Source organism: Enterococcus sp. HY326 (genome assembly GCF_026157065.1).
In the GTDB taxonomy this organism is placed as follows: domain Bacteria; phylum Bacillota; class Bacilli; order Lactobacillales; family Enterococcaceae; genus HY326.
This window is the reverse complement of record NZ_JANLGQ010000001.1, coordinates 345,270-402,940: the sequence shown is the minus strand read 5'-3', so window position 1 is coordinate 402,940 and position 57,671 is coordinate 345,270. Positions and strand designations below refer to the sequence as shown.

Here is a 57,671-nt window from a genome sequence, read left to right as displayed (position 1 = left end):
ACTGATGAAATTGAGAGCTGCAAAGGCATCATCACAATTAAAGTTGCCAAGGCCATAATTGCGGCTGAAATCGGATTTTCAAAATTCCGATTTCTTGATAAAAAGTAACCAATGGTCGGACATAACAATAATCCGGCTATGTTCAGTGTTCCGTTGGTAATTGCTGTCCCAAATTGCTGCACGGTGACTAAAAAATCACCTTCAAATAAGAAAGGGAAGATAACTGAGTTGACGAGTACCGCCAACCCAGCGAGAATAAATAGCGGCATAATAGTTGCAAACGAATCTCTCAAAGACCGTAAATGAATTTGTTCCCCAACTTTTGAAGCAATCTCAACGAACTTATCCATTCTTTTTGATGATTTACCATCCATTTAAAAAACCTCCTAAACTAAATGTTCTGTATTTAATCTACTTGCTTTTTATAAATCAACTCACCATTGCTGGCGATAACATCTTTAAACCAATAATAGCTCTTCTTTGGAACACGCTTCATATCCCGCAAATCATGATTGGTTCTGTTAACATAGACCAGACCGTATCTCTTACGCATATCCCCTTGAGAACTCAAAATATCAATTAGACCCCAGCCAAGATAGCCCATTACTTCAACGCCATCAATAAACATAGCGTCATACATCGCTTGTAAATGATTTTTATGATAATCAATGCGGTATTGGTCATCAATTGGATTGCTACCGTCCCATTCCTCTTGAACACCGACGCCATTTTCAATTGGAAAGACTGGTAGGCGATATCTCTGATACATTTTATTTAAGACATCTCTAAAGCCAAGAGGATCAATCTGCCAATTCCATTCGGTGGTTGGAATATTGGGATTGTCTTGTTTCCCAAAGGATAAATAAAAATTAGGGGCTGTCCCTTCAGGAATCTTTTCAGAATTAACCGTAGTGGATGCATAATAGCTAAAGCTGAGAAAATCATTTTTCATTTTTTTAATGTCGGCTAATTCACCGTCTAAAATGTTCATTTGAATATTGTTTGTCTCAACAAAGGTCATCATCTCTTTGGAGTAGAAACCCTTTGTATAAGCATCTAACAGAGTATAATTAATAAATTCATCCCATTTGCGAGCGGCTAAAATATCTTCAGGCTTACTTGTAGCTGGATAAACTTCAGAATAAGCCAACATTCCACCAACATACGCTGAAGTTTGTTCATTAATAAAAGTGGCGATGCGGGCATGGGCAACCATCACGTTATGCAAAATTTTATACAAATCATCGACAGTTTTTTCACCCTTTTGATAGCCGCTGATTCTGAAAGCTTCCGGTGTGTGATAAAGATTCTGCTCATTAAAAATAATCCAATATTTAACTTTGCTGGCAAAACGTTTCACCATTTCATTGCCGTACCGCACAAAAGCGGCTAAGACTTCTTTACTCATAAAGCCGTTATATTCTTCAGCAAGATGTAAAGGCATGTCAAAATGATAAAGACAAATCATCGGTTCAATTCCACGTTCCAATAAGGCATCAATCAATTTGTCGTAATAGGCAATTCCTTCTTCGTTAAATTCACCATCGCCATCTTTAACAACTCTGCTCCAAGAAATTTGGAAACGATACATATTCATGCCGAGGTCTTTGATAAAATCAAAATCCTCATCGTAGGAATGGAAATTGTCATTTGCTACTTTCCAATCGCTGGCTGTCTCAGTGGCTTTGCGAATATCGTAGACAGATAAGCTTTTTCCGCCCTCATTCCAGCCACCCTCCGTTTGCATACTGGAAACAGAATTGCCCCAAAAAAATTTTTCTTTCTTCATCAAATTCTTGCGCTCCTTTCTTTTTGTAACGCTTACAAAAGATAGTTTAGCACGATTTTTTAGCCATGACAACTCAAATTTAAAAATTTGTAAATACAAATTTTGTTGTGTTCTTTTAAAAGAACCAATATAATGGATTTGAAAATGAGAAATGAGGTTGTAAAGATGAGTTTATACAAAAGAATTGCAGCTGATTTGCGTTCAAAAATTTTAGAAGGCAGTTACGTCGGCGGCAGTGCATTACCAGAACAGGTTTTATTAGCAAAAGAGTATCAAACAAGTCGGGTCACTATCCAAAAGGCCTTGGATATTTTGAAGGCAGAAGGGCTAATATATAGTCGACAGGGCTCTGGTACTTTTGTTAAAGAAAATACCAATACTTTAGCGAATTTAGATAATCAGATTGATGTCTATGATGGGGTGACAGCCAGCTTTAGTTCTCAAGGAGAAATTACTAGTCAAATTTTAAGTTTTAATGTTCGTTTTCCAAGTCCGTTGGAGATGGAAAAATTATTAATTCCCAAATCCTCGGCAGTCTATGAAATCAATCGGCTACGTTTTTTTGACGGGGCCCCACTTTTATTGGAATACACAATTATGCCTGTTGAGGTTATCCCTAGAGTTTCTGAAGAAGTCTTGAACAGTTCGATTTATCATTATATAAAACATGATTTGGGGCTGGAAATGGGGCTAGCCAATCGGCGTATCCATGCCGATAAACCAAGTGAGTTAGACCAACAATATCTTGACTGCGAAATCACAGATCCTGTTTTAGAAGTCGAACAAGTCGTCTATTTAAATTCTGGTGTTCCTTTTGAATATTCAAAAACCAGAAGGCGGTACGACAAAGGGGATGTATTGATGATTCAAGCGAGTAAGAAATAGAAGGCAAGAAAGAAGAAATTTACGATATAGGATTGCGCCTTTTATGTCCAAAATATTCATGATAACGGAAACGTCAAAACCACTAAAGACAAAAATCATTATGGATTCTGTCTTTAGTGGTTTTTTTTGATAGTTTCATAAAGATGAAACTGCTAGGTCTGTTTTGCAACTAATAGATAAAGAATCGAAACCAAAAATGAATGCGTTACCATTAAAATAGAATTATAGAAAAGGAGCGATAAAGATGAAATATAATCACCTATCAAAAAAATTTTTGTGGGGAGCATCAACTAGTGCCTTCCAAGTGGAGGGAGCATATCGAGAGGATGGCAAAGGCCTCTCTATTGCGGATGTTCGTTCTTTCAAGAAAAGTGATAAGCAACTAGATACTAAAGTTACAGTCGACCATTACCATCATTGGCGAGAAGACGTTCAATTGATGAAGGAGCTTGGTTTGAAAAGCTATCGCTTCTCTATTAGTTGGCCAAGAATTTTTCCAAATGGGGATGAGATGGAACCAAATCAAGCAGGTTTAAAATTTTATCATCAGCTGATTGATACCTTATTAGAAAATGGTATTGAGCCGATTGTGACGATGTATCATTTTGATCAGCCACTTGGGTTAATTGAAAAATATGGTGGTTGGATTTCAAGGAAATCCGTTGCTGATTTTGTTAAGTATGGACAGTGTTTATTGGAGGAATTTGGTAAGAAGGTGAAATATTGGTTAACGATTAATGAGCAGGCTGTTTTAGTTGTCGCTTCAGATATGATTGGAATTGATTTGGATCAGCCGATTAAGAACCGCTATCAAGCTGCTTTCCAAGCTAATTATCATATGTGGCTAGCACAAGCTGAAGTCTGTAAACTTTGCCTAAATCAATTTCCTGAAAGCAAGATAGGACCAGCAGTTTCTTATATCACAACTTTACCGGCCTCAAAAAAATCATATGATATGATGGCGGCTAAAGAGTTAGAGGATTTTTATTCTTTTGCTCAAATGGAAGTAGCTCTTCGTGGGGAAATCCCAGTCTATTTTCAAAATGAATTAGCTAAATTGGACATCAAAATTGATACTAAACCAGATGATACAGAAATTTTGTTGTCAGGTAGAGCCAACTATTTAGGAGTGAACTGGTATTGCACCACGATTGTTGAAGCGAATCCAGAAGCTAAAGAGGATCAATTCATCTTTCAACGTATTATGCGAATCCAAGATAAGGAGTTACGTCATACGGACTGGGGTTGGAATTTTGATCCGATAGGTCTACGTTATGGATTACGGCAGTTATCAGATCGCTACGGGTCTATTCCGATTGTGATTACGGAGTGTGGTTGGTCAGAGGAAGAAGAATTGATTGACAATCAGGTGCACGATAAAGACAGGGTTGAATATCTTGATCGACATATTGAACAAATGGCTTTGGCGGTTAAAGATGGTGTGAATGTAATTTCTTTTAATCCATGGTCCTTTATTGATTTGTTAAGTGTCGGTGATGGTATGGAGAAACGTTATGGTATGGTCTATGTCGATCGTACTAACTTTGAAGAAAAAACAATGCGGCGATACAAAAAAGATAGCTTTGATTTTTATCAAAAACTAATCAAAGCTAACTCATAAACAATAGTATTATTATGGTTGTAGTAAAATACGTCTTACAAAGTATTCCGAAAAAATACGCATAGGGTAATTGCCAATATTTAACTGGCGTTTTGTAGTCAGATATATAGTTTGCTGAAAGCGAAAAGATTCCATCGAACTATAGTTTTGTGTCACTAAAATTAGGGGGACTTCTTTAGCTATAAGTTCATCATAAAATATTTTGTGGTGAGTAAAGAAATTCCCATAATTTGATAGAATAATAACTAAGTCCTGTTCTCCAAATCGTTCAAGAATATCATCAAATTTTTTCTGACTTTCAGCAACCTCAATTGTTTTACCAATTGCCAGACAGCCAAGCTGAATATCTTTAGCAATGGAATTCGAGTCACTGTAACCAAGAAAAGCTACTTGATTGGCTGTTTGAACTGCCTTTATTAGGCTATCAATTTCTGAAATATTCATTGTTTCAGCAGTATCTTGAATCATAGTAATAATCTGCTGTGTGTATTGCTTTAAGAAATTGTCAGGATGCATTTGAATCTCTTTAACTTCAGGAGTTGTTAGTTTTAGAAAAGATAATTTTGATGTTCCAGTAATTCGGCCGAAATATTTTTTAAATTCCTGATAGCTTTCTAGTCCTAAAAAATGAATGAATCGAGTAATAGTCGCCTTTGATACATAGGTTTCTTCAGCAAATTGTGTAATGGATAAGTTAGGCAATCTTTTGATATTTTTTAAAACGAAATCTGCCAGTTTGTAGTAGGTAGCTTGACTACCTTCAGTATTATAATATGCATAAATTTTTGATATAGGATCCATATTTCCTCCAATAGAAAGGATGTAGTAAAATGAGTAGTTCTTATGAAAAATTCCAAGATTTAATTGATCAAAAGGTTTTGCCAATTGCTTCTAAATTTGGTGCGAATAAGATAATTCAAGCAATCTCAGGCGGATTGATGTATACGTTACCATTAACTCTAGGAGCATCTATTTTTTCAATTCTAGGTAATTTTCCAATTGCTTCAGTAAATGCTTGGTTCAATGAAGTGGGTCTAACTGAACACTTCAATTCTTTGCAGGGAGGAACCCTTAACATTATTGGGTTGTTGATTGCTTTTTCCATCCCTTATTCTTACACAAAACTTTTGAATAAGGCAAACACCAATCCACTAATGGCGGCATTTATCTCAATAGCTTCTTATATCACCTTAATGCCACAAACTGTCGGAGAAGAGCAAATTGCGGCACTCTCCTATGATTATTTAGGTAGTTCCGGTATGTTTGTAGCTATCGTTTTAGGTCTAATTATTGCCAAAATGTATGTCAGCTTATCACAAAATAAAAAGTTGTTGATTCGGATGCCTGAAGGCGTACCACCAATGGTCAACCAGTCTTTTGAGCCACTAGTTGTTGCAATTATTATCTTAATTAGTGTAGTAGTATTGCGGATTGGATTGAGTTATACACCAATGGAGAACATTTTCAACCTTATTCAAACGTTTATTGGCAATCCGATAACCAAAATTGGTAGCTCAGTACCAGCTATCATTTTAATTGGGATGATTGCGAATGGCTTATTCTTTTTTGGAATCCATCCTAATGCTATAAATAGTGCCTTAGTTCCATTGCTGATGAATATGGCTTTAATGAATGTGGCAGCTTTCCAAGCAGGAGAAGTGCTTCCTTATAAAGATATCATGATTGTGAACAGTTTTTTGAACAACGATGCTGTAGGGAGTACTTTGAGTTTGTTGATGGCTATTCTACTATTTTGCAAAAGCAAGCGATATCGTTCCTTTGCTAAAATTTCTGCAGTTCCCAATTTATTCAACATCAATGAACCAGTTATTTTTGGGATGCCAATCATGTTAAATCCTGTTTTATTTATTCCATTCTTCCTGAGTACCTTTATCACCGGAATTATAGGTTACCTCGGCTCTATCAGCGGCTTTATTTCCTATTATGATCCAACATTAGCGTTAGGTATGGCAAGCATTTGGACTGTACCTAAACTGATTTCAAGTTTTTTCATAATGGGTTGGCAAGGGCTAGTTTTACGAATTGTTAGTATGGCAGTAATGGTTGTAGTCTACTTACCGTTTATCAAAACCTTAGATCGGCAAGAACTAATAAAGGAACAAGGAATGGAAAACCTAACAGTAAGCAGTCTGACAAGTCAACAATCTCAGTTAAAACAGTCTTAGTAAGAGTTGTGCTAATTTAAATTGGATTAATTATTGCGATAGAAGTGTTACTTAAATGATTTTAGAAAAAGAGTTTGGTAAACTACGAACAACAGGAGTGTTAATATATGGAATTGCTTGTATTTGATATCGGCGGAACCTTTATAAAATATGGAATTTACGATTGCCTTACAAATACTTTGGGGACTATAGCAAGACTACCGACACCTCAAACTAACCAGCAAGAGCTAATTACTTTAATTCTAAATATCAAAAATAAGTTTTCAGCTGTAAGAGGTTGCGCGATTAGTATTGCCTGGAACAATTGATGCTCAAAATGGTTATATTTTTCAAGGAGGGGCGCTCCAGTATAACAACAACTCTCATTTTGCTGAGAACTTAGCAACTCTGTTAAATCTACCAGTTACAATTGAAAATGATGCTCGATGTGCAGCACAAGCAGAGTTGTGGCAAGGAAAATTGCAGAATGTTGAGAATGCTTTAGTATTGGTAATTGGTACTGGTCTTGGATGTGCTATCGTTCAGAGTGGGGAAGTTTATCGCGGCACTCATTTATATGCTGGAGAGTTTTCACTTATTTTTACAAAAAGGTTTGAAGAATATGGGTTTGAGGCAGTTGTAGGAAACCAAGTAGGCATTCCTCACTTTGTTGCTAAACTTTCAGAGATTTATGGACGAGAATTAGACGGTGAAGAAGCTTTCCAGCTTATTCAGAAGGGAGAACCAAAATTTGTTCAGCCCTTTGAAGAGTATGCAGAAAATTTTGCTACACAATTATTCAACTTTCAAATTATGTTTGATCCAGAGAAAATACTGATTGGTGGTGGTATAAGTCAAAATACTTTTTATATGGAAAAGCTATCGGAAACTCTAGAATCCTTTTATCAAAAGATTCCAATACCGATTAGACATTCTCCACTTGAAAGCTGTTATTTTAGAAACGAAGCCAACTTAATCGGTGCAGTTAAACACTATTTACAAATCTCAGATGCTAAAATTTGAAAATGCACTCTCAGTAGTATATGTTTTTCACTTCTCTCAGTCAGAACAATCTTAGGTGTAAGAAGTGTAATCATTCCATAGAAAAAATGAAAGCAAAATCCCCTGAATTTTAATTAATTCAGGGATTTTACTTTCAAAAAGAATGTGAAAAATTAGGACTATTTTTTTCGCTGCATTTCTTCCCCAACAAGCCCAACAACTTCCTCTTGAATCTTTTGAACTCTCCGGCTGCTTGACCCTTCTGGTTGCCACAAGTCTGAAAAATCTAGAGCATTTGCTAAAAAGGGAAGGTCTGTCAGTAGCTGGGCAAATTTATGGGCTGTGATTTCTTTTGATTCTTGCAAAGTTGCTTTTGAATGTAGCGGACCTAGCTGAAAGGTGGTTATCTGCAATTTTGGGTATTCCCTTTGCGGACCCAGCTGAAATTCGCTGAGGTAATGATAAAGCTCATGGGCAATAACCAATTCTTTTATTTGTGAAAAGGGAAGTCCCGTTTGCTGCTGCAATTTTTTTATCGTGGTTGTGAAAATGTTCAACTCAGCATGCTGTGTTTTTGGAAAAATTTGCAGTTGTCCCCTTAGTGAAGTTTCTTTTTCTGATTCGACGAGAGTGATGGGCAAAGATTCTAATAATGCAAAGCTGTCATACTCTTGAAAGGCTTCAAAAAAATCCTGGCCCTTTTTTAAGGCCAGGCGGCATTCAGGTAAAATTTCTTTTTTAGGAATTTTAAAAAAGAGACGGTCTTTTTTTAGCTGCCAATAGGCTAATTCCAAATCAGTTAGCATAGCCACCACAAACCTCCTGTTAGTAAAGTTGATTGGCGGCAATAATCATGACTTCTTCTTCAGAGTTGACATTGGCCAACTCCAAGTCAACAAGCATTAATAATTGCTGGAAATCCTGGGTTGAAAAATCCATTAATCTAGGACCGACACAGATATAAAAATCAGGGCGAATAATCAAATCAGATTTATAATTGGCCATGTCCTCCCAGAAGTTTTGCAGGACATCTAAATAATTTTGAATAAAGGTTTTACGGACACGAGCATTGCCCCGCTGTACCTTGATAAAGCCTTTGTCATCCAATAAACGAATCGCTTCACCGGTGGCTGCATTCATACCAAAAATCGAAAAGTAATTGGTGCTGTCGATTAGACTAACTGCTTCCGGTAGGGCTTGGAAATCTTGCCGAGCCAACTCGAAGGCTTCAGCTTGGGATATTTTCAAATTATCCTCACCAGTTTGAACCTCCGTGGAGCCTGTGGCAATCGCTGTTACTTTTTGTGTTTGCGAGTCAATATCGATGTGGACTTCAACGCTTTCTTTGGTTGCGCCGCTTTCAATTGCCTTATCCATTGCTTCTTGTTTAATTTGCTTGATATCATTTTTGGTAGGATTGGGAATCATCCGTTCCACCACATCTTGGACGAGAGACAAAGCGACGCCAATTGAAGAAATGACTTCAGCATTTTCGGGAATACTATACTTCAAGCCGAGCTTGTCAGCACAATAGACGATTAATGACGAAGCGCCACCACCGACGCCAACTAAAGAAATTTGTTCTTGCTCTAGCTTGTATTTATTTGCTAAGCCAAGAATCACAGGTTTAATTTTGGCAAAGGCTTTTTGTAAAATTCCCTCTGCGACTTCTTCCGGCGTCTGCTGCAGATAATCTGCTAAAGGCTGAATCGCTTTGCGGGCGGATTCAATGTTGCCATAAGAAAAATGTTCTGGCTTAACTAGGCCTAAAATATTGGCGGCACAGGTGGTGGTGATGGTGACACGTTTACCGCTGGCCAGACGAATGGCCACATAGTCTTTGGGATCGCCTTCTTTTGGTGCAAAAAATTCTAATTGCGGGTCGACAATTTCTTCGAGAGGTGTAAAAACGGCATAGTCTAACCCCGCAATATGGGCGCTTCGAGGTCCGACATCAGCCAACTGTTGCTGATTGGCCCGCACCATACTGCCGCCAGCTACCCCTAAAACTTTGACATCTAAGGAACTGATATACGTATTACGGCCGCTAATTTGGGAATAGTCAATAGCTGGGCGACCATCTTTAATGACACCAATATTGGTGGAAGTGCCACCAACTTCAAAGTAAACACCATTTGAGGCCCGCAGATAAATAAGAGACCCCATGACACTAGCGGCTGGCCCAGATAGCATTGTCAGCACGGGCCTTTTTTTCATTTCGGCGACGTCCATGACGCCACCGTCGCCCCGCATAATCATCAATGGCACATCCACTCCAGAGGAATGAACACTGGCTTCCGTTGAATTGGCGGTTTCCAACATCTTCGGTAAAATCGAACCGTTCAAGACAGCAGTCCGAGTCCGACGGGAAAGGCCGTACAATTTTGTCATTTCTGAAGCGACAGTATAGAGGTAGCCACGTTTTTTTATAGTCTCAGCAATCAGGCGCTCTTTTTTGCTGCTATCAACACCAAAAGCACTGGTGACAACAAAGACCTCTACTCCTAAATCATGGAGCTCATCGATGGCTTGATTAACCCGGCTAGGATTGAACTCTCTTGGCTTAATAAAACGGCTGTGAATTTCAATTTCCCGACCGGTGCCTAAATCAATATTTTTCATATTCATTTGTTTGCGGGTAATTAAGCCTTCAAAAAAACCTTCCGCTGTGGAAATAATTCCAATTTTGGCGACATCGCCTTCAAGCAAAGCATTGGTCGCTTGTGTGGTGCTATGGGCAACGAAAACGACTTCTTCAGGGGCAATTTCATATTCCTGAAGACATTTTAAAAAAGCATTGACCACACCAGTTGCGACCCCTTTTTGATCGTCATGAGTCGTTTTGACAGAAGATTTACCGATAATTTCTTTGGTGGCATTATCAATTGCCACCGCTTTTGTATGGGTTCCGCCAACATCAATGCCAACACGGACTTTTCTATTCATTGGTGGACCTCCTTAATTTCCAAACCAGATAAAGGTTATCATTTCTAAAATCAGACAAATTAGCATCCCAGGAATCAGCGCCATCTTCATGTAATCTCGAGTTTCAACTTTGGCATAGCCTAGTCCCCATGAAATCCAAGAAGTTGTGATATCAAAGTGGCCCATGCCGACTAAAATCGACAGGAAGAGGGGATATAAAAAAGTAATCGGTAAATCAGGATTCACCTGCATAATCACCGCTAAAATGGCCGCTCCGGAGCCGACTAAATTCATCGGTCCTCTAAACCAAGTTAAAGGACTCAAGATAATAAATAAAATACACAGCGCCAAAGCTGATGTCGGAATAATCCCGCCAATTACTGTTTGAAAGTAAGGGCCGGCAAAGGATGAAGCGGCATTGAACATCGACAAGGCCATCCAAAACCCAACTAAAGCCGAGGTTTCTTTAACCGCATCCGAATATAATTTTGTAAAGGTCCGACTGGCTGCACGGAAGCCCTCAGTTAATTCTCGGCAAACAACTAAAGCAAAAATTGACGCTAAAATAAAGCAGAGAATGACTGGCAGTTTTAAGAAGATCACTCCAATCACTGGGAGAAATGGAGTTAATAAAGCAATATTAGGTGCATTCTTGACATCACTTTCATCCTCTTCGATATCGGCACTGTCCCAATTGAAGACTGGATTGGCTCTTTTCAAAAAGAAAAGGGAAAAGGCTGAAACAACTGCAAGCATCACAACGAAACCAATAATACCAAAATTAAAATATTGATTATAGGTATAGCTCGAGCCGGTTTCAAAAAACGCATGATACTGGGTAAAGTTTATCGGATTGATAAAAATTCCGGCAGCTACAGAGCCGGTAAAAGAAAACAGAGCCACAGCCTTAGGAATTCCAATTGAAAATAGAATCGGCAAAACAACGATGGCAATCGAGATTACCGGACCAGCACCGGCTAAAGAGGTGAAAATGATACCTGTTATAATATTCACAATAACCAGTATTAAACCACTATTGTCGCCGCCAAGCTCTACTGATTTACGAATAATCGTCGCCGCAATTCCTGTATCTAAAAGGACCCGCCCAAAAAAAGCTCCGAAGAAGACATTGACCAAAACGGCTCCCCAAGTTTCCGGTGCATTTTGATAAACAGCCTGCAGCATCGTACCAATTTCAGACCAGCTGACACCCTCAGAAAGATGGCCGATAATCGGCAAAATGGTCCATAAAGAAGCCATTAAAAAAAAGCCGACCATTAGGTTAAAGCCCTTCACCGAATAAAGGACTAGCCCAAAGAATGATAAAATTAAAATAATGCCAATAAGTAAATCCATAATGCACTCCTCAAGAAAAGATTATTGGCTTATTATACTCTTTCTGAAAGAATTATTAAATACTTTTCATCAGATATCTTTGTTTAAATCTAGAGAAAAGAGCTTGGTGTTCCTTAGTTTTTACGAAAAAGACTGGATAGAAATTTATTTTACAAATTTTTTTCATAGCAAACTGAAAAACTATTTCTAATAAAACTCTCATCTAAAAAGCTCTTATTTCTTAAAACGGTTAAGTGTCAGCTTGTTCTTTCGTGCAGAAAGTCATAAGCCAATCGTGAGAATCCTAAAATAATTTTTGTTATAATGAAGACAAATGAAAGGGGTTTTTAAAATGCCTAGTAAAAAAATTCATCTAATGATTGATGATATTCCGGCATTTGAAGTGGTGGAGGAAGCGTTGCAGGAGGCCGAGCTGCCGCTGATTATCTATTATCATGGTTGGCAAACTAATAAAAATTTGGCGATGACGCAAGCTCGCCGTTTAGCAGGACTAGGCTTTCGTGTGTGCTTGCCGGATGCCCCGAATCACGGGGAGCGACATCAGCCGGTTTCAACAGTGCCCTCGTTAACTTTTTGGGAAACCATTCATGGCAATCTTTTTGAATTTGAAAAAATACGTGATTTCTTTTTAAAAAACCGACCGAATAATGGTCGCCTGGGCGTTGGCGGTTTTTCAATGGGGGGCATGACGACGGCCGCTCTATTGACTCATCATCCTGAAATTGATGCCGCAGTCTGCTTGATGGGCACGCCTAGTCCTAAGGCGTTCATTGATACGACAATTATGCGCCGCAAAGAAGCGAATATTTTTTTGCCTAGTGATTATCGCGATTTAATGAGTTGGACGCCGGCCTATGATTTAAGTGCTCATCCAGAAACACTTAATGGCCGCCCCTTATTTTTTTGGCACGGGACAGAGGATTGGAAAATTCCGATTAATAGTGTGGTAAAATTTGTTGACGAAAATCGCAATACAGAGGCAGGCCGCAATATCTCGCTGCATATTGGTGTCGGTGAGGGCCATTTATTAAAAATTCCCACGATGGAAAAAGCCAGTTTCTTTTTAAAGGAAATGTTGATTGATCGAGACTAATTGCGAAGATTGAATTGGCCTGAGATTAGAAATGAAAAATACCTTATGTGATAGCACAATAGTCCATCAACAACAAAAAAATCAGAAGGCCATACAGCCTCTCTGACTTTTTTTGAAATGAAAATTAATCTGCACGTAAGGCAATCGCAGCATCTTTTTTGGCTGCCATGCGGGCTGGAATGTGACCGCCTAGCATGGTAAGGACTGTACTAACTAGAATTAAGATGATGCCCTGCATTGGTTCTAAGCGGGCCACATTTTCTAAGTCGGTCATATTGTACAAAATTGCGTTGATTGGGAAGGTTGCCAGCCAAGCAATCACCACCCCTAAAGCTCCAGAGGCGATTCCTAAAATAAAGGTTTCAGCATCAAAGACGCGGGTGATATCTTTTTTACGGGCACCTAAAGCTTTTAAAACACCGATTTCCTTGGTGCGTTCAATAACAGAGGTGTAGGTGATGATGGAAATCATAATCATCGAGGTCACCAACGAAATCGCGGCAAAGGCAATCAAAACATAGGTGATGGCGTCCATGATACCGCCAGTCAAAGTGGTCACAGTTCCTGCTAAATCGGTATAAACAATTTGATCTGCTTCATCTTTGCCTTCATTGTAGGCATCTAAATAATCTAGAATTTCTGTTTTATCATTGAAGCTGTTCGGATAAATATAAATTGTTGTTGGCAAGCTAGAGCCACCTAGATAAGCTAGCAATTGTTCTTTACTAGTATCGTCCAAGGCTTCGCCGGTCATTACATTGGTACTGCTATTTTCCTGCGCTTCAACAATTGTCGAATTTTGATTGTTGTCAATAATTTGTTGGCTCAGGGTATCGCTGTAGGCAATTCCCGTTGCCAAAAGATTTAAGTTGGAATCAGATTTAATCCGTAAAATACCCGAAATTGTCAAAGTTGTATTGTTGCTATTGTTATACAAGCTTTCCAAATCGGTATTGGGAATAAACGTTCCTGTTGGTAATTGCGTATAGTAGTCATTATTATTCACGACATCAATGGTTGTGCCGACGATTTGACTGTAATCAATTGCTTCACCGTTCGTGACATCAAAGCCTAAGTTGGTCAGGGCATTGATATTTGTCGTATTGTCTTCATCGACAATTAAAACGACATCGGTGGCAGCACTAGGATAGCTACCGTCTAATAAATCATAGTTTTCTTCTAAAAAGCTGCCGCTATCAGTAGACTGCTGATGGGGAAATGTTGAAATTCCAACACCAGAGGCACTAGAAAACGAACTGGCCGCACTGTTAGAGGTAGCCGCTTGATTTGAAAAGCTGACCTGCTGATAGCTGCCGTCAATGTCACGAATCAAATTCATATTGACGCCACGGGAATAGCCGATATTATTGGATAAATCAGCATCAAGATTATTAATATAATCGACAAAATCTTTATCAATTTTGTTGATATGAGTCGCCGCATCCTGCTGACTAGTTTGGGCAATTACTTGATTATCAGCAGCCGCTTGATTGTCACTGCTGTCAGTTGTGCTGGTATCTGAACTGTCAGTAGTAGCAGTCGCTGATGAACCAATTGCGGCCGTCGTTACCTGAGAAATTGTGATGGGAAACTGAGACAAAGTTTCCGTCTGGGTATTGTCGATTTGTGTTTGAAAACCTGTCGATAAAGATAGAACAATCGCAATCCCGATAATACCAATGCTGGAGGCAAAGGCCGTTAAAAAGGTGCGGCCTTTTTTTGTGCGAATATTGTTGAAGGAAAGATTCAAAGCGGTAAGAAAACGCATCTTGGTGCGTTTTAAAGTAAATTCATCGCCTTTTTTTCCTTCAATATGGGGATGAGAGTCGCTGATAATTCGACCATCGGAAAATTCGATAATCCGATCGGCATAATTTTTGGCTAATTCAGGATTATGCGTCACCATCACTACTAATTTTTCTTTAGACAGCTCTTGAATCAATTCCATAATCTGCAAACTGGTTTCTGAATCTAATGCTCCAGTCGGTTCATCACAAAGTAGAATGTCTGGATCATTGGCTAGCGCTCTGGCAATAGCGACTCGCTGCATTTGACCACCGGATAATTGATTGGGCTTTTTGTGCATGTGGGCTTCTAAGCCAACACGAATTAAAGCCTCCTCTGCTTTTTTCTTTTTCTTTTCTCTGGGAACACCGCTTAAAGTCATCCCCAGCTCAACATTTTCGATAATTCCCAAATGGCTGATTAGGTTGTAGCTTTGAAAGACAAAGCCAATTGAATTATTACGGTAGGCATCCCAATCGGCATCTTTAAAAGTTTTTGTCGACTTGCCGTTAATCACCATGTCACCGGAGTCATAATTGTCTAAGCCGCCAATAACGTTTAGCATGGTGGTCTTCCCAGAACCACTCTGACCTAAAATAGCGACAAACTCCTTTTTACGAAAGGCAACAGACACGCCATCTAAAGCTTTGGTGATTGTCTCACCGACTTTATAATATTTTTTGATATCTTTTAGTTCTAACATTAGACAACATCCCTTCATTTCAAAACAATTTATTTTTAGGCCGCAGAAAAAGCCTGAGGTGTGTGATGGTCTCAGGCTTTTTTGCAGTTGCGGTACGCTCTTTTAAATAAATACAACAAAACCAACTTTGTTATTACATGTTGGGGTTTAGCGTTGAAAAGAAGGAGTTAAAGCGGCTGTCGCATTATTTAAAAGATATACCGTTAGTACCATTTGACTAAAACTATCATTCTATTATTAACCTAAAATGAACAAAAATACCAATGAAGCGACTAGGAACAACTTGTCAGAATTGATTCATTTTGTCTCGACATTGGCAATTTTTCTGGTGAATGGGCTGATAATAGGCAATCATTATTAACTGTTTGTGAACAGTGGGCTAATTTTTTCAAAAAAAGACTTCACAGTTAGTTAATAGAAGTTGCCTATATTTAGTATAATGAGAATAAATCTTGCGACAGGCAAACAGGATGTGAAAAGATGATTACAATTTTAATCGTAGAAGATGATGAAAATTTGAACGCATTGTACCAAAGCGTTTTAAAGACGGCTGGGTTTAAAATTCTTTCCGCCAATAATGGCGAAGAGGCGCTGACCGTTTTAGAGGAGCACCATGTTGATTTAATTATCACAGATATCATGATGCCGGAGATGGACGGCTTTGAGCTAGCCAAGGAGTTGCGGCAAAGCGGCTTTGAGCTGCCGATTTTAGTTATTACCGCCAAAGAGTCCTATGAAGATAAACGCAAAGGCTTTGGTATCGGCGTGGATGATTATATGGTCAAACCAATCGATGTCAACGAAATGGTTTTGCGGGTAGAAGCACTTTTACGGCGGGCCCGAATTGCCCATGAAAAAGAACTTGCGGTGGGAAAGACCCTGTTAAACCAAGAGACCTATGAAGTCACAAAAGGCGAGCAGGTGACTGAGCTGCCGCAAAAAGAGTTTTTACTTCTATATAAGCTGCTGTCTTATCCCAATAAAATTTTTACCCGCCAGCAGCTGATGGAGGAAATTTGGGGGATGGATACCGATACCTTGGAGCGGACTGTTGATGTTCATGTCAAACGGTTAAGAGATAAATTTGCCGACAGTGATGATTTTGAAATCATCACGATTCGCGGACTCGGCTATAAGGCGGTGCAAAAGACATGAAGAAGAAAATTCATTCGCAGTTGTGGATTTATTTTGCCTGCATAATTTTTGGTATGCTGCTCTTAACCGCCTGTCTGCTATCGTTAGTCGGAGCCTTTCTCTTTTATTTTAATGTGATTGGCGCCCATCAGGACCGGCCGCTATTCTTTTTAATTTTCTTTTTGTACGTAACAGTGATTGTGGCTACTGGTGTCTCCATTTTGGTGGCCCGCAAAATTCTGCGGCCTATCACTAATCTTAGTAAAAAAATGGGGCAAGTGGCGAAAGGGGACTTTAGCATCCAAGTCCCTGAAGGCTATAAAATTACCGAATTGGAGCAGCTTTCCCATGACTTTAACAGCATGGTGTGGGAATTAAACAGTATTGAAACACTGCGGAGTGATTTTATCGCCAATGTTTCCCATGAATTTAAGACGCCTCTGGCAACCATTCGCGGGTATGTGCAGTTGATTCAAAATCCGAATTTAGCGGAAGAGGAGCGGCAGGAATATATTCAACGAATTTTAGATGGCACGACCCAGCTAAGTCATTTGACGGAAAATATTTTAAAAATTAGCAAGATTGAATCGCAAGGAGTTATTTTGGAGCAGGAGCCGTTTCGTCTGGATGAACAAATTCGCAATGTGATTTTATTTTTAGAGCCGGAATGGAATGCGTTGAATATCGACTGGGAAATTGAGCTGCCAAAGGTGACTTGTGTGGCCAATGAGGAAATTATTTATCAAGTCTGGTTGAATCTTTTAGAAAATGCCATCAAGTACAGCGCCACTGACGCCCAAATCAGCGTCAAACTATTGGAGAATCAAAATGAAATTTTAGTGCAGATTGAAGACAACGGAGTGGGTATGTCACCGGAGATTCAAAAGCATATGTTTGATAAATTTTATCAAGGGGACACAGCTCATAAAGCCAAAGGAAATGGCTTGGGCTTAGCTTTAGTAAAGCAGATTATTGATTTATATAACGGAAAGATTTCTGTTGAGAGTTTAGAAAATCGCGGGACCTTGATGCAGGTGTGGTTACCAAAACAGGTGACAGATTAGGAAATTAGTTTATTAGTTGAAAAAACGGCATTGTACTCTTCTGATACTGATTTGCCAAGCCTGCTAGGAGGACTTTAAAGAAAGCCAAACATCTTTAAGCTAACTTAATGATTCTTTTCAAAATTTACACCTTTTGTTCATAAATAGTTAATTAATTTGCTTTAAAGTAGTCTCATAGCAATAAAACAACTAATCAAACAAGCAGCTAAATCTACTGAATAAAGGTGATTTATATGAAAGAGACTAAAAAAATTTATTTTATCGAACAAACAAAAAGTATTGAAGGTTCATATATTGAAATTGATACAGTAAGTGTTGCTGAAACAGAAGCCGATGCTGTTATGGAATTTGAAAAACTAGCCAGCGGCGATTGCGAAAAATCCTTTGGCTATACGCTAAATGAATATGAAATCAGTGCTGAACCGACCTTCTTCCAACGCCTAATCGCCTCTTGGAAAAAATTACCGGCCGATTTCTACCGGAAAATGCAAATCATTACCTTCCGTCCGATTATGGAGTTTCAAGCATAGACATTGACGGCCGGAAACTTAACTAAATAAACAGGAACTTGGCGTCTTAGAGATAAGGCGCTATTTTTTGTCTTGTAAGTTTGTTATGGACTAAAAAAGTGTAAAGCGTGTTTTCTATTAAAAAGTGGAAGCTGCTAACTATTCAACATTGCTTCTTTCAATAAAGTTAAATCCAAAGACTGCCAGACTACTTCTTGATTTTCCCAAAAATTATCTTTAGGGTAGCGGGGAATTAAATGAAGGTGAAAATGCGTGCCGGCATCCATAACATTGCCGTTATTTTGAATAAAGCTGACCCTGAGCATTGAAAAATGCTCTTCAAACAACAACAACATTTCTTTTTCCAGCCGAAACAAATCCATCAGTTCTTCTTCTGGGATTTCTACGAGGCTATGATAATGTTTTTTTGCGATAAGCAAGAGATGACCTTCTTGAATAGGATCCATGTCCAAAACAACAAAAAAGAAGGCCGTTTCCTTTAAAATTTGTTTCCCGTTGATTCCATGACAAAAGATACAATGCTGCATTTTTATGTCCTCCTATTTATTTGATAAATTTTTCATTCAGTATAGCAAAGAAATTCTCAAGAGAATATGCAATCGTAAAAGTTAATCTCAAGCTGTGGAAGGAAATTAGTTGTAAAACGCATCTCTTGTCGTCTTTCCACTAGCAATTTTTATTATAACGCATGATTCAGTAATAAATTTACTAAATATTTTACTTTTCTATTCCCAAATCAAAACAAATGATTTATAATGGATGCATGAAAGGGGATACAGAGATGGCGATTACAACGAAAAATTTTGGTTCTGAAAAAGCAAAACTTTTAACACTGGAAAATAATAATGGCATGCAGGTAGCGGTGAGTAACTTCGGTGCTCGCATTGTGAAAATTATTGTGCCGTTAAAGGGCAAAGCAACAAATATTGCCTTTGGGTATGAAAGCGATGAAGCCTACTTGGCAAATAATCCTTATGTAGGGGCAATTGTCGGGCCGGTGGCTGGACGTATCAGTCAGGGTGAAACAAAAATTCAAGGTGTCACTCATCAATTTACCACTAATGAAAAGGGTAGCACGTTGCATGGCGGTCCTGATAGCTTGGAAACTTTTTATTGGGATTATCAAGTGAAGGAAGAAAAAAATTCAGTAAAATTTTATGTAACAGTGCCGGACGGATTTAATGGTTTCCCCGGACCAATTTATTTGCAGGTCAAATATCAATTGACAGAAGACAATGAATTAAAGATTCAATATCGGGGGACGACTGAAAAAGCGACGCTGTTGAACCCAACCAATCATGTGTACTTGAATTTAAACGGCGATTTCAAGCAGCCGATTGACAATCATCGCATGGAGCTTTTGGCGGATCAGTTTTTAGAATTACAGGAAGATAACCTGCCAACTGGTAAAATCTTAGATGTTACTGGAACCTCCTTTGATTTTCGTACGGGTGCAACCTTCAAACAGGGCTTTGATAATGATTTCCCACAAAATAAATTAGCAAATGGGTATGACCATCCATGGCTGTTGAATAAAGCAACAACACCGCAAGTCAAGGTGTCTAATGAAGATGGCAGTTTGCAAGTGGAATTGACCACCGAAGAAGACTCAGTCGTGATTTACACCTACAACTGGGGCGTTGATCCGATTGATTCGATTACAACTCATGGCGCCTTTACGTTGGAAACGCAGGGCCTGCCAGATGCAAGTAATCACGAAGGCTTCGGTGAAATCGAATTGACAGCGGATGAAACATTTGAAAGTCACACGACATTCAAATTTATCTTTTAAATTTGGAGGAAACAAAAATGGAAAACTTGAAAAAAAGATTTATAGAAGTGTTTGGTGTTGAAGCTACCGGTGCTTATTTTGCACCAGGTCGAATTAATTTAATCGGCGAACACACTGATTATAACGGCGGTCATGTCTTTCCGGCTTCTATCACAATCGGCACTTATGGTTATGCTCGTAAAAATGGTAGCCAAAAAATCCGCTTTTATTCAGAAAATTTTGCGGCGCTGGAAGTGATTGAAGTTCCTTTGGAAAATTTGGATTACCGCAAAGAGGATAATTGGACGAATTATCCTAAAGGAATGGTCAAATATTTACAAGAAGCTGGCTATCAAATTGACGAAGGCTTTGATGTGTTGTATTATGGCACGATTCCTAATGGCGCTGGCCTTTCATCGTCAGCGTCGATTGAATTGTTAACCGGTGTGGTCTTGAAGGATTTATTTAACTTAGAGGTTTCGATGTTGGACTTAGTGAAAACTGGGAAAAAAGTCGAAAATGAATTTATCGGTGTCAATTCTGGCATTATGGATCAGTTTGCGATTGGCATGGGCAAAAAAGATATGGCGATTTTATTGGATACCAATACCTTGAAATATGAATTAGTACCGGCCGCCTTTGGAGACTATGTGATTGCCATTATGAATACTAATAAGCGTCGGGAATTAGCGGATTCAAAATACAACGAGCGCCGCAGCGAATGTGAAGAGGCTTTGAAACGCCTGCAAACCAAACTTGATATTGAAAGCTTGGGCGAATTAGACGAAGCCACATTTGAAGCCAACACAGCTTTAATCGGTGACGAAGTCTTAATCCGTCGGGCAAAACATGCAGTCTATGAAAATCAGCGGACTTTAAAAGCCAAAGCCGCTTTACAGGCGGGAGATCTGGTTGAGTTTGGCCAGCTACTAAATGCCTCCCATCAATCTTTAAAAGATGATTATGAAGTAACCGGCATCGAATTGGATACATTAGTGGCCAATGCTCAAGCTCAGTCTGGTGTTTTAGGAGCCCGTATGACAGGTGCTGGTTTTGGCGGCTGTGCCATCGCTTTAGTAAAGGAAAGTGAATTAGATAATTTCACAAAAGCAGTTGGGACTGCTTATGAAGAAAAAATTGGTTACAATGCTGATTTTTACAAAGCCAATATCGATGATGGTGCCCGCAAATTATAAAAAATCTACGAGGTGAAAAGATGACAGTTTTAGTTCTAGGCGGAGCCGGTTATATCGGTTCTCATGCAGTGGATCAACTAATCGAAAAGGGATATGATGTTGCCGTCGTGGATAATTTATTGACCGGCCATCGGCAAGCCGTCCACCCTGATGCCCGTTTTTACGAAGGCGACGTGCGTGACAAAGCCTTTTTAACAAGTGTCTTTAAAAAGGAAAGTATTGAAGGCGTCATCCATTTTGCGGCTAGCTCTTTAGTGGCGGAATCTGTGGCGAATCCCTTAAAATATTTCAACAATAACGTGTACGGCATGGAAATTTTATTGGAAGTCATGCAGGAATTCAATGTGAAGCACATTGTCTTTTCTTCCACTGCTGCAACTTATGGTGAGCCAAAGGAAATGCCAATTAAAGAAACAACACCAACTAACCCAAAAAATCCTTACGGCGAAAGCAAGCTGATGATGGAAAAAATGATGAAGTGGTGTGACGGTGCCTACGATATGAAATTTGTTGCCCTGCGTTATTTCAATGTGGCGGGCGCAAAGGCTGACGCTTCGATTGGTGAAGACCATACGCCTGAAACCCATTTAGTTCCGATTATTTTACAGGTGGCATTAGGTCAGCGGGAAATTTTACAAATTTTCGGAGATGATTACGACACTCCTGATGGGACTAATATCCGTGATTATGTCCACGTCGAAGATTTAATTGCCGCTCATATTTTAGCTTTGGAATATTTAAAGGCTGGCAATGAGAGCAATACCTTTAATCTCGGCAGCAACAACGGCTACTCTGTCAAAGAAATGTTAGAGGCAGCCCGCAAAGTTACCAGCAAAGAAATTCCGGCGAAAATTTCGCCACGTCGGGCAGGGGACCCCAGCGCTTTAGTGGCCTCTAGCGAAAAGGCCAAAGAAATTTTAGGTTGGCAGCCAAAATACACGAGTGTGGAAGATATTATTGCCACGGCTTGGAATTGGCATGTCAGTCATCCTAAAGGCTACGACGATCAAAAATAAGCTTTAAAATCTGCCAGTCGCTGATTTCAGTTGGCTGGCTTTCTTCAATAAAACTGGAATTAAAATAGAGGAGTCGTGAGAAATGACGAGTCAAACAGTCAAACAATTTGTAACTTACGCCATTAAAAACGGCGGCTGGATGGAAATGGACCGCTTATATCTACAAAACCGCGTGATTGCTCTAATTGGGGAACAATCCTTAGCCGATGAGCCTTTAGAAAAAACTGAGCGGCCAGCTGTCGAGCTTTTAGATGAACTAATTGCCACCGCCAAAAAAAATGGTGTTATTGAAGATGCACAGTGGGCGGTGGATATTTTAGAAGCCCAACTAATGGATTTTTTAACACCGCCACCATCTGTTGTGAATGCTTTTTTTGCGCAGCATTATGCAAATTCACCTCAGGAGGCGACAGATTATTTCTTTGCCCTCAGTAAAAATAATGATTACATCAAAACTCGGGCAATTGCCAAAAACATTGAATTTCCAGTCGCAACGGCCTACGGTGATTTTGGTATCACGATTAATTTATCGAAGCCGGAAAAAGATCCTAAACAAATTGCGGCTGAGCACAACGCTGTGCAGGTCAATTATCCGAAGTGTATGCTCTGTATGGAAAATGAAGGCTATCTTGGCCGGCCGAATTATCCGGCCCGCACCAATCATCGGATTATCCGCATGAATTTAGCCGGCGAAAGCTGGGGCTTTCAATATTCACCTTATGCTTATTTCAACGAGCATTCGATAGTTCTATCAGAGGAGCATCGGCCAATGCGAATTGGTCGGGAAACCTTCGCAAGACTTTTGCAAATCATTGAAGTCCTGCCCCATTATTTTGTGGGTTCCAATGCAGATTTGCCGATTGTCGGCGGTTCAATTTTGTCTCATGATCATTATCAAGCGGGGCGTCATGATTTTCCGATGGCGTTAGCACCAATCGAAAAAGAATTTACGTTGTTGGGCTTTGACAAGGTGCAGGCTGGGATTGTCAAATGGCCGATGTCGGTAATCCGCTTACAAGGTGCAGAAATCACTGAACTAGTCAATGCAGCTGAATATATTTTGGCCAGCTGGAAAAATTACTCGGATGAAAGTGTCAGCGTCAAGGCGTTTTCTGAAGATGGTACGCCGCATCACACCATTACACCGATTGCCCGCAAAAACGGTGAGTTATTTGAATTGGATTTGGTATTGCGGGACAACAATGTTTCCGAAGAATTTCCCGATGGAATTTTTCATCCTCACCAAGATGTTCAGCACATTAAAAAAGAAAATATCGGTCTAATTGAAGTGATGGGCTTGGCGATTTTACCGCCACGTCTTAAAGAAGAGATGGCCGAAGTTGAAAAATATTTACTGGACCAAGAAAATGCATTAGCACAATATCATCATGATTGGGCAGCAACTATTAGAGAAAAACACGAAATCACACCGGCCAATGTGACTCAGATTTTGCAGGATGAAATCGGCTATGTCTTTTTACGAGTGTTAGAAGACGCTGGTGTTTTCAAACGGGATTCCAAGGGGCAAAATGCCTTTAAAAAATTCATTGAAACATTATAAAAATCAAAGACTAGAACAAAGGGGGGAATCAAGTGGCGACAATCAAAGATATTGCCGATCAAGCCGGCGTTTCTTCAGCGACGGTTTCCCGCGTTTTAAATTATGACGGCACAATTTCGGTTTCCGAAGATACCAAGCGAAAAATTTTTGAAGTAGCGGAGGCTTTAAATTACACCAAGCATCAAAATAAGCGGGCGCCCCGTGAAACCAGTTTTCAATTGGTCCAGTGGTACAACGAGGCCGAAGAATTAGAAGATTTATACTATTTGGCTATTCGCTTAGGGATTGAAAAGCGTGCCGAAGAGTTAAATTTACAAATTAAACGGGAAAAATTATCGAATCTAAGCGGCGAAAAAGCAGATGGCTTGATTGCCCTCGGAAAATTTGACCAGACTGAAATCAAGCAATTGGAGACTGCCAATGAACAGCTGTTGTTTGTTGATTTCGATGCTACAGAAGCTGGCCATTCCTCTATTTTTGTCGATTTTCAACAGGCCATTCAGCAGGTGATGACAGCTATTCAAGCAAAAGGTTATCAAAAAATTGGCATGATTGCCGAAGCTGAATATACCAAAACCGAACATCAGCTATTAGAGGATTTGCGCTATCGCTATTTCAAAGATGCTTTAGAAAATGCCAATTTATTTAACGAAGAGTGGCAATTGGTTAGTGGTTTTACAGTTGACGAAGGCTATCAGGTGATGAAAAACTTCTTAGCTGAGAAAAAACCATTACCAGAAGTTTTTTTCATCTCCAATGATGCAATTGCCATCGGAGCTTTACGTGCTTTACAAGAAGCGAAAATCAGTGTTCCAACTGAGGTTGCTTTAATCAGTTTCAATGACACTAGCGTTGCCAAATATACTAATCCGGCTTTGAGCACTGTCAAAGTTTATACCGAGTGGCTGGGACGCCACGCTGTCGACACGCTGTTGGCCATCAGCGAAGAAAAGCCGCCAGTGCCTTTAAAAATTGAGTTGGGTACGAGCTTTATTCAGCGGGAATCATTTTGAGAATTATTGGAATTTGTTAAGCAGATACAGTTAGTGATAATCAATATGGGCTTGAGGGAGTGATTGCAGATGAACAATTTTGACACAGATGTGCAGAAGGAAATCGTTGAGGCGCTAAATTTCACTGTCAACAGTGGCTATTTTTCAGTTAACGAAATACAAGAACTAGCAAGCGAGTATCTAAGTGAGATTTTCGAAGATTATGAATTACCAAAACCATCTGAAGAAACGATTCAGGAAATCATTCAAGCAGTTCAGCAAGCTCATTCAGCTGACAAGCAAATGAATTATTTGCGGCTGCGGAAAATTTTCGACCAATTGAATCACCAAGGCATTATTGCGATTGATTTTGCTGGCTTTGACATCAGTGAAGGACTTGAAGATGTTGGAGAAGTTGTTCGTTTTATGCAAGAACAGCAGATTCCCCGCCAAGGATATTGCTTTTGCCATCAGCAGGATATTGAACGAGCGTTAGATTCTGAATCCCGCATGCTATATCTCGCTTTTCACAGTACGAATGGTGACGAAGCTCAGGCCATTCGAGTTGGCGAAAAAATAGTTAAGTTATTCACCGAAGCAGGCTTGCAACCACATTGGAATGGCAGTTTGGACGAACGTATTTGTCTTTTGAATTTTGAGTGGGATAAAGTTTTTGATGCTGAGGCTGATTATGGTGTAGAACGGGCCATCCGCATCATGAAGGCAGCTTTTTAATTAAAGGAGCTACCAAAATGAGTCTTTTTCAAAAATACCTTGTAGCTAAGAAAATTTGATAAACGGAATACTAGAGAAAATGCTCAGTTTTGACTGTCGTTTTTCTCTAGTTTTTTATTTTCAAAGTGATTGACCCGCAAGTCATTGACTTGGAAGTCAATCAAGAGTATTGTTAAGCAGAAGAGGTGATCAATGTGGAAAATATGATTGAGATTCAAGGCTTGCAAAAAAACTTTGGCAAATTTCAAGTGCTGAAAAATGTGACTTTTACTGTGGGGAAAGGTGAAGTTGTCGGTTTTATTGGACTGAATGGCGCGGGGAAATCGACGACGATACGTGTGCTGTTAGGTATGTTGAAAAAAAGTGGCGGTTCAGCGACCATTTTTGGGGAAGATGTCTGGCGGGATGATATGAAAATTCATCCGCGGGTGGCCTATGTGCCGGGGGATGTTTATTTGTGGCCTAATCTAACTGGTGGCGAAATTATTTATTTGCTCTTGCGCTTAAATAATTAGCAGCGCAATGCCGAGACAGAACGTTTGATTAGCATTTTTCAATTGGACACCAAGAAAAAAGCCCGCACTTATTCTAAAGGTAATCGCCAAAAAATTGCCTTGATTGCCGCTTTGTCACAGGAGGCGGATTTATATATTTTTGACGAACCAACCTCTGGCTTAGACCCGCTAAATGAAAAATCTTTTCAAACAGAGGTCTTTAAGCTAAAAAAAGCTGGCAAAAGTGTTTTATTATCCAGCCACATTTTATCTGAGGTTGAAAAAATGTGCGATAAAATTGCGATTATTCGTGAAGGAGAAATTATCGAAAGCGGTGACTTGACGGAGATGCGCCATTTGACCCGTATGGAAGTGACTGTGACCACTAAAGAACCGTTGACAGAACTAGCGGAACAAAAAGGGGTTCACAAAGTCAGCTTTAATAATACAGCTGAAACAGAAGCTGTTTTTTCAGTTGATCAAGAAGAAATGACTGGTATTATGAATTATTTAAGCAGTAAGGCGGTCCTGGCCATCACCGCCACACCGCCAACATTAGAGGATTTATTTTTACGTTATTACGGTGAGGTGTCCGCAGATGCTTAATCATGTGACGGATCTTTTAAAAATAAATCTTAAACAAAATCGCATGCGCCATTTGCTGTGGATTGTGGTGCTGTGCGGACTTTTTGCGGCGGCTGCGTTAAAATTTAATACTTTATTCGGTACTCAGACAGATATTGAAGCGATTATTGCCACGCTAAAATTGCCAGCAATGGTCTCGATGTTCGGCGAATTTACAGCTGAGCCCCCTTATACAACGGCGAATGTTTTTGCGTCAGAAATGTTAGTCTTTATGGGGATGTTCGTTGTGTTCATGAATATTTCGCTAGCCATCGGCAACACACGGGCGCAAGAGGACAGCGGTCTGTTGGAAATGGTTCGCTCCCGTTCAGTGGCTCGTCTGTCCCAAGTGGTAGCCACGGGAGTTGAAATTGTTTTAATCAATGCTGTCATGGGGATGCTCTTTTATTTGAGTTTGCTAGCCGCTCGTTTAAATGGAGCGACGAATGCTGGTGATATTTTGATGGGCTGCGTGCTGGCGGCAGTCGGTGTGATGTTTGGTTTTATTGCGCTAGTCGTGGCGCAAATCGTCAATAATGCCCGCAGTGGTTATTTTCTCAGCTATGGAATTTTTGGCGTTTTTTATTTAATGCGCATGATGACGGATATTGCCAATCCAAAATTTACTTGGCTTTCTCCTTTTGGCTGGCTGCAAAAAACAAAAATTTACACAGCAGACAATTGGCTGCCGGTGTTTTTGATGTTGTTATTGGCGGCAGTTATGGGGCTATTAGCCCTGCAATTGGTAAAAAATCGTGATATCGGCAGCGGCTTAATCGAAAGCCGCCAAGGACGGGACAAGGCGAGTCGCTGGTTAAATTCTCCGTTGGCATTAGTGCTGCGTTTAGAGAGAAATAGTTTGCTGGGTTGGCTTGTTGGCGGTGTTGTTTTGGGGGCAGCTTACGGTTCGATTTTTAATACTGTGGGGGACATTATCAAAACTAATCCGACTTATGAAGCTTTGTTAGGCGTCGACCAAGTTGATGCTGCGAATCAAGATTTATTGTTAAATTTTATCGGCTTTGTCAGTGTGTTTTATGCCATCTTAGCCGCAATTAGTGGTGCATCAATTGTCTTTCGCTTAGTCAAAGATGAAGATAAAGGCTATTTAGATTTAATCGCCGCTTCGGCAACTTCCCGCACTAGTTTAATTGGCAGTTATTTGTTTGTCGGCACTTTGCAGGCTGTCTTAGTTTATTTGGCGACTATCAGCGGAACTTTTTTCTCAGGAAATGCTACGCTAGAAAATAAAATCCCGTTAAGTTATTTTTGGCAAACTGTGGCTGGCTGCTTACCAGAGGTGCTATTCTTTTTGAGTATCGCTTTTGTGATTGTTGGCTGCCTGCCTAAATTTAAATTAATTTTCTGGGGCTATTTAGGTCTTAGCGCATTAATCAAATTGTTTGGTCCTTTGCTGAATTTAGCGGACAGCTTAAATAATGTCTCGCCTTTTGGCTGGATTGGTAATGTGCCCTTTGAAGAGCTCAGCCTCATGCCCATTCTTTTAATATTAGTGGCTGTGCTTGGCTGCTTGATTTTCAGTCTAGTTGGCTACAATCAAAGAGATAAGGGGTGAGGAGATGGCAGAAGTCCAAAAAGATCCAGAAAAAGAGGCCGCCATGCTTTTAGTGAGTGCCGAACTATTTGGTCAAGCCGGTTTTCGAGAGACCAAGACAGAGGTCATTGCCAAAGCTGCCGGTGTTTCAAAAGGTTTAGTCTTTCACTATTTTGGTAATAAAAGTCAATTGTATCTAGCGACTTATGATTATGTCACACAATTTTTTTATGACCATTTAGATTTATCGGTTTGGCAAAAGGCCAATGATTTAATTGAGATGGTGGTGGAGTCTACGACCTATAAAATCCAATTGCAGCTGGATTTTCCAATTCAATTTCAATTTTTGATGCGGGCCTATGGGGAGATGAACAGCTTACCAGAGTCGCTGAAACAGGCTTTAACTGAACGACTGACAGCAGATGTTTCAACAAGTCTGGCTTTAGTAGAGCCTTTAACCGCTAAGCTTCCTTTGAAGGAAGGAATCAGTCGAGAAGAGGTCAATGATTTATTGAATTTACTTTTAAGCGCTGAAACACAGCGGATTCAAAAAGAATTGGCCCTACACCCTGAATGGCAGACTGTCGAAGATTTAGCGCCAGTTATTCAGCGTTTACGGCGAGAATTAACGATTTTACAATTTGGTTTTATGCCAGAAGATTAGCTAAAACTGCTTCCAATTTTGATGGGAGCGGTTTTTCTTTTTTTTCAGAGACAATAAAAAAATAGAAAAGTGGAGATACTATGAAGAGGTTATGTTATTAAAAGCTAAAATTTTAAATAAAGTTATCTGCAATTCCTTATTTCACAACGATTTTTTTAGTGTTCGGAAAGATGGCTGTTTTTTTATTTTGTTATCTTTTTATATTTCTTTTTTATGATAAAATCTGTCTGACAATCAAAAAACTGATACTTTCACTCAATCTGAGTAAAATAAAAGTATAAAGAAAAAGGAGGTAAAAAGTTATGAGAGAATCATTTGTAGTCAATCCAACTTTAGTTAAACGTCTATTAGAATCAGATGTTAGCAGCAATGAAATTGCCCGCCACACCGGCGTTAATCAACAGGAGATTCGCAGCTATCGAACAACCGAGGAGCAAGCAGCTTTGAAGGATTTAACAAATATGCGTTTGAAATTGGCGTTTACTTTAACTAAGGAAGCTAAGCGACAAAAAATTCGGACCCATGATACTGTTTTCTATACAAAAGATGAAATTTGCGATGCTTTAAACAATGTGGAATTAAGAATTGATGAAGCTGAGGAAGAAGAACGGAAAATTAAAACCCTCACCTTAAAAAATGCCCGCAAATATGCGTCTGATGAAAATAAAATTGGTATTATCCGTTTAGGACTGTTAATGAAGGCTTTAGATGAGTCTGAATATAGTGAGTAAGGCATCCTTGAAAACATTTACCCATTAAGGCAGAGAAACTGTTAATCGCAGTTTTTTCTGCCTTTTTGTGTGCAGTTAATGATTGAAATCTCTTAACGCAAAGAGTAAGATAAAATGGTATGAAGCCAGTCGTTATCCCGAAATATCGGTGATGGCTGGTACTAAGTAATTCACGAAAAATTGAGAGGAATGAAAAAGATGTCAGAAATTAAAAAAGAATTAACAGCTGGCTTCGCTGCTGCGTTTGCCAAAAATGACAAACAAACTGCCCTACAAAGAGCGGTCGTCAAAAATGGAATCAGTGCTAGCGGAGAAACTTTAGAAGGCAACGTCAATAACGTGCCGGTATTTTCAACAGATTTAGCTACGGGTAAGGTTGCCAATCAAATGCAATCTGGCCGCTGCTGGATGTTTGCGGCATTGAATACTTTCCGCCACAAAATGATTAACAGCTTTGACCTAAAAGATTTTGAGTTATCGCAAAACTATACTTTCTTTTGGGACAAATATGAAAAGGCCAATTACTTCTATGAAAATATTTTAGCGACTGCCAAAGAGGAATTGACTAGTCGCAAGGTTGCCTTTTTACTGGCAACTCCCCAACAAGATGGCGGTCAATGGGATATGATTGTGGCCTTATTCCAAAAATACGGCGTTGTGCCAAAAGTTGCTATGCCGGAAAGCAAAAATAGTTCAAGCTCACGGGATTTGAACAACTATTTAAATAAATTATTACGTAAAGATGCCGTTGCCTTACGGACATTAGTGGCAGATGGTGCCTCTGGTGAAGAAATCCAAGCCACCAAAGAAAAAATGCTAGAGGGTGTTTATAATTTCTTAGCAATTTCTTTAGGCACACCACCGGAAACCTTCGACTTTGAATACCGAGATGCCGATAAAAATTATTATTTAGATCGTGGCTTAACACCGAAGAGTTTTTACGACAAATATGTTGGAGTTGATTTGGATCAATATGTCAGCATCATCAATGCACCAACTGCCGACAAGCCTTATAACAAATCCTATACAGTAGAAATGCTTGGCAATGTGGTCGGCGCTAAAGCTGTAAAATATCTGAATGTGGATATGAGCACCTTTAAAAAGCTAGCGATTGCCCAATTGGAACAAGGGGAATCCGTTTGGTTTGGTTGCGATGTCGGTCAATCTTCAAAACGTGATACTGGTATCATGGCGTTAGATGCCTATGACATGAACAGCCTTTTTGACACTAGCTTCACAATGACCAAAGCGGATCGTTTGGATTACGGGGAAAGTTTGATGACCCATGCGATGGTCTTGACTGGAGTTGACATCGTTGACGGCCAATCAACTAAATGGAAAGTTGAAAATAGCTGGGGTGAAAAAGTCGGCGACAAAGGCTTCTTCGTAATGAGCGATGCCTGGATGGATGAATACACCTATCAAATCGTTGTCCGTCGGGAATTTTTATCTGACGAGCAATTGGCGGCTTTTGACGCCAAACCAACTGTTTTAGCTCCATGGGACCCAATGGGAGCATTGGCGTAATAAGGTTTTTGAACCCTAGTAAATAAAAAGGGGCAAAAAAGGGCCAAATTTATAAAATGATAGACCTGCTAAAACTCAGTTAGAGTTTTAGCAGGTCTATTTTGTCGTGTCATAACAAAAGTGTCAGCAGCAGAAATTAATTCTCATAACTTAGTAAAATCTAAATTGGAATTTTTTTAATACTCTTTTGCAGATAATTGAAGGGCTATTTTTACTTTCTTTGCGGTTTCTCAGTGTTTCTGATAGAACTTGCGCCCTTCCCTTATTATATTGTGTTGAGAGTCTACAAAAAAAGTTATTCATTAGAAAATTATGGTATGATTAATAGCATAAATTCAAAAATATTTTCATGATAATTACAATTTCGAGACAGATTTAAGTATCAGAAAAATAAATAGAGAAACGTGGAGAAAGTTTCCTTTAGAAGCTATCAAAATTAGCATTTCTATAAAAGAGAAACTCTAACGGATAACTTGAATCAATTTAATAGAGGAGGACGCTGTTATTAATAATAAGAACTTTAAACTTTTGCTCTCTGGGCAGACAATTGCTAATATCGGTGACACAATCTATGTTGTTGCAATTATCAGCTCGATTTTTTCCTGGACTAATTCGGCTTTGGCGGCCTCAGTTGTGCCTGTCATTTTGACTAGTTCAAAGACAATTGGCGGTTTTTTGACACCTGTCATCTCCCAGCGTTTTTCTTTGGAGAATATTTTGAAAAAAACGCAGCTAAGCAAAACTTTTCTGCTGATTTTATTAGCGGTTTATGTTCAATCGCTATCTGCACGCCCCAATATTGGAATCTTGTATGCATTCGTGATGCTAATCGCACTTTTAGATGGGTGCGCAGATCCAATTAGTCTATCTTTAGTACCAAAATATGTGCAGGCCCAATTTCTTATTAAAGCCAACAGTTTAGTTAATACTATGATTCAACTGGTTAATATCGGCAGCTGGGCGGTCGGGACATCACTGTTATTATGGTTTTCTGTAACTAATTTAATATGGCTAGACACAGGACTTTACCTGATTGCCACCCTGCTACTATTTTTTTTACCGAAAACGGCAGTCGAAAAACAGGCTAATCATTCACTAAGAAAAGAGCTTGTTATTGGTTGGCAATATGTGATGCAGCAGCCTTTACTTCGAACTGTACTGCTGCTCAATATTTTTGAAGCCGTCGCAAATAGCGTATGGGTTTCTTCGATTATTTTGGTATTTGTTACAGAGTTCATGGAAAAAACTGACAATTGGTGGGGATATATTAACGCTACGTTCTTTTTTGGTTCTTTAATGGGAAGCGGGATTGTAATCGCTAAATCTGATTGGTTTAATAAAAATAAATTTCTGGCAATTTTTTGTGGTGCGGCTCTGAGTGGGCTAGTGACTTTAGGTATTATTACTTGGAACAATGGTTTATTTATTTTATTGATTTCGATTTTTGTCGGTATTTTTTCCCAAATCAAGAGCATACCGCAAAATACCTTGATTCAGCAACAGACAAAAGCTGATAAATTAATCTATGTGTACTCAACAATTAATATTATGTACACGGCAGTTTTTTCTCTAGCAATTCTTTTTATGGGGAGATTAGTTGATATTTTTAACGTCACCTCCGCTTTTATCCTCTCAGGATTGCTGCTGATAATCGTTGCTTTTATCGTATTGGCCAAACGAAAGCTTTTCGAAGTTCTTGAGTAAACTTTTTTCTTACGAAAGTTGCAGAAGCTTAAAGCAAAGTATATGCTCTAAAAATGAGTAGCAATTAGAAGGGGTTGTAGTTAGTTTTGCTCGCTAATTTAATAAATTATTTATTGCAATTTTTTTAAATTTGAACAAACTTTGTTGCACTATCAACATAAGCAAATCTAGGGCAAACAGAATTTTTAGAAAAACGGGTTAGGTAAATTAGCAAGATGAGTGTTCTCAGTAGTCTCAGAATCAAATTCCAATTGTTACAAACTTTTTTAGAAAATTAAGAGACCTGTCAAGAGCTCAGTGTTAGCTCTTGACAGGTCTAAATTTTTTGATATTTGATTCTTTTGTTGTTTTAGAGAACTTTGGAAAGTTCAGCTTGTATTTTTGGCTTAGAGTGCAAGGGCCTGATTATTTCCGTTTCACTTGACCGGATCGTCGTTCACTTAGCTCGTTGTTTTCAGAAATGTTTTTTTGCTGTTGAGCAACGAAGAACACCCGAGAAGTTGGATCCTTATTGAGCCCACCACTTCCGGTGTTAACCATTGGTCCCCAGCCCTTTTTGATAGAATATTTCCCAGCTTGGCGTAACTTGTCATTTTTTTCGCGAATTTTACGGCTTTTGGCTTTCCGGCGGTCATCAAAAAAGTCTGAAAGTGCATCTAGTGTCTTCATAATTATCATCCTTTCTTAATTTATCCATTTGATAATTTTATTATATCACAATAAAAAAACATTTCATCAGACTGTGATTGAACAATTAATACCAAATTAGCCAGCTATCAAATAAAATTTGAAAAGTATCTTAATATCAGTTTTCTTATCTAGTGGCATTTTTTGTAAGATTTTTCCTTTCTAAATCCTTTTTTGAAACGCTGCACCCTGTCTAAACTTTCTACTAAGGGAACGAGTAACTAAAGTAACACTTCATTTCCAAGACAAGTTTATGCTATCTTTAAAGAAAAACTGCGTTATAAATTCAGATTGGAGTGTTTTTTATCCTATATCTAAAAGAAATTACCGAAGAAAATTGGCGTGAGGTAGCAAATTTATCAGTAACAACTGACCAAAAAAATTATATTGAAACGAATAAAGACTCTTTATTAGAAGCGGTCTTTGACAAATCGCTAAATTGGCTTCCTCTAGCTTTGCAAGATGGCGAAATAATTGTCGGCTTTGCGATGGTGGGGGCTTTTGATGAAAAAACGAAGTCGATTTGGCTTGACCGCTTGATGATTGATCGAAAATTTCAGCATCAGGGTTACGGCAAAAGATTTCTAAAAGAATTAGTTGATTATCTACAACAAAATTGGATAATAACTCAGATTTTCTTAAGTGTTCATCAGGAAAATAAAAAAATTTTTCAATTTTATGAAGCGGCTGGTTTTGTGAATACGCATCAAGTTGATCCGGTTAATGGAGAAATTATAATGGTCTTGACCTGCTAAACCTTTTCATATTTTTTGGTTTACCAAAAATAATTTCGTTATATTTACTCATTTATTTTAAAGAATCAGAAAAAGAAAACGTTCGCTTTTAATTGCTGTTTTAAAGTAGTTTTAAAACGTTCTAATAAAGACTTATCCTTTAATTTTTTCTAAAACTTATGTTATATTAACTCTGCAATTATTTCAGTTTTAGAAGAGGTGTGGAAGCGATGAGAAAGTATTTTGCAGAATTTTTAGGAACCTTTATGCTAGTGTTTTTAGGAACCGGCACAGTTGTGATTGCCCAAGGAGATACTTTGGCAATTGGCTTGAGCTTTGGTTTAGCCATCACGATTATGGCCTATGCAGTAGGCGGTGTTTCCGGTGGGAATTTTAATCCGGCAGTCTCAACGGCGATGATGATTAATAAGAGATTGTCAGTCAAAGATGGTCTAATTTATATTGTCGCCCAAGCTTTAGGAGCGATTGCTGCTTCTGGTGTGTTATCTATTTTTATTTCTGCTTTAGGTTTAGACAGTGGTCAATATGGGCAAAATGATTTTTCAAAAATCAGTGCAGGAATGGCTTTCTTAGTGGAAGTAATCATTACCTTCTTATTTATTTTTGTTATCTTAATGGTCACTAGCAAACAATTTGGTAATGCGCAAATGGCACCAATTGCGATTGGTTTAGTTTTAGCCTTCTTAATTATTGTGGCGCTGAACTTAACTGGCGGCTCTTTAAACCCTGCAAGAAGCTTAGGACCAGCATTGTTCGCCGGCGGTACGGCTCTCAGCCATTACTGGGTCTTTTTGTTGGCTCCATTAGTCGGCGGTGCACTGGCAGCTTTTGCTGGTAAAGCAATGGGCAGTGAAGAATAGAAGAAATAAACAAAGAGAAGTGCCCACAAAAGTTAGCATTCAAGACTAACTTTTTGTGGGCAATTTTTTTATTAGTGTTTGCTTTTTTCATGATAACCAAGTTTCGCCGGTGAAGGCCATCTCCCAAAAAGCTAGCTCGTTTTTTTTGGAAAGAATAAAGTCCTCTTTCTTTTTTTAGGTCAGTAATGAGGGCAGCCAATTCATCCATGAAACTAATCATCTCCTGTGTTGAGATTTGGAAGCAATCACTGGCATAGGTCACCAGTCAATTTTGATAAATTTTTGGTTCAGGTTGAGCTATGGCATAGTTCCTGCCAATATCAGCCTACATACGATATCATGAGAGGAGTACCGCGATCGTGTTGGCTAAACACCTAGGTATGTTTGTGCAATAAAAGAGATAGATGTAGGCATAAGCTTATAAGCGTTGTTTTCAATTCTTGAATTTCCTATAGGCGGATGGTCAAAATTTCTGGGTGCTCTGAATGAGCTATTGTTTCAGCTTTAGCAGTGACCTTAATTCTTTCAGCCAACACATCTGTTAAAAAAATTCTCGCCTTGTGAAGTAACAATTGCATGGAGGGAGTTTGCGGAAATAAAGGCTAATAGTTGTTAGATTAAAACCTAGAGTACACAAAAAGACCGCTAGCAACAGCGGCTATATAAAGAAAGGCCGTTTTAAAATTTTTGAAACTTTATCAATCTCTGAAAGCCGATAAAGTAAAAAAATTAAAAAAGCATTCTTAGGTAAGCCAACTGTTTGCTAGCAGTCGATAAAATAAGTGCAAAAATTAATCTTGTTTTGGTGCTTTTTTCTTAAATAAAACAATCGTGAAGACAGCTAATAGTGCTAACGTTAAGAAAATTAAGCTGATATCCACTTTAGCAGACATAAAGCCTAACACTGCGGAACCGATAATTCCGATAAAAGAGCCGATAATACCAAATTTTTGCAAGCCGTTTAACTGATCCATCACATCACGGAAACCAACGACAAGGCTAACAGATGCAGCAAAGGCAATAATTCCTAATACAATATGCAAGAAAATCATTTTCTCCCTCCTCTCCTTGTAAAAGAATAGCAAACAAATCATATTTATCGAAACAATCTGCTTCAACAATGAAATAGAAAGATTTTACAGTTGGCAAAAACCGACCGAATGGGATTTAACTAGCACTAACTTTGAAATCCTTTCAAAAATAGTTGCAAAAGCGAGAATTTTTTTCAGATTTTCTTTTGATAGTTTCCTAGATTTTGCTAAAATGAATTGAAGCTTTAGTTTTGTCGCAAAATTTGCGATTAGGAAAGAGGAGGCAGGTTTGTGGCTAAAAAATATACAAAAGAGCATGAAGTAACCTTTTATGAATGTGATGTCAATCAGCAGATGACTTTTCCATCACTCTTAAGTGTTGCCGTGAAGGTTTCAGAAGATCAGAGCGCACTGTTTAATCGAGGGAATGAGTATATCCATCAGCTAGGCTTAGGTTGGGTGATTACCAATTATCAAATTGCTATCACAAGAATGCCGACAGTCGGCGAAGTTTGCCAAGTTACTACGGAGGCCAAAGAATACAATAAATTTTTCTGTTACCGCAGCTTTTGGTTTCACGATGCGGCTGGCAATGAACTGGTGGCAATTGAGTCGGTGTTTGTCTTAATGGATATGACAGCCCGCAAAGTGACTAGCGTGCCGGATGATGTCATTGCCCCTTATGAGAGCACAAAAGTAAAATCGATTCGCCGATTTCCAGCAATTGAAAAGGTGGAGGCAGGAAAGACGCTACCGTTTCGGGTCCGTTTTTATGATATTGACAGCAATCATCATGTCAACAATTCCATTTATTTCAATTGGATGATTAACGCACTGGACTACCAATTTTTAGTCGAGCACCGGTCGTTGAGCGTCAACATTCGATTTGATAAAGAGGTTGAATATGGTGCGACGGTGGATAGTTTGGTGGAGGTTGTCGAAAAAGATAAGCAAGTCGTCACCCGCCATGAAATCCGACTGGGTGAAGAGCTTTGCTGTGAAGCGAATTTTGTTTGGGAGAAGGCGGAGTAAGTAGAAAAAAACCGGCAAAGATTTTTAATCTTTGCCGGTTTTTTATTCGCTATTCTTCTAAAAAACTTTTGCGTTCGACTTCGGTTAGCTGACTATTAATGGCAATCAATAATTTTAAGCGGGCCTTTTGGCTGTTGATGCCATTGCAAAAGATGACACCTAATTGCTGCAGCTCTTGACCGCCACCTTGATAGTCATAAATCGGTTCAACGATGCCGTTAAAGCAACGGGAGACGAGCACGACGGGCACTTTTTTTGCCAGTAATTTTTTGAGGGCCGGCAAGGTTTGCGGCGGTAAATTGCCGGCACCTAAGCCTTCAATAACTAAGCCGTCGATGTCAGATTCTGAGAGGGCTTCAATTAAATCTCCGTGCATCCCGGCGTAGCCTTTGACGATGGGAATCAGCCCGTTGACCGCTTGAATATCAATGCGGTCACTGCTAGTTAGTTCCTGCATAAAACGGATATGGAGTTTGGTGATGATGCCGATTGGTCCTAATGTTGGCGTACGAAAAGTTGCTACATTAGTGGTGTGGGTTTTGGTTACATAGCGAGCAGTATGAATTTCATCATTCATCACCACGAGGACACCTTTGCCCTGAGCTTCCGGGCAGGCGGCCACCCGAATCGCCGACTCAAAATTATACAGGCCATCACTGCCGATTTCATTGCTGGAACGCATGGCTCCCGTGATCGCAATCGGCATGAGGCCGCCGATGGTTGTATCTAAAAAATAAGCCGTTTCTTCTAAAGTATCGGTACCGTGGGTAATCACCACACCACTGAAATTTTCAGCTTCGGCCCGTTGAATTCGCTTTTTTAATAAAAGCATATGCTCAGGCGTAATATGGGGAGAAGGAACATTAAAAATTTCTTCTACGACTAGGTCAACGCCTGTTGGTAAGTTTGGTGCAGAGGTTAATAAAGGATTGCCGGCATCAGGTGCTACTTTGCCTGCTGCATTTTCTTTCATTGCGATTGTGCCGCCGGTGTGCAGCGCTAAAATTTTCATACCATCACCTCAGGAGATTTTTTTGCATGTCATTCTTTGCTTATTGTATACTATATGAATAACAAAACAAGAGGAGCAGATAAAATTGATTAGAATCGGCCTAACCCGTTTTGATGAACACATTAACTTAACCGGGAAACCCAAAGCTAGTCTTTTTGAATATGCTGGCCATTTGCCGCTAGTGGAATTGGATACCGCTTATTATGCAATTCCTAAGGAGATGACGGTTGCTAATTGGCTGACACAGGTGCCGCCGAGTTTTCGGTTTATTATCAAGATGTATGGCGGTTTAACCAAACAAAATCGAGAGGATAAGTATTTTTCTTCTGAAGAAGCGATGGCAGAAGCCTATTTGACAGCATTGAAGCCATTGATTGACAGTAAGCAGCTCTTTTGTTTTCTCTGTCAGTTTCCCAGTTTTTTCGACTGCACTTCAGAAAACGTGGCTTATCTGCAAAAGCTGCGACATCTTTTACCGAATGTGCCATTAGCCATTGAGTTTCGTTCTGAAAGCTGGTATCAAGAAAATGTTTTAAACTCCATGCGAAAGTTTATGCAGGAAAATCAATTTTCTTTGGTCATTATTGATGAGCCGCAGGTGGCCAATCGTAGCGTGCCCTTTGATGACTTTGTAACCAATTCAGATTTTACGATGTTTCGTTTCCATGGCCGCAATGCTCCCGGTTGGCAGGAAAATGGCGCTAATTGGCAGCAAAAACGCACCTTGTATGATTATAATGGGGCAGAGATTAAACAATTAGCAGCCTCAATCCGGCAAACGGCTAAGGCCAGTCGAGAAGTGGCGGTTATTTTCAATAATAATTCCGGCGGTCATGCAGCCGGCAATGCTTTGATGATGGTGAAGGAATTGGGTTTGGATTATCAAGGTTTAAATCCTAAGCAGCTGGATTTATTTTAAGTGGGAATATGAAAAGAAAGAGTGGGGCCATGATAAAGGCAATATTTTTTGATATTGATGGGACGCTTGTGGGCAGTGATTCCCAAGCGGATGCGACAACGAAGGCGGCAATTGCCGAGGCCCGCAAAAAAGGGATTCTCTGCGGCATTGCGACAGGCCGCAGCCCAGTCAAAATAAGTGAGATGATTGATTTCATTGAATTGGATGTATTTGTGACCTATAACGGCCAATTAGTTTATACGCCAGAGCAGGATATTTACAAGAATCCTTTTTCTAAACAGGTGCTAAATGAAATTGTCGACTATGCCGATGGACACAATCGGCAAATTTTATTTGGCGCTAGAAACCGGCTGGATGGCAGTCGCACTGTGTCTTTTGGCAATTCAGTCTTTGCCAAAAGTCTAACGAAATTTGTACCAAAAAATTTAACTTCTAAAGTGTTGAAGTTTGGTTTGCAAAAATTGCGTAAGGCTCGGAAAAAGAAGAGCTACCATCGATTGTCCATTTTGAATGAGCCGATTTATCAGTGTATTATGTTGAGCAGTGAGTCCGGGGACCATTTATTGCGGGAACGGCTGCCCCATTGTGATTTTCAACGCTCCAATCAGTTTTCGGTGGATGTGACACCGAAAGGCGGTTCGAAATTACACGGAATTGAAGCCTTTATTCAACTGCATGATATTAAGTTATCCGAAGTCATGGCCTTTGGCGATAATTTAAATGATATTGATATGCTGACCCATGTGGGCTATGGTGTTGCCATGGGCAATGGGCGACAAGAGGTTAAGGAGATTGCCGATTTTGTGACGCATTCCAACGAGAGTGACGGCATTGCATTTGCCATGAAACATTACGGAGTGATTGAGTGAGGAAAAAATGAGTAAACAAACCCCTTTTGAAATGGCGGAGGAATTTCATGATACCTTCGACCCTAGAAAACCATTAAAGCCAACCGCTTTTAACGAAACAGATGTGCTTCATCGTGCTGGCTTTAAAGCCGAAGAACTGGTGGAATTTTTATATGCAGCTGCTGATAATGACCAACAAAAATTTCAAGACTTTGTTACAGCCCTCCACCAAAGTATTGATTTGGCTGAGGAAAAAGTCTTGGCCAAAAATGAACCTGTGACAGATTCGTTGGTGGGACAGGTGGATGCACTAACAGATTTATTGTATTTTATTTACGGTTCTTTTTCATTGATGGGGGTTCATCCTGAAGCGATTATTAAAATTGTTCACCAAGCCAATATGGGGAAACTTTTTCCTGATGGCAAGCCCCATTATGACCCAGTAACTAATAAAGTGATGAAACCTGCTAATTGGCAAACCGATTTTGCTCCAGAAGTAAAAATTGCAGAGGAGCTACAGCGGCAAATCAAAGAAGCAGAGGAAAAAAACTAAAAAAATGGTTAAAATCTAAAAAAGCTTGAAAAGTCATCAGTTAGTGTAACTGGCTGGCTTTTCAAGCTTTTTTGCATGCAGATTATTTGTTAATCAAAAAAAGTGTAATACAAGGAGCGAATTGCGCGAGCTTCGTGCTCGCTCTTAATACCGAACATGATGCTGACCTCAGAGGAACCTTGGTTAATCATTTCTAAATTGACTTCTTTATTGGCAAATGAATTGGCACTTTTGGCCATGATCCCGATTTTTTGGCGCATGCCTTCGCCAACGACCATGATTAAACTCAGGCCGTGGGTGATGTGAACTTCATCGGGTTCTAATTTTTCTTGAATTTTTTCAATCAATAGCGTTTCTTTTTCCGGCGTCAGGTAGCGATCTCGGATAATGATCGACACATCATCAATTCCTGAAGGCATGTGTTCAAAACTGATATTCAAGTCTTCAAAAATTTCTAAAATCCGTCGCACAAAACCAACTTCACGGTTCATCAAATGCTTTGTAATATATAGGCTGGAAAAACCAGAATCACTAGCAATTCCGACTACTGGCTGATGATTAATTTCACGATTTTTGCGGATAAAAGTTCCTTTTGCACTCGGGTTATTGGTATTTTTAATCACCACCGGCACGTTGAAGGTATAAGCTGGGTGTAGCGCTTCATCGTGAAAAACTTTAAAACCAGCGTAGGCCAGCTCCCGCATTTCTTTAAAGGTCAGCTCTTCAATCAGTTCAGGATTGTGAATCAAGCCTGGGTGAGCGGCAAAGATACCGTCAACATCAGTAAAGTTTTCATAGAGGTCAGCCTGCATACCAGCAGCGACAATCGCTCCGCTGATATCTGAGCCACCTCTTGAGAAGGTGCATATTTCGCCATCTTCTGTATAGCCGAAGAAACCAGGGACAACCAAAATTTCAGCTGAATCACGATTTTGGTAAATTTTAGCAAAGGAATCTTTTAAAATCCGGGCATTCCCCGGTTCGTCAGAGACAAACATTCCTAATTCTTTTGGATTAATATAGCGGGCCGGCAGACCCTCATGGGCAAAATAAGCCGCCACCAGTTTTGCATTATTGTTTTCACCACTCGCAAGAAAAGCATCCCGCAAATGGCGATTATTTTCAATTGGCAGTTGAGCCAATCCTCTTAAATTATTTTCAATCTCCGGTAAAATAATAGCTGTAATGCCAAGTGCATCGGTATTGCTTTTATAGCGTTCAATGATATCGCCACAGATTTCTGCAGTATCGCCGCCAGAAGCATATGTATCGTAATAAGCAATCAGCATATCCGTGACCTTAATGTCATCGCCTTCTCGTTTACCAGGGGCGGAAACAACGACAAAGCGTCGTTCAGGGTCACTGCTGACAATATTCAAAACTTTTTTTAATTGTTTCGCGGAGGCTAACGAGCTGCCGCCAAATTTTATTACTTTCACAAAATTCACTCCTGAACTCTTAGATTCTTTAAGAATACAAAAACTAGTCGATAAAAGCAAGTAGTTCTTAGGGATACTTAAAGGGAAAACCTTGTTATTACAAGAAAATTTAGAAATTAGTGGAGTAAAAAATGCTAGTGATAGATGATTGCTGTCTCAAAGAGCTTAACTAGAGTGTGATATAATTTCTATAAATAAATCTTGCAATGGCAGCTAGTTATTAAAGTGATGGTGACAAGTGAAAGTTGCCAAGTAAAGGAGCAGAAATGGAAATTGTTGTTTTCATATTGATTGTGGGAATTATTATTTTACTAGGCTTTGGGTTATTTTTGCTGTTTCAACGTTGGCAAAATCGCTACAAAATTCAACAGGTCGAAAGACAAAAGGAAAAATTATTTGATATGACAATCTTTGATGAAGTTGCAGCAGCTGAGAAACTTTCTTTGACGGATGCTCAAAAGGCTGTTTTTGATGAGGTGAATCAGCGCTGGCAAACCGTTACAAAAGCGGACTTTGCTACGTTAGAGACAACAATCATGATGGCGGAAAGTTTAAATGCCCGCCCAAATAAAGTTTTTGCTGCAAAAAGAAAGATTGCTTCTGCCAATCAAAGACTGGCGGAAATGGAAAAAACGATTTTTGAGATTCGTCAGACTTTAGCAAAGTTACAGGAGAAAGCGTAGTCCAGATAATCTTGTATGGAAGATAGACAGTTACCCGCTAAAACAAATGTGACTATTTTTTGCTGGTCAAAGGACTCAGCAAAAGAGTAACAGAGCATTCATTTGAAAATTTCGCTAGACTAATTAAGGATCAAAAATAATTACTCAAAGTCCTTGCTGGCCAGTAACAATTGTCGAAAAAACCTTGCTATTACAAGAAAATTTAGAAATTAGCTTATGAAAAAAAATGTAAATTTTTTCGGGATTATCCCGTGCCATCCAATAATGATTATGATATAATCTAGATTAGATGTCTGCGCCCTAATAAGTAGGTGTAAAATACTTCGGTTTTTCTTATACAATTATGTGTTACTAAAAACGGAGGAACAATAATGGGAAGTAACGTGAACATCATCATCATCATATTCATCGCGGTCGTAGTGATTTTAGCAATTTTAGGACTGGTTTTACTGCTGTTACGGCGGCAAAACCTGAGTAAAATAGACGAACTGGAAAAACGTAAGGAAAAACTATTTGACTTACCGGTGTTTGAAGAAGTTGATGATGTCAAGAAGATGCATATGGTGGGTTCCAGCCAAAATACTTTCCGTGAATGGAGCCAACGTTGGATTGCCGTTTCAACCGTTGAGTTCGGCACACTAGAAACAATGATTATGGACGCTGAAGGCTTAAACAATCGCCCCAGCAAAATTTTCAGTGCCAAGCAAGCTATCGAGTCCGCAAATGGAAAAATGGATGAGATGGAAAACGAAGTGGAAGAAATCCGCAAAGGGCTTGAAGAATTACGAGATGGAGAAGAACGTAACTCCCTTGAAGTTCAAAAAGCCTTGGATGTGTATGAAGAGTTACAGGCTGAATTAAAGACTGATTCCTCAATCTTTGGTCCAGCACTTTCTGAGTTGAAAAAACAAGTCAAGAATATTGAAATTGAATTCACTCAGTTTGTGACTTTAAATACCTCCGGTGATCCGATTGAAGCTCGGGAAGTGTTAGAGCTTGCCGAACAGCACACTTATGAGTTATCTGACTTAGTGAAACGAATTCCTAGCGTTTTCGAAGATCTAAACCGAGTATTCCCTGATCAAGTTCAAGAAATTGAAGAAGCGTATAAGCGCATGGTCGATGAGCAATACAAGCTGCCGGATGATTTTCCGGAGCGTATTGAACAAGTGAAAAAACGTATCGAAAACTCTCTTAAAGATATCGAAAAAACTGAAGTCAGCACCGCTGAGGTCGCAAACAGAGATACAGCCAGTCAAATTGATGGCCTGTACGATACGTTAGAACGGGAAATGAACGCACGGAAATACGTGCTGAAAAACCGTCAAGTAATCAAAGACTATATTGATCATGCTGGGAAAAACAATCGTCAGCTGATGATTGAATTAGATCACACCTCACAAAGTTATGCGTTAAATCATAATGAGTTAGGTCGAGCTCGTGGTTTCCAAACGGAGTTAGACGAGTTAACTCGTCGCTACCAACAAATGGAACCGCAAATTAATGATCACGAAATTCCTTATACAGAAGCGCAAGTCTTTTTCAAAGACGTATACCGCATCTTGGATGATATCGAAAACCAACAAATGGCAATCGATGATGATATGCGCAATCTGCGTAAAGGTGAACGTGATGCACAAGTCAAGGTGGAAGAGTTTGAATTCCGCCTGCGGACCTTAAAACGTTATGTTGAAAAACAACGTTTACCTGGTCTTCCAGAAGATTATCTGGAATTCTTCTACGTAACGACTGATCGGATTGAACAATTCAATAACTCTCTCAACAAGATTCGTATTGATATGGATGAAATCAATCAGCTCTTACAATTGTCAGAAGAAGATTTAGCAACCTTACAACAAAAAACGGATGATCTCGTCGATGCTGCTGCTCTAACAGAGCAAATGTTGCAATACGCAAACCGCTACCGCAACAGCCATCAAGAAATCCGCGATGCCATCACCCAAACGATGGAGTTGTTCAACAATGGCTATCGCTATCAAGAATCCCTTGATACGATTGGCACTGCCCTGGAAAGAGTAGAACCTGGCGCTTTCCAACGCATTGAATCCTTTTACTTTAAGAATCCAGACCTAGTCTGAGAATACGATAAAGACGTTTTTCCAATATAGAAAAAGCCCTGAAAAAAATTTCGGGGCTTTTTTGCGGGCAAAAATTTGCCATTTTCGAATCAGCCAAAGCTTTCATTAAAAAAGTTTTAAGGTCAACTCGCTGCTACCCGTCAAAATTTTCAACGCCTTGAAAGGAAGTGACAGAACCTTTATAATAGGAAAGAATTTTAGAAAAGAGGCTATACCATGATTTACTTTGACAATAGTGCAACGACAGCAATTTATCCGCTGGCACTTGATACATATACCAAAACCAGTCAACGGATTTTTGGGAACCCGGCCAGCCTGCATGATTTAGGCAATCAGGCCCATCGCTTATTGGAACAAGCCCGCAAGCAAATCGCAGAACAACTGGCAGTAGCTTCATCAGAAATTTTTTTCACCAGCGGCGGCACAGAAGGGGATAATTGGGTCTTAAAGGGTACGGCCATTGCCAAAAAAGAATTTGGCAATCATCTAATTATTTCCGGCATTGAGCATCCGGCAGTCAGTGAAACGGCTCAACAATTAGCGGCTAACGGCTTTGACGTCAGCATCGCGCCAGTAGATGAAAAAGGATTTGTCCTTGTGGAGGAATTGGCCAAACTAATAAAAAAAGACACCATTTTAGTTTCTGTGATGGCTGTCAATAATGAAATTGGCAGCATTCAGCCGATTCAAGCAATCAGCGAGCTGTTAAAGGCTTATCCGCGAATTCATTTTCATGTGGATGCGGTACAGGCTATCGGCAAGGTGCCACAGGATTTATGGCTTACAGAAAGAGTTGACTTCGCCACTTTTTCAGCCCATAAATTCCACGGACCACGAGGTGTCGGCTTTATTTATTGGAAGGCCGGTCGTAAATTAGCCCCGTTACTAAACGGCGGAGGTCAGGAAAACAATCAGCGCTCCGGCACAGAAAATTTACCGGGAATTGTCGCCACTGCCAGAGCACTACGGCTTTATCAAGACAAAATTTCGGAAAACCCACAGCACACGACAAACTTAAAAAAAGCCTTAACAGAGGATTTAAAAACTTTTCCGAAGGTTCACTTTTTTACCGGCGAAGAAAATTTTGCGCCTAATATTTTATGCTTCGCCCTGGAAGGAATCCGCGGTGAGGTTCTAGTCCACGCCTTTGAAGAAAAGCAAATCTACCTTTCCACCACCAGTGCCTGCTCCAGCCGCAAAAAAACAGCAAGTTCAACGTTAGGTGCCATGCATGTACCTAGTCGCTTGGCAACCTGTGCAGTGCGGGTGAGTTTGGATGAGAGCAATACGATGGCGGAAGTGGAACAGTTTATGATTATTTTTCAGCAATTGTATCAACGCTTTTCCAAAGTGAATTAGCAGACGAGAAAAATGGAGGAACCAACGTGAAATACTCAGAAATTATGGTCCGCTATGGTGAATTGTCCACGAAAGGCAAAAATCGCCGGACCTTTATTATGCAACTAGCTCAAAATGTCAAAGAAGCTTTGGCAGAATTTCCCAACTTGCGGGTGCGGGGAGAAAGAGATCGGATGCATCTATTGCTAAATGGGGAGGACAGCGAATTAATTATTCCGAAGCTAACAAAAGTTTTCGGCATTCAAAATTTTTCCCCTAGCATTCGAGTGGAAAAAGACTTAGCGGTGATTAAGGCTAAGGCGCAGGAAATGATGCAGGAAATTTATACCGGCACAGAAACCTTCAAAATTACCGGCAAGCGCAGCGACCATCACTTTGAAATTGACAGCCAGCAGCTGCAATTATTTTTAGGCAATGCGATTGTTGATATTTTTCCAGACATCAAAGCCCAAATGAAACGCCCTGATATTAACCTGCGGGTGGAAATTAGAGACGAAGGGGCCTATCTCTCTTATGAAACGATTAAAGGCGCTGGCGGTTTACCAGTGGGAACCAGTGGTCGTGGAATGCTAATGCTTTCTGGCGGGATTGATTCGCCGGTAGCTGGCTATCTGGCGATGAAACGCGGCGTTGAGATTGAAGCCGTTCATTTTGCTAGCCCACCTTATACCAGTGAGCAAGCCTTGCAAAAAGCCAAAAACCTGACACAAAAATTAGTCGCGTTCGGTGGCGACATTCAGTTTATTGAAGTGCCTTTTACCGAGATTCAAGAAGAAATTAAACGCAGTCTGCCGCAAGGGTACTGGATGACAATCACCAGAAGAATGATGCTGCGCTTAACGGATATGATTCGGGAGGCCCGCAAAGGTTTAGTAATTATCAATGGCGAATCTCTAGGCCAAGTGGCTTCGCAAACTTTACACAGCATGGTCGCCATCAATGAAGTTTCGGCTACGCCAATTATCCGGCCGGTCATCACGATGGATAAGCTAGAAATTATTGAAATTGCCGAACAAATTGAGACCTTTGAATTGTCTGTGCAGCCCTTTGAAGACTGCTGCACGATTTTTGCACCGCCACAACCAAAGACGCGGCCTAATATTGATAAGGTTCATCAATATGAAGAGCGTCTCGATGTGGAAGGCTTATTAGCTCGAGCTTTTGCTGGCATCAAAGTTGAAAAAATTTCAGCACAACAGGAAACAACGGAGTTCGCTGATTTCTTATAATTTTCTAGCAGCTCTTAATCAAAAAATATTAATAGAAGTAAAATTTTTAGCAGCTGATTCATAACGACTCAGCTGTTTTTTGCTGTCACTTTTTTCACAAAATATGTAATAATTAAACTATTCTGTTTTTATTATGAGAAAATTTTTCTTTTTATCAAAGATATTCTGTGCTAAACTATTCATGTGAAGCGTTTAACAAAGTCTTTGGAAGGTGATTTGAGTGATGGGAGTAAATAAAGAAAAGGTATTACCTAAAGCGACTGCTCGCCGCATGCCTGTCTATTTACGTTATTTAAAAATGCTCAGTGATTCAGGAGTCAGTCGCATCAAATCGAAGGACTTCAGTGAGGTTACTAAAGTGCCGTCAGCGACAATTCGTCGGGATTTTTCTTATTTAGGAGAATTAGGACGCAGCGGGTACGGTTATGATGTGGCCTATTTGATTGAGGTTTTTAGCGGTTTGTTGGCTACTCAAGAGGAAAAGCGAATTGCACTAGTCGGCTGTGGAAATTTAGGGCGAGCGCTAGTTAATAATAATTTTCGCCGCAACGAAAATTTAAATATTGTCTGCATTTTTGACAACAATCCCGATTTGATTGGGCAAGAGATTGATGGGGTTAAAGTTTATGGGATGGCAGACTTAGCGGATATTTGTACGACTGAAAATATTAAGCTGGCCATTTCTACTGTGCCCAGCCAGTTTTCCCAAGAAGCCGTTGACCAAATGGTGGCTGCCGGCATCACAGCGATTTTAAATTTTGCTCCAGATCGAGTGAATGTCCCAGATTATGTGACGATGCAGTACATCGATTTGACCACGGAGCTGCAAACCTTGATTTATTTTGATAATAGTTTTCAAAAACTGTCGTCCCTCTAGGCAGTTTTTTTGCATTCATCGGTGGTTCTCCTATAATAAATTTAACAGGAAAATTTTTCTGCAGGATATTTGAGCAGGTAATGCTTTAACCTTGAAATAAAAAAGAAGTTTGAAAAGGAGAATTTATGCAAATTACAAGACGTGGTGAGGTTCATGAGGTAGTCGGAAGTCAACCGGAAGTAGGGCAAAAGGTCCCAGATTTTCAATTAGCTGATAGTCAGGATAAAAGCTGGCAACTAAAAGATTTATTGGATAAGCCTTTAATTATTAGCGTTGTGCCGGATATTGATACAAGAGTTTGCGCTATCCAGACCCGCCAATTTACCAAAGCTGCTGGCGAGCATCCAGCTTTGAACTTTGTGACAATTTCTAATAACACCAAAGAAGAACAGGCAAATTGGTGTGCTGCTGAAGGTTTGGATTTAACAATTTTACACGATGATAATTCTGTCTTTGGGAATGCCTATGGTTTATTTGTGCCTGACAGCGGGCGTTTAGTCCGTTCAATTTTTGTGGTGGATACGACAGGGGTTTTATGTTATCGTGAATTAGTTGTCGAGCAGACTCAAGAGCCGGATTATCAAGCAGCTTTGCAGGCGGCTGAGGAATTGCTATAATTTTTCAGATTCTGTTTGACTTTGATTTTTTAACATTGTAGAATGAGGCAAGACTTAGACCAAGAGGAGTAACCAACAGCTTTTGTCAGAGAGAGAAAATGATTGGTGGAACATTTTCACAAAAGGTTGGTGAAGGTAGCTTGAGAGTTTTTTGCTTGAAAATTTGAAGCTGAGAATCGGCTGCAGCGAGTAAAGCAAAACGAATCGTGATCGTTACCTCACGTTTGAGAGGCAGAAAATTTCTGCAATTTAGGTGGTACCGCGTAATCAATCAACTTACGTCCTAAGATGTTTTGGCATCTTAGGGCTTTTTTGTTTTTCCAAAAAAGCGGCTGTGTTGAAAAAAATTAAAAAAGGAGACTTTTGTTATGACGGAAGAAAATAATTTATCGACAAAGTACAATCCCCTTGAAGTAGAAGCTGGGCGTTATAAAAAATGGTTGGAGCAGGATTTATTTAAGCCTAGTGGTGATGCTAAGGCCAAGCCCTATTCAATCGTTATTCCGCCCCCAAATGTTACTGGCAAGCTGCATTTAGGTCACGCTTGGGATACGACTTTGCAGGACATGATTATTCGCCAAAAACGGATGCAGGGATTTGACACGCTCTGGCTGCCGGGCATGGACCATGCCGGCATTGCAACACAAGCGAAGGTTGAAGAAAAATTAAGAGAGCAGGGAATTTCTCGCTATGATTTAGGCCGCGAAAAATTTATCGACCAGGTTTGGGAATGGAAGGGCGAGTATGCTAGCCATATCCGTGAACAGTGGGCTAAATTAGGCTTGTCGTTAGATTATTCTCGGGAGCGTTTCACTTTAGATGAAGGCTTATCAAAAGCAGTCCGCACAGTTTTCGTAAAATTATACGAAAAAGATTTAATCTACCGTGGGGAATACATTATCAACTGGGACCCACAAGCTCGCACCGCTCTTTCAGATATTGAAGTCATTCATAAAGATATTGAAGGTGCCTTTTATCACATGACTTATCCTTTGGCGGATGGCAGCGGCGCCGTTGAAATTGCGACGACCCGCCCAGAAACAATGCTTGGAGATACTGCCGTGGCAGTTCATCCAGATGATGAACGCTATCAAAATTTAATCGGTAAAACGGTAATCTTGCCTTTGATGGAAAAAGAAATTCCCATCATTGCTGATGAGTATGTGGACATGGACTTTGGAACCGGTGTTGTAAAAATTACCCCGGCTCATGATCCAAATGACTTTGAAGTCGGCAATCGCCATGATTTGCCACGGGTTAATGTGATGAATGAAGACGGCTCGATGAATGATTTGGCTGGCAAATATGCCGGCATGGATCGCTTTGCAGCTCGCAAACTGATTGTCAAAGATTTAGAAGAGCTAGGCCGTCTAGTAAAAATTGAAAAAATGAATCACAGTGTCGGTCATTCTGAAAGAACCGGCGTGGTGGTAGAGCCACGTTTGTCAACGCAATGGTTTGTAAAAATGGCGCCATTGTCTGAAAAAGCAATTGAAAATCAAGCAACTGACAACGCTGTTGATTTCTTTCCGCCACGGTTTAATCAAACCTTCTTACGGTGGATGGAAAATGTTCATGATTGGGTAATTTCGCGGCAGCTGTGGTGGGGTCATCAAATTCCTGCTTGGTATCATAAAGAAACTGGTGAGATGTATGTTGGCATGGAAGCACCAGCGGATAGTGAAAATTGGCAGCAGGATCCTGATGTTTTAGATACTTGGTTTTCTTCGGCTCTATGGCCATTTTCAACAATGGGTTGGCCTGATGTGGATAATGAGGACTTCAAACGTTATTTCCCAACCAACACTTTAGTGACGGGCTATGACATTATTTTCTTCTGGGTGAGCCGGATGATTTTCCAAAGTTTGGAATTTACTGAAGAGCGTCCCTTTGAAAATGTTTTGATTCACGGCTTAATTCGCGATGAACAAGGCCGCAAGATGAGCAAGTCATTAGGCAATGGGATTGACCCGATGGATGTTATTGAAAAATACGGCGCCGATGCTCTGCGTTGGTTTTTATCCAATGGCTCTGCTCCCGGTCAGGACGTGCGTTTCAGCTATGAAAAAATGGATGCGGCGTGGAATTTCATCAATAAAATTTGGAACGCCTCACGTTTTGTCATCATGAATGTTGAGGGCATGACAATTGAAGAGATTGATTTGACTGGAGAAAAAACAGTGGCAGACCGCTGGATTTTAACCCGCTTAAATGAAACTATCGCCAAAGTCACTGACCTTTTTGACCGCTTTGAATTTGGTGAAGCTGGTCGCCAGCTGTACAACTTCATCTGGGATGATTTTTGTGACTGGTATATTGAGATGAGTAAAGAAGTTCTTTACGGGGATGATGAAGCCTCTAAAAAGACAAACAAGAGTATTTTGGTTTACACATTGGACCAGATTTTACGCCTGTTGCATCCAATTATGCCGTTTGTTACAGAAGAAATTTGGAGTAAGATTCCTCATACTGGCAATTCATTAGTCGTTGCCGAGTATCCGGTTGTTCGACCAGAATTTGACGATGAAGATGCAGCTAAGGGCATGGCTGTTTTGACGGAACTTATTCGTTCTGTTAGAAATATTCGGGCAGAGGTTAACACGCCGCTATCAAAACCAATTACCCTTTTGATTAAAGCGACCGATCCAGCGATTGGTAAATTCTTAGTTGAAAATACCAACTATATTGAACGCTTCTGTAATCCGGATGAATTACAGATTAGCAGCGATTTGATTGCCCCAGAATTGGCGATGTCAGCGATTTTAACCGGCGCTGAAATTTATCTGCCGCTAGCAGGTTTGATTAATATTGAAGAGGAAATTCAGCGGCTAGAAAAAGAATTGGCCAAGCTAGATGGCGAAGTCAAACGAGTTCAAGGAAAATTATCCAATGAACGCTTTGTCGCGAATGCCCCAGACGATGTGGTTGCCGGCGAAAAAGCCAAAGAAAAAGATTATTTAGACAAACAAGCAACCGTTCGTGAACGGATTGAAAATCTGCGGACGATTAGTTAAAGAAAAAAACTGCCGATAGAAATTTTCTGTCGGCAGTTTTTTACTGAGATTCGATAGCATCTGGTGCATCATTGAGGAAAACTTTTGCTATAATAAGCGGGGAAGTTATCTGGAGAGGGGAAAGAAAATGTCATTAACTGTTGCTGAGGCGATTGACTGGATTCACAGCCGTCTGCCTTTTGGCTCGAGACCGGGCTTAGAACGAGTCAGCGCTCTGCTGGAAAAAATAAACCATCCTGAACTGAAGGTCCCGACAATCCATATTGCCGGCACGAACGGCAAAGGCTCAACGGTAACTTATCTGCGCTGTATGCTGGAGGAGTTGGGCTTGTCTATCGGCACCTTCACGTCACCATACATTGAAACGTTTAACGAACGAATTGCTATTAACGGCGTAGGTATTTCTGATGAAGCTATCATAGAATTAGTGTCTCGTTATCAGCCGATTGTGGCAGAAATGGATCAAGAAGAAGCCATTGCCGGTATCACCGAATTTGAAACATTAACGGGGATGGCCTTTGATTATTTTCTTCAAGAAAAAGTGGATGTTGCAATCATTGAAGTCGGCCTCGGCGGATTGCTGGACTCAACCAATGTCGTGCACCCTTTATTAACTGGAATCACGACGATTGGTTTAGATCACATGGAGATCCTTGGCGAGACGTTAGCGGAGATTGCCGCTCAAAAAGCCGGCATTATTAAAGCCGGCATTCCTGTCGTAACTGGTAATATTGAAAGCATCCCGCTAGCTGTCATCGAAGCTGAGGCTGCTGAAAAAAAAGCGTCCATCTATCGCTTTGACCAAGAATATCAGGTTGACTATCTGCATCCCGATGAAGAATGGGGCGAGGCTTTTAATTTTAGTAACGAAGCTGGCAAGATTCCGAAACTGCGGGTCTCGATGATTGGTCAACATCAAAGTGAAAATGCGGGGATGGCGATTGAATTATTTTATCAATACTGCCGCTTAACCAAGCAGAATTTTCAAAGTAAATTTGTGACAAAAGGCCTTTGGCAAGCTCAATGGCCTGGGCGAATGGAGCGTCTGAGTGAAAATCCGCTGATCATTTTAGATGGCGCCCACAATGAACATGCAGTCAAGCGCTTAGTGGACAATTTGCAGCGGGAATTTGGCAGCTATCAAATAAAAATTTTGTTTTCTGCCGTCGCTACAAAGGAAATTCATGGTATGCTAGCCTTGTTGAAACAACTGCCCAATGTGGAAATTTATTTAACCACTTTTAATTATCCTCGTTCGCTGGAGCTGAAGGATTATACCAATGAGGTGGATGAGCAGTTGACGATTGTTTCTTTATGGCAATTTGGTTTGGCGGAAATTCTAGAAAATTTTGAAGACAATCAATTGTTGTTAGTCACTGGCTCGCTGTATTTTATTTCGCAGGTGCGGGAATTATTATTAGAATTAGGAGGAGCAGATGAAAAAGCTTAGTGGTGTCATTTTTGATATGGATGGACTGATTTTTGATACGGAGATGCTCTATTATAAAGCGACGCAAAAAGTTGCTGATGAGTTGGGATTTGCCTATAGCAAAGAGGTCTATTTAGATTTTTTAGGAGTCTCTGATGAGGAAGTCTGGGAAAATTATCATCAAATTTATGCAGATAAAGGAACAGAAGCCGTTGATAAATTTATCAACGAGTCCCATGCGGAAGTTTTGCGGATGTTTGAAAATGGCGAAGCTGCTCTAAAACCTGGTGTTCATCAATTAATGGACTATTTGAATGAACGAAAAATCCCCAAAATTGTTGCCTCTAGCAATCAGCGGCATGTGATTGAATTGCTGTTAGAAAATGCTCAATTAAAAGATGAATTTATCGACATTGTTTCCTCAGAAGACGTCAAGCGGGCCAAACCTGACCCCGAGATTTTTGAAGTGGCCGTGAAGCGACTAAACACTGCCAAAGAGGAAACCCTTGTCTTAGAAGATTCCCAAAATGGCGTGCTTGCCGCTCATAAAGCGGGCATTCCGGTCATCATGGTACCCGATTTATTAGTACCGACGGATGATTTGCTGGCGAAGACTTTGCATGTGCTGGATTCTTTGGAAAAAGTGCCGGATTATTTTGGTGATTAATTGCAAGAAAAACTCTTTTGCGTATTTTTAAATGAAAACGCAAAGGAGTTTTTTGTATGAAGGAAAAATTATTACTAAGGGAAATGCCGGCGGACTCTTTGCCACGGGAGCGCCTCTTGAATTTTGGTGAAAAAGCTTTGTCAGATCAAGAACTGTTGGCAATCGTTTTGCGGACCGGCTATGCCAGCCAAAATGTTATGGAATTGGCCGGTGCCTTGTTACAGCATTTTTCCAGCCTTTATGAAATCAAGCAGGCCTCATTGCAGGAATTAAAAACAGTTAAGGGAATTGGCCAAATTAAAGCCTTAGAGTTGAAAGCTGTTCTGGAATTAGGCTGGCGTATTCAGCAGGCGCAACAGCCTAAGATTGGCCGAGTGACTTCCAGTTATGATTTGGCGCAGCAATTAATTTTACAGCAAAAAGATTGGCATCAAGAACATTTGCGGGCGTTGTATCTCAATACGAAAAATGAAATCATTGTCAAAAAAACAATTTTTATTGGATCGTTGAACCAGTCAATTGCCCACCCGAGAGAGATTTTCCGCTTTGGTGTTCGCTGTTCAGCGGCGCGTATTTTAATTACCCATAATCATCCTTCCGGCAATCCAACGCCTTCTAGCAATGATTTAGATTTTACCGCCCGCCTCATTAAATGCGGCGAAATGTTGGGTATTGAACTGTTGGATCACATTATCACCGGTGAAAAATCTTATATTAGTCTGCGGGAAGAGGGTTTCTGGAAAAAAATAAATCAAGGCACTTGAAAAAATGCCCTAATAATAGTAGAATTGTTTTTGTAAATTTGTTTGTCTTATTTAAGCTCTAGGTAGTTGACAATTGTTGCACCTCTTGTGTAAGAAGAGCAAATGTTACAATATTATATTTGTGATTAATCACAAGGAGGTTCATCAAGATGGAAAACGGTACAGTTAAATGGTTTAACGCAGAAAAAGGCTTTGGATTCATCACTCGTGAAGACGGAAGTGACGTATTTGTTCACTTTTCAGCTATCCAAGGTGACGGCTTCAAAACTTTAGAAGAAGGTCAAGCAGTTACTTTTGACGTTGAAGAATCAGATCGTGGCCCTCAAGCTACTAACGTTAACAAAGCTTAATTTCTAAAAATTTTAACCTCTGAGGAGTTTTCCTCGGAGGTTTTTTTCTTCTTTAATTATTTAAGAATTTTCGTATTTCATTTTTTTAAACTCACTTAGTGGTCAAGTCAAAAAACTTGACAATATAATTTTTTTGGAAAATCAGCGATGAAGAATGTTATAATAAACCCATGGGTCGTTTGAATCGCTTAAGCAAATGGTTTATTTTTAAATTAAAACAGAAAAAAATTCCTTTTAATTTGGTAATGAATGGTACTTTTTTGTTAAAATTATTAAGGATTTTTCAAAAAAGCGAAACGGCTTCGCAAAGTTTTTAATGGCTCAAACAGGAATTTTGTAGCGAGTTTCTTCTATAATATAAGGCTATAAAATTCCGTTATGGTTTTCATAATAAATAGTAAGCGCTTTTTTACTATTGAAGATTGTTTTTTTGCTGAAATCACGATATTGTGTTTTTTATCACATAATAAATTTTTTATTCTTTAAAAAATTAAATCAGAAGTCAACTTCTTCTTAAAAAATTGGCACTACTGCAGAGTTCTTCTGTAGTTTGGAATATGCTTTAACGTGTAACGCAACTGGCTTGTTGAAAAATTTAGACTTAGGGAGGAATTAGTGTGGATTTTGAATTGAGTAATGAACAGATCATGATGCGACAATTGTTTCGGGATTTTGCCGAAACAGAAGTCAAACCGTTAGCCCATGAGATTGATGAGAATGAGCGGTTCCCTGCGGAAACAGTTGTCAAATTGGCGAAAGCGGGCTTTATGGGCATTCCAATTGACAAAGAGTTTGGTGGAGAAGGGGCTAATACTTTAGCCTATGCTATGTGTGTGGAGGAATTGAGCCGGGTCTGCGCAACTACCGGTGTGATTGTTTCAGCTCATACTTCTTTGTGTTGTGAACCAATCAGTAAATACGGTAGCGCTGCTCAAAAAGAAAAATATTTGATTCCTCTGGCTAAAGGTGAAAAATTAGGCGCCTTCGGGTTAACCGAACCGGGAGCTGGTACAGATTCAGCTGGTCAGCAAACAAAGGCTGTCTTAGTTAATGATCACTATGTCTTGAACGGCACTAAAATTTTTATCACGAACGGTGGAGTTGCTGACATTTATATTATTTTTGCTATGACGGATAAAAGCAAGGGCAATCGAGGCATCTCCGCCTTTATCGTCGAAAAAGATTTCCCTGGCTTCACTATTGGGAAAAAGGAACAGAAAATGGGAATCCGGGGGTCATCGACAACTGAATTAGTTTTTGAAAATTGTATTGTACCGAAGGAAAATCGTTTGCGCCCAGAGGGAAAAGGTTTTGGCGTAGCAATGGGTACGTTAGACGGCGGCCGAATTGGAATCGCCGCTCAAGCCTTAGGGATTGCCCAAGGCGCCTTGGATGAAACAGTGGCTTATGTTAAAGAGCGTAAGCAGTTTGGTCGTAGTATTTCAGCTTTCCAAAACACGCAATTCCAATTGGCTGATATGAAAGCCCAAATCGAAGCAGCACGGCTGTTAGTTTATAAAGCGGCCTATGCCAAGGAACATCAAAAGTCCTTCTCTGAAGAAGCGGCCATCGCAAAATTATTTGCTTCTGAAACTGCAATGTCTGTGACGACGAAATGTGTTCAGTTGCACGGCGGTTACGGCTACATCCGTGATTATCCGGTGGAACGGATGATGCGGGATGCGAAGATTACCGAAATTTATGAAGGTACCAGTGAAGTGCAGCGGATGGTTATTTCCGGCGCAATGTTACGATAAGACAGGAGGAAATGATTCGATGAATATTTTTGTATGTATAAAACAAGTTCCCGATACAACGGAAGTAAAATTTGATCCTGAAACAGGCACTCTAATTCGTAAAGGTGTGCCGACTATTATTAATCCTGACGACAAGGCCGGCTTGGAAGCCGCCCTGCGCTTAAAAGATCAATTTGGTGCAACCGTCACTGTTGTGACCATGGGACCAATGCAAGCAGACGTTGCGTTGCGGGAAGCCTTGGCAATGGGGGCAGATGAAGCCTATTTAATTTCTGACCGGGCCTTTGGTGGTGCGGATACGTATGCTACCAGTATCACGATTGCCTCAGCAATTAGAAAAATCGGGGGCTATGACTTGATTATTACAGGCCGGCAGGCGATTGATGGGGACACAGCGCAAGTTGGCCCACAGATTGCTGAACATCTCGGCCTTGCCAATATTAGTTACGCCGAAGACATTAAAATGGAAGAGGATAGCATCATCGTCAAGCGTCAATTTGAAGACCGCTATCATCTGATAAAAGCTAAACTACCTTGTCTGATTACGGCGCTTTCTGAATTAAATGCGCCTCGCTATATGACGCCAGGGGGAATCATTGATGCTTACGCTAAAGAAATTCACATTTTAACCAAGGCTGATTTAGACTTAGCCGATGATCAAATCGGCTTGAAGGGCTCTAAAACACGCGTCTTTAAATCCTATGATAAAGAAGCTAAAGGCGCCGGCACTGTGGTCAATCTTGATGTGGCGGAGTCTGTGGAATGGCTGATGGATAAACTAGCAACCAAGTACATCATTTAAATCATTCGGAGGTGAGAAAATGGATATGAAAGATTATAAAGGCGTTTTAGTTTTTGTTGAACAAGTGGACGGTGAAATTGCGCGGGTCAGCTATGAATTACTCGGTGAAGGCAAAAAGTTAGCCGCTACTTTAAATACGGAAGTCACGGCGGTAGTTTTGGGCAATCATTTGGAAGCTCTCGTAGATAAATTAGCCACTCACGGCGCTGATAAAGTAATTGTTGTTGAAGATCCCGCTTTAGAAACATACATGACAGAGTCTTATA

52 protein-coding genes, 1 pseudogene and 1 other annotated feature (2 of these 54 cut by a window edge) are annotated in these 57,671 nt (G+C 40.0%); of the genes and pseudogenes, 41 read left to right on the top strand and 12 right to left on the bottom strand.

What is annotated here, in order from left to right:
* Both ORH16_RS01980 and ORH16_RS01975 read right to left on the bottom strand, forming a co-directional pair.
* Positions 1 to 374: the beginning of a PTS sugar transporter subunit IIC gene (locus tag ORH16_RS01980; protein ID WP_265455755.1), read on the bottom strand. The gene continues 940 nt to the left of window position 1, outside the view; the window shows 374 of its 1,314 coding nt (coding positions 1-374); it begins with the start codon at positions 372 to 374; the stop codon falls past the left edge of the window.
* Positions 375 to 406: 32 nt separating this feature from the next.
* Entirely contained in the window at positions 407 to 1,789 is a 1,383-nt protein-coding gene (locus ORH16_RS01975) for a glycoside hydrolase family 1 protein (protein WP_265455753.1), read from the bottom strand.
* Positions 1,790 to 1,954: 165 nt separating this feature from the next.
* Here ORH16_RS01975 and ORH16_RS01970 point away from each other — a divergent pair, with 165 nt between their 5' ends.
* Positions 1,955 to 2,674 (top strand): GntR family transcriptional regulator, encoded by a 720-nt coding sequence (locus tag ORH16_RS01970; RefSeq protein WP_265455751.1) that lies wholly within the window; start codon positions 1,955 to 1,957, stop codon positions 2,672 to 2,674.
* A 244-nt stretch (positions 2,675 to 2,918) separates the two neighbouring features.
* On the top strand, positions 2,919 to 4,295 hold the full coding sequence (locus tag ORH16_RS01965) for a glycoside hydrolase family 1 protein (protein ID WP_265455749.1): 1,377 nt from the start codon (positions 2,919 to 2,921) through the stop codon (positions 4,293 to 4,295).
* Positions 4,296 to 4,307: 12 nt separating this feature from the next.
* Here ORH16_RS01965 and ORH16_RS01960 read toward each other — a convergent pair whose 3' ends face one another.
* Positions 4,308 to 5,096: a MurR/RpiR family transcriptional regulator gene (locus tag ORH16_RS01960; protein WP_265455747.1), complete on the bottom strand. Its 789-nt coding sequence runs from the start codon at positions 5,094 to 5,096 to the stop codon at positions 4,308 to 4,310.
* A gap of 29 nt (positions 5,097 to 5,125) precedes the next feature.
* Here ORH16_RS01960 and ORH16_RS01955 point away from each other — a divergent pair, with 29 nt between their 5' ends.
* The 3 genes from ORH16_RS01955 (at position 5,126) to ORH16_RS01945 (ending at position 7,483) form a co-directional block, all read left to right on the top strand.
* Positions 5,126 to 6,481, top strand: a complete 1,356-nt coding sequence (locus tag ORH16_RS01955) for a PTS sugar transporter subunit IIC (RefSeq protein ID WP_265455746.1) — start codon at positions 5,126 to 5,128, stop codon at positions 6,479 to 6,481.
* A gap of 107 nt (positions 6,482 to 6,588) precedes the next feature.
* Positions 6,589 to 6,789 (top strand): hypothetical protein, encoded by a 201-nt coding sequence (locus ORH16_RS01950; RefSeq protein WP_265455744.1) that lies wholly within the window; start codon positions 6,589 to 6,591, stop codon positions 6,787 to 6,789.
* On the top strand, positions 6,773 to 7,483 hold the full coding sequence (locus ORH16_RS01945; RefSeq protein WP_265455742.1) for an ROK family protein: 711 nt from the start codon (positions 6,773 to 6,775) through the stop codon (positions 7,481 to 7,483). The genes ORH16_RS01950 and ORH16_RS01945 overlap by 17 nt, the downstream gene beginning before the upstream one ends.
* Before the next feature lie 158 nt (positions 7,484 to 7,641).
* On the opposite strand, the gene ORH16_RS01940 is transcribed toward ORH16_RS01945, so the two are convergent.
* Genes ORH16_RS01940 through ORH16_RS01930 form a run of 3 tightly spaced genes read right to left on the bottom strand, consistent with a single transcriptional unit; the run spans position 7,642 to position 11,743 of the window.
* Entirely contained in the window at positions 7,642 to 8,274 is a 633-nt protein-coding gene (locus tag ORH16_RS01940; protein WP_265455740.1) for a hypothetical protein, read from the bottom strand.
* A gap of 13 nt (positions 8,275 to 8,287) precedes the next feature.
* A complete protein-coding gene (locus ORH16_RS01935) occupies positions 8,288 to 10,408 on the bottom strand; it encodes a hydantoinase/oxoprolinase family protein (protein ID WP_265455738.1) in 2,121 nt (706 codons plus the stop codon).
* Positions 10,409 to 10,420: 12 nt separating this feature from the next.
* Complete coding sequence (locus ORH16_RS01930) at positions 10,421 to 11,743, bottom strand: citrate transporter (RefSeq protein WP_265455737.1); 1,323 nt, start codon at positions 11,741 to 11,743, stop codon at positions 10,421 to 10,423.
* A 331-nt stretch (positions 11,744 to 12,074) separates the two neighbouring features.
* Between ORH16_RS01930 and ORH16_RS01925 the strand changes: the two genes are divergently transcribed.
* A complete protein-coding gene (locus tag ORH16_RS01925) occupies positions 12,075 to 12,836 on the top strand; it encodes an alpha/beta fold hydrolase (RefSeq protein ID WP_265455735.1) in 762 nt (253 codons plus the stop codon).
* 124 nt (positions 12,837 to 12,960) lie between these two features.
* On the opposite strand, the gene ORH16_RS01920 is transcribed toward ORH16_RS01925, so the two are convergent.
* On the bottom strand, positions 12,961 to 15,324 hold the full coding sequence (locus ORH16_RS01920) for an ABC transporter ATP-binding protein/permease (protein WP_265455733.1): 2,364 nt from the start codon (positions 15,322 to 15,324) through the stop codon (positions 12,961 to 12,963).
* Positions 15,325 to 15,804: 480 nt separating this feature from the next.
* Between ORH16_RS01920 and ORH16_RS01915 the strand changes: the two genes are divergently transcribed.
* The 3 genes from ORH16_RS01915 (at position 15,805) to ORH16_RS01905 (ending at position 18,052) form a co-directional block, all read left to right on the top strand.
* Positions 15,805 to 16,479: a response regulator transcription factor gene (locus tag ORH16_RS01915; RefSeq protein ID WP_265455731.1), complete on the top strand. Its 675-nt coding sequence runs from the start codon at positions 15,805 to 15,807 to the stop codon at positions 16,477 to 16,479.
* Entirely contained in the window at positions 16,476 to 17,522 is a 1,047-nt protein-coding gene (locus tag ORH16_RS01910; protein ID WP_265455730.1) for a HAMP domain-containing sensor histidine kinase, read from the top strand. Before ORH16_RS01915 ends, ORH16_RS01910 begins: the two co-directional genes overlap by 4 nt.
* A 233-nt stretch (positions 17,523 to 17,755) precedes the next feature.
* Positions 17,756 to 18,052 carry a hypothetical protein gene (locus ORH16_RS01905; protein ID WP_265455729.1) on the top strand — a complete coding sequence of 99 codons (297 nt, stop codon included), beginning with the start codon at positions 17,756 to 17,758 and terminating at the stop codon, positions 18,050 to 18,052.
* 134 nt (positions 18,053 to 18,186) lie between these two features.
* Here ORH16_RS01905 and ORH16_RS01900 read toward each other — a convergent pair whose 3' ends face one another.
* Positions 18,187 to 18,579, bottom strand: coding sequence for an HIT family protein (locus tag ORH16_RS01900; RefSeq protein ID WP_265455728.1), 393 nt, complete (start codon positions 18,577 to 18,579; stop codon positions 18,187 to 18,189).
* Positions 18,580 to 18,833: 254 nt separating this feature from the next.
* On the opposite strand from ORH16_RS01900, the gene ORH16_RS01895 reads away from it, so the two are divergent.
* The 12 genes and pseudogenes from ORH16_RS01895 to ORH16_RS01840 all read left to right on the top strand — a co-directional run bounded on the left by ORH16_RS01895 (position 18,834) and on the right by ORH16_RS01840 (position 32,622).
* Positions 18,834 to 19,844: an aldose epimerase family protein gene (locus ORH16_RS01895; protein WP_265455727.1), complete on the top strand. Its 1,011-nt coding sequence runs from the start codon at positions 18,834 to 18,836 to the stop codon at positions 19,842 to 19,844.
* A gap of 17 nt (positions 19,845 to 19,861) precedes the next feature.
* Complete coding sequence (locus ORH16_RS01890; RefSeq protein ID WP_265455725.1) at positions 19,862 to 21,019, top strand: galactokinase; 1,158 nt, start codon at positions 19,862 to 19,864, stop codon at positions 21,017 to 21,019.
* A gap of 20 nt (positions 21,020 to 21,039) precedes the next feature.
* Positions 21,040 to 22,035 carry a UDP-glucose 4-epimerase GalE gene (galE, locus tag ORH16_RS01885; RefSeq protein ID WP_265455723.1) on the top strand — a complete coding sequence of 332 codons (996 nt, stop codon included), beginning with the start codon at positions 21,040 to 21,042 and terminating at the stop codon, positions 22,033 to 22,035.
* An 82-nt stretch (positions 22,036 to 22,117) separates the two neighbouring features.
* Entirely contained in the window at positions 22,118 to 23,596 is a 1,479-nt protein-coding gene (gene galT, locus ORH16_RS01880) for a UDP-glucose--hexose-1-phosphate uridylyltransferase (RefSeq protein WP_265455721.1), read from the top strand.
* Between the two features lie 32 nt (positions 23,597 to 23,628).
* Positions 23,629 to 24,609: a LacI family DNA-binding transcriptional regulator gene (locus ORH16_RS01875; protein ID WP_265455719.1), complete on the top strand. Its 981-nt coding sequence runs from the start codon at positions 23,629 to 23,631 to the stop codon at positions 24,607 to 24,609.
* Between the two features lie 69 nt (positions 24,610 to 24,678).
* Positions 24,679 to 25,323 (top strand): DUF6891 domain-containing protein, encoded by a 645-nt coding sequence (locus tag ORH16_RS01870; protein ID WP_265455718.1) that lies wholly within the window; start codon positions 24,679 to 24,681, stop codon positions 25,321 to 25,323.
* A gap of 203 nt (positions 25,324 to 25,526) precedes the next feature.
* Positions 25,527 to 26,423, top strand: a pseudogene (locus tag ORH16_RS01865) (ATP-binding cassette domain-containing protein).
* The gene (locus ORH16_RS01860) at positions 26,416 to 28,017 is read left to right on the top strand and encodes an ABC transporter permease (protein ID WP_265455716.1); all 1,602 of its coding nucleotides are present in this window, start codon (positions 26,416 to 26,418) and stop codon (positions 28,015 to 28,017) included. Before ORH16_RS01865 ends, ORH16_RS01860 begins: the two are co-directional and overlap by 8 nt.
* Positions 28,018 to 28,021: 4 nt before the next feature.
* Positions 28,022 to 28,660 carry a TetR/AcrR family transcriptional regulator gene (locus ORH16_RS01855; RefSeq protein WP_265455714.1) on the top strand — a complete coding sequence of 213 codons (639 nt, stop codon included), beginning with the start codon at positions 28,022 to 28,024 and terminating at the stop codon, positions 28,658 to 28,660.
* Between the two features lie 302 nt (positions 28,661 to 28,962).
* A complete protein-coding gene (locus tag ORH16_RS01850) occupies positions 28,963 to 29,391 on the top strand; it encodes a hypothetical protein (protein WP_265455713.1) in 429 nt (142 codons plus the stop codon).
* Positions 29,392 to 29,589: 198 nt separating this feature from the next.
* A complete protein-coding gene (locus ORH16_RS01845) occupies positions 29,590 to 30,918 on the top strand; it encodes an aminopeptidase C (RefSeq protein WP_265455711.1) in 1,329 nt (442 codons plus the stop codon).
* A 528-nt stretch (positions 30,919 to 31,446) separates the two neighbouring features.
* Positions 31,447 to 32,622: an MFS transporter gene (locus ORH16_RS01840; protein WP_265455709.1), complete on the top strand. Its 1,176-nt coding sequence runs from the start codon at positions 31,447 to 31,449 to the stop codon at positions 32,620 to 32,622.
* A gap of 405 nt (positions 32,623 to 33,027) precedes the next feature.
* Here the strand turns inward: ORH16_RS01840 and ORH16_RS01835 are convergent, their stop codons facing one another.
* Positions 33,028 to 33,291 carry a hypothetical protein gene (locus ORH16_RS01835; RefSeq protein ID WP_265455708.1) on the bottom strand — a complete coding sequence of 88 codons (264 nt, stop codon included), beginning with the start codon at positions 33,289 to 33,291 and terminating at the stop codon, positions 33,028 to 33,030.
* A gap of 314 nt (positions 33,292 to 33,605) precedes the next feature.
* Here ORH16_RS01835 and ORH16_RS01830 point away from each other — a divergent pair, with 314 nt between their 5' ends.
* The gene (locus ORH16_RS01830; protein WP_265455706.1) at positions 33,606 to 34,064 is read left to right on the top strand and encodes a GNAT family N-acetyltransferase; all 459 of its coding nucleotides are present in this window, start codon (positions 33,606 to 33,608) and stop codon (positions 34,062 to 34,064) included.
* A 209-nt stretch (positions 34,065 to 34,273) separates the two neighbouring features.
* A complete protein-coding gene (locus ORH16_RS01825; protein ID WP_265455704.1) occupies positions 34,274 to 34,924 on the top strand; it encodes an MIP/aquaporin family protein in 651 nt (216 codons plus the stop codon).
* A gap of 791 nt (positions 34,925 to 35,715) precedes the next feature.
* On the opposite strand, the gene ORH16_RS01820 is transcribed toward ORH16_RS01825, so the two are convergent.
* Entirely contained in the window at positions 35,716 to 35,976 is a 261-nt protein-coding gene (locus ORH16_RS01820; RefSeq protein WP_265455702.1) for a hypothetical protein, read from the bottom strand.
* A 270-nt stretch (positions 35,977 to 36,246) separates the two neighbouring features.
* On the opposite strand from ORH16_RS01820, the gene ORH16_RS01815 reads away from it, so the two are divergent.
* Entirely contained in the window at positions 36,247 to 36,987 is a 741-nt protein-coding gene (locus tag ORH16_RS01815; protein ID WP_265455701.1) for an acyl-[acyl-carrier-protein] thioesterase, read from the top strand.
* A 49-nt stretch (positions 36,988 to 37,036) separates the two neighbouring features.
* Here ORH16_RS01815 and ORH16_RS01810 read toward each other — a convergent pair whose 3' ends face one another.
* Positions 37,037 to 37,999, bottom strand: a complete 963-nt coding sequence (locus ORH16_RS01810; RefSeq protein ID WP_265455700.1) for an asparaginase — start codon at positions 37,997 to 37,999, stop codon at positions 37,037 to 37,039.
* Positions 38,000 to 38,084: 85 nt separating this feature from the next.
* Between ORH16_RS01810 and ORH16_RS01805 the strand changes: the two genes are divergently transcribed.
* The 3 genes from ORH16_RS01805 to ORH16_RS01795 are packed head-to-tail and all read left to right on the top strand — an operon-like array spanning position 38,085 to position 40,319.
* Positions 38,085 to 38,918, top strand: a complete 834-nt coding sequence (locus tag ORH16_RS01805; protein WP_265455698.1) for a DUF72 domain-containing protein — start codon at positions 38,085 to 38,087, stop codon at positions 38,916 to 38,918.
* Positions 38,919 to 38,947: 29 nt separating this feature from the next.
* The gene (locus ORH16_RS01800; RefSeq protein ID WP_265455697.1) at positions 38,948 to 39,787 is read left to right on the top strand and encodes a Cof-type HAD-IIB family hydrolase; all 840 of its coding nucleotides are present in this window, start codon (positions 38,948 to 38,950) and stop codon (positions 39,785 to 39,787) included.
* A 7-nt stretch (positions 39,788 to 39,794) separates the two neighbouring features.
* Positions 39,795 to 40,319: an HAD family hydrolase gene (locus ORH16_RS01795; RefSeq protein WP_265455696.1), complete on the top strand. Its 525-nt coding sequence runs from the start codon at positions 39,795 to 39,797 to the stop codon at positions 40,317 to 40,319.
* Positions 40,320 to 40,408: 89 nt separating this feature from the next.
* Here ORH16_RS01795 and ORH16_RS01790 read toward each other — a convergent pair whose 3' ends face one another.
* Positions 40,409 to 41,758, bottom strand: a complete 1,350-nt coding sequence (locus tag ORH16_RS01790) for an aspartate kinase (RefSeq protein ID WP_265455695.1) — start codon at positions 41,756 to 41,758, stop codon at positions 40,409 to 40,411.
* A 266-nt stretch (positions 41,759 to 42,024) separates the two neighbouring features.
* On the opposite strand from ORH16_RS01790, the gene ORH16_RS01785 reads away from it, so the two are divergent.
* The 14 genes from ORH16_RS01785 to ORH16_RS01720 all read left to right on the top strand — a co-directional run.
* Entirely contained in the window at positions 42,025 to 42,441 is a 417-nt protein-coding gene (locus tag ORH16_RS01785) for a septation ring formation regulator EzrA (RefSeq protein WP_265455694.1), read from the top strand.
* A gap of 371 nt (positions 42,442 to 42,812) precedes the next feature.
* Positions 42,813 to 44,540 (top strand): septation ring formation regulator EzrA, encoded by a 1,728-nt coding sequence (locus ORH16_RS01780; RefSeq protein ID WP_265455692.1) that lies wholly within the window; start codon positions 42,813 to 42,815, stop codon positions 44,538 to 44,540.
* A gap of 216 nt (positions 44,541 to 44,756) precedes the next feature.
* The gene (locus tag ORH16_RS01775) at positions 44,757 to 45,899 is read left to right on the top strand and encodes a cysteine desulfurase family protein (protein ID WP_265455691.1); all 1,143 of its coding nucleotides are present in this window, start codon (positions 44,757 to 44,759) and stop codon (positions 45,897 to 45,899) included.
* 26 nt (positions 45,900 to 45,925) lie between these two features.
* Entirely contained in the window at positions 45,926 to 47,128 is a 1,203-nt protein-coding gene (gene thiI, locus ORH16_RS01770; RefSeq protein WP_265455689.1) for a tRNA uracil 4-sulfurtransferase ThiI, read from the top strand.
* A 223-nt stretch (positions 47,129 to 47,351) separates the two neighbouring features.
* Entirely contained in the window at positions 47,352 to 48,005 is a 654-nt protein-coding gene (locus tag ORH16_RS01765) for a redox-sensing transcriptional repressor Rex (RefSeq protein WP_265455687.1), read from the top strand.
* 125 nt (positions 48,006 to 48,130) lie between these two features.
* Positions 48,131 to 48,622 (top strand): peroxiredoxin, encoded by a 492-nt coding sequence (locus ORH16_RS01760; RefSeq protein ID WP_265455685.1) that lies wholly within the window; start codon positions 48,131 to 48,133, stop codon positions 48,620 to 48,622.
* A 46-nt stretch (positions 48,623 to 48,668) separates the two neighbouring features.
* Positions 48,669 to 48,911 (top strand) — a binding site (T-box leader).
* A 79-nt stretch (positions 48,912 to 48,990) separates the two neighbouring features.
* On the top strand, positions 48,991 to 51,636 hold the full coding sequence (locus ORH16_RS01755; protein ID WP_265455683.1) for a valine--tRNA ligase: 2,646 nt from the start codon (positions 48,991 to 48,993) through the stop codon (positions 51,634 to 51,636).
* 127 nt (positions 51,637 to 51,763) lie between these two features.
* On the top strand, positions 51,764 to 53,086 hold the full coding sequence (locus tag ORH16_RS01750) for a bifunctional folylpolyglutamate synthase/dihydrofolate synthase (protein ID WP_265455682.1): 1,323 nt from the start codon (positions 51,764 to 51,766) through the stop codon (positions 53,084 to 53,086).
* Entirely contained in the window at positions 53,073 to 53,732 is a 660-nt protein-coding gene (locus ORH16_RS01745) for an HAD family hydrolase (RefSeq protein ID WP_265455680.1), read from the top strand. Before ORH16_RS01750 ends, ORH16_RS01745 begins: the two co-directional genes overlap by 14 nt.
* 56 nt (positions 53,733 to 53,788) lie before the next feature.
* On the top strand, positions 53,789 to 54,496 hold the full coding sequence (gene radC / locus ORH16_RS01740) for a RadC family protein (protein WP_265455679.1): 708 nt from the start codon (positions 53,789 to 53,791) through the stop codon (positions 54,494 to 54,496).
* Between the two features lie 149 nt (positions 54,497 to 54,645).
* Positions 54,646 to 54,846 (top strand): cold-shock protein, encoded by a 201-nt coding sequence (locus tag ORH16_RS01735; RefSeq protein ID WP_071862327.1) that lies wholly within the window; start codon positions 54,646 to 54,648, stop codon positions 54,844 to 54,846.
* A 617-nt stretch (positions 54,847 to 55,463) separates the two neighbouring features.
* A complete protein-coding gene (locus ORH16_RS01730; protein WP_265455677.1) occupies positions 55,464 to 56,603 on the top strand; it encodes an acyl-CoA dehydrogenase in 1,140 nt (379 codons plus the stop codon).
* 19 nt (positions 56,604 to 56,622) lie between these two features.
* Positions 56,623 to 57,405 (top strand): electron transfer flavoprotein subunit beta/FixA family protein, encoded by a 783-nt coding sequence (locus tag ORH16_RS01725; protein WP_265455675.1) that lies wholly within the window; start codon positions 56,623 to 56,625, stop codon positions 57,403 to 57,405.
* Between the two features lie 19 nt (positions 57,406 to 57,424).
* Positions 57,425 to 57,671, top strand: the 5' end (the start) of a protein-coding gene (locus ORH16_RS01720) for an electron transfer flavoprotein subunit alpha/FixB family protein (RefSeq protein WP_265455673.1). The gene runs 767 nt beyond the window's last position; only the first 247 of its 1,014 coding nucleotides appear in the window; its start codon is at positions 57,425 to 57,427; the stop codon falls past the right edge of the window.

Excerpts from the sequence above, each read along its gene's own strand:
- ORH16_RS01860 (WP_265455716.1), top strand. The coding sequence starts at position 26,416 with ATGCTTAATCATGTGACGGATCTTTTAAAAATAAATCTTAAACAAAAT.
- ORH16_RS01825 (WP_265455704.1), top strand. The coding sequence starts at position 34,274 with ATGAGAAAGTATTTTGCAGAATTTTTAGGAACCTTTATGCTAGTGTTT.
- ORH16_RS01755 (WP_265455683.1), top strand. The coding sequence starts at position 48,991 with ATGACGGAAGAAAATAATTTATCGACAAAGTACAATCCCCTTGAAGTA.
- ORH16_RS01905 (WP_265455729.1), top strand. The coding sequence starts at position 17,756 with ATGAAAGAGACTAAAAAAATTTATTTTATCGAACAAACAAAAAGTATT.
- ORH16_RS01965 (WP_265455749.1), top strand. The coding sequence starts at position 2,919 with ATGAAATATAATCACCTATCAAAAAAATTTTTGTGGGGAGCATCAACT.
- ORH16_RS01870 (WP_265455718.1), top strand. The coding sequence starts at position 24,679 with ATGAACAATTTTGACACAGATGTGCAGAAGGAAATCGTTGAGGCGCTA.
- ORH16_RS01890 (WP_265455725.1), top strand. The coding sequence starts at position 19,862 with ATGGAAAACTTGAAAAAAAGATTTATAGAAGTGTTTGGTGTTGAAGCT.
- galT (WP_265455721.1), top strand. The coding sequence starts at position 22,118 with ATGACGAGTCAAACAGTCAAACAATTTGTAACTTACGCCATTAAAAAC.
- ORH16_RS01855 (WP_265455714.1), top strand. The coding sequence starts at position 28,022 with ATGGCAGAAGTCCAAAAAGATCCAGAAAAAGAGGCCGCCATGCTTTTA.
- ORH16_RS01795 (WP_265455696.1), top strand. The coding sequence starts at position 39,795 with ATGAGTAAACAAACCCCTTTTGAAATGGCGGAGGAATTTCATGATACC.
- ORH16_RS01725 (WP_265455675.1), top strand. The coding sequence starts at position 56,623 with ATGAATATTTTTGTATGTATAAAACAAGTTCCCGATACAACGGAAGTA.
- ORH16_RS01780 (WP_265455692.1), top strand. The coding sequence starts at position 42,813 with ATGGGAAGTAACGTGAACATCATCATCATCATATTCATCGCGGTCGTA.
- ORH16_RS01920 (WP_265455733.1), bottom strand. The coding sequence starts at position 15,324 with ATGTTAGAACTAAAAGATATCAAAAAATATTATAAAGTCGGTGAGACA.
- ORH16_RS01935 (WP_265455738.1), bottom strand. The coding sequence starts at position 10,408 with ATGAATAGAAAAGTCCGTGTTGGCATTGATGTTGGCGGAACCCATACA.
- ORH16_RS01900 (WP_265455728.1), bottom strand. The coding sequence starts at position 18,579 with ATGCAGCATTGTATCTTTTGTCATGGAATCAACGGGAAACAAATTTTA.
- ORH16_RS01750 (WP_265455682.1), top strand. The coding sequence starts at position 51,764 with ATGTCATTAACTGTTGCTGAGGCGATTGACTGGATTCACAGCCGTCTG.
- ORH16_RS01760 (WP_265455685.1), top strand. The coding sequence starts at position 48,131 with ATGCAAATTACAAGACGTGGTGAGGTTCATGAGGTAGTCGGAAGTCAA.
- ORH16_RS01895 (WP_265455727.1), top strand. The coding sequence starts at position 18,834 with ATGGCGATTACAACGAAAAATTTTGGTTCTGAAAAAGCAAAACTTTTA.
- ORH16_RS01850 (WP_265455713.1), top strand. The coding sequence starts at position 28,963 with ATGAGAGAATCATTTGTAGTCAATCCAACTTTAGTTAAACGTCTATTA.
- ORH16_RS01955 (WP_265455746.1), top strand. The coding sequence starts at position 5,126 with ATGAGTAGTTCTTATGAAAAATTCCAAGATTTAATTGATCAAAAGGTT.
- ORH16_RS01925 (WP_265455735.1), top strand. The coding sequence starts at position 12,075 with ATGCCTAGTAAAAAAATTCATCTAATGATTGATGATATTCCGGCATTT.
- ORH16_RS01745 (WP_265455680.1), top strand. The coding sequence starts at position 53,073 with ATGAAAAAGCTTAGTGGTGTCATTTTTGATATGGATGGACTGATTTTT.
- ORH16_RS01835 (WP_265455708.1), bottom strand. The coding sequence starts at position 33,291 with ATGAAGACACTAGATGCACTTTCAGACTTTTTTGATGACCGCCGGAAA.
- ORH16_RS01735 (WP_071862327.1), top strand. The coding sequence starts at position 54,646 with ATGGAAAACGGTACAGTTAAATGGTTTAACGCAGAAAAAGGCTTTGGA.
- ORH16_RS01930 (WP_265455737.1), bottom strand. The coding sequence starts at position 11,743 with ATGGATTTACTTATTGGCATTATTTTAATTTTATCATTCTTTGGGCTA.
- ORH16_RS01820 (WP_265455702.1), bottom strand. The coding sequence starts at position 35,976 with ATGATTTTCTTGCATATTGTATTAGGAATTATTGCCTTTGCTGCATCT.
- ORH16_RS01910 (WP_265455730.1), top strand. The coding sequence starts at position 16,476 with ATGAAGAAGAAAATTCATTCGCAGTTGTGGATTTATTTTGCCTGCATA.
- radC (WP_265455679.1), top strand. The coding sequence starts at position 53,789 with ATGAAGGAAAAATTATTACTAAGGGAAATGCCGGCGGACTCTTTGCCA.
- galE (WP_265455723.1), top strand. The coding sequence starts at position 21,040 with ATGACAGTTTTAGTTCTAGGCGGAGCCGGTTATATCGGTTCTCATGCA.
- ORH16_RS01970 (WP_265455751.1), top strand. The coding sequence starts at position 1,955 with ATGAGTTTATACAAAAGAATTGCAGCTGATTTGCGTTCAAAAATTTTA.
- ORH16_RS01960 (WP_265455747.1), bottom strand. The coding sequence starts at position 5,096 with ATGGATCCTATATCAAAAATTTATGCATATTATAATACTGAAGGTAGT.
- ORH16_RS01845 (WP_265455711.1), top strand. The coding sequence starts at position 29,590 with ATGTCAGAAATTAAAAAAGAATTAACAGCTGGCTTCGCTGCTGCGTTT.
- ORH16_RS01915 (WP_265455731.1), top strand. The coding sequence starts at position 15,805 with ATGATTACAATTTTAATCGTAGAAGATGATGAAAATTTGAACGCATTG.
- ORH16_RS01800 (WP_265455697.1), top strand. The coding sequence starts at position 38,948 with ATGATAAAGGCAATATTTTTTGATATTGATGGGACGCTTGTGGGCAGT.
- ORH16_RS01975 (WP_265455753.1), bottom strand. The coding sequence starts at position 1,789 with ATGAAGAAAGAAAAATTTTTTTGGGGCAATTCTGTTTCCAGTATGCAA.
- ORH16_RS01810 (WP_265455700.1), bottom strand. The coding sequence starts at position 37,999 with ATGAAAATTTTAGCGCTGCACACCGGCGGCACAATCGCAATGAAAGAA.
- ORH16_RS01775 (WP_265455691.1), top strand. The coding sequence starts at position 44,757 with ATGATTTACTTTGACAATAGTGCAACGACAGCAATTTATCCGCTGGCA.
- ORH16_RS01950 (WP_265455744.1), top strand. The coding sequence starts at position 6,589 with ATGGAATTGCTTGTATTTGATATCGGCGGAACCTTTATAAAATATGGA.
- ORH16_RS01765 (WP_265455687.1), top strand. The coding sequence starts at position 47,352 with ATGGGAGTAAATAAAGAAAAGGTATTACCTAAAGCGACTGCTCGCCGC.
- ORH16_RS01785 (WP_265455694.1), top strand. The coding sequence starts at position 42,025 with ATGGAAATTGTTGTTTTCATATTGATTGTGGGAATTATTATTTTACTA.